Annotated in this window: 50 protein-coding genes (2 of these 50 only partly in view); 24 read left to right on the plus strand and 26 right to left on the minus strand. The window is 76.0% G+C overall.

The genetic code is table 11. From position 1 onward, the window contains the following. Nucleotides 1–293: the start of a MerR family transcriptional regulator gene (locus tag BLQ97_RS05500; protein WP_091364118.1), read on the minus strand. 463 nt of this gene lie to the left of the window's left edge; the window shows 293 of its 756 coding nt (coding positions 1–293); its start codon is at nucleotides 291–293; its stop codon lies beyond the left edge, outside the window. A gap of 117 nt (nucleotides 294–410) precedes the next feature. Here BLQ97_RS05500 and BLQ97_RS05505 point away from each other — a divergent pair, with 117 nt between their 5' ends. Further along, nucleotides 411–1,301 (plus strand): haloalkane dehalogenase, encoded by an 891-nt coding sequence (locus BLQ97_RS05505; RefSeq protein ID WP_245691877.1) that lies wholly within the window; start codon nucleotides 411–413, stop codon nucleotides 1,299–1,301. Between the two features lie 130 nt (nucleotides 1,302–1,431). Next, entirely contained in the window at nucleotides 1,432–1,914 is a 483-nt protein-coding gene (locus BLQ97_RS05510; protein ID WP_091364119.1) for a VOC family protein, read from the plus strand. A 34-nt stretch (nucleotides 1,915–1,948) separates the two neighbouring features. On the opposite strand, the gene BLQ97_RS24340 is transcribed toward BLQ97_RS05510, so the two are convergent. From BLQ97_RS24340 to BLQ97_RS05535, 5 genes are all read right to left on the minus strand, one after another. Then, complete coding sequence (locus tag BLQ97_RS24340) at nucleotides 1,949–2,863, minus strand: class F sortase (protein WP_342670499.1); 915 nt, start codon at nucleotides 2,861–2,863, stop codon at nucleotides 1,949–1,951. Next, on the minus strand, nucleotides 2,817–3,254 hold the full coding sequence (locus tag BLQ97_RS05520; protein ID WP_091365694.1) for an excalibur calcium-binding domain-containing protein: 438 nt from the start codon (nucleotides 3,252–3,254) through the stop codon (nucleotides 2,817–2,819). The genes BLQ97_RS24340 and BLQ97_RS05520 overlap by 47 nt, the downstream gene beginning before the upstream one ends. A gap of 335 nt (nucleotides 3,255–3,589) precedes the next feature. Then, complete coding sequence (locus tag BLQ97_RS05525; protein WP_091364123.1) at nucleotides 3,590–4,408, minus strand: ABC transporter permease; 819 nt, start codon at nucleotides 4,406–4,408, stop codon at nucleotides 3,590–3,592. Then, the gene (locus BLQ97_RS05530) at nucleotides 4,405–5,373 is read right to left on the minus strand and encodes an ABC transporter ATP-binding protein (RefSeq protein WP_091364125.1); all 969 of its coding nucleotides are present in this window, start codon (nucleotides 5,371–5,373) and stop codon (nucleotides 4,405–4,407) included. The genes BLQ97_RS05525 and BLQ97_RS05530 overlap by 4 nt, the downstream gene beginning before the upstream one ends. A 42-nt stretch (nucleotides 5,374–5,415) precedes the next feature. Then, complete coding sequence (locus BLQ97_RS05535) at nucleotides 5,416–6,015, minus strand: TMEM165/GDT1 family protein (RefSeq protein ID WP_245691878.1); 600 nt, start codon at nucleotides 6,013–6,015, stop codon at nucleotides 5,416–5,418. Nucleotides 6,016–6,346: 331 nt separating this feature from the next. Here BLQ97_RS05535 and BLQ97_RS05540 point away from each other — a divergent pair, with 331 nt between their 5' ends. Next, nucleotides 6,347–7,477: an MFS transporter gene (locus BLQ97_RS05540; protein WP_281181390.1), complete on the plus strand. Its 1,131-nt coding sequence runs from the start codon at nucleotides 6,347–6,349 to the stop codon at nucleotides 7,475–7,477. A 69-nt stretch (nucleotides 7,478–7,546) separates the two neighbouring features. Here the strand turns inward: BLQ97_RS05540 and BLQ97_RS05545 are convergent, their stop codons facing one another. Further along, nucleotides 7,547–10,165 carry a diguanylate cyclase domain-containing protein gene (locus BLQ97_RS05545; protein WP_245691880.1) on the minus strand — a complete coding sequence of 873 codons (2,619 nt, stop codon included), beginning with the start codon at nucleotides 10,163–10,165 and terminating at the stop codon, nucleotides 7,547–7,549. A gap of 113 nt (nucleotides 10,166–10,278) precedes the next feature. Beyond that, nucleotides 10,279–11,934: a GGDEF domain-containing protein gene (locus BLQ97_RS05550; RefSeq protein WP_245691882.1), complete on the minus strand. Its 1,656-nt coding sequence runs from the start codon at nucleotides 11,932–11,934 to the stop codon at nucleotides 10,279–10,281. Nucleotides 11,935–12,053: 119 nt separating this feature from the next. On the opposite strand from BLQ97_RS05550, the gene pheA reads away from it, so the two are divergent. Next, nucleotides 12,054–12,989 carry a prephenate dehydratase gene (gene pheA / locus BLQ97_RS05555; protein ID WP_091364132.1) on the plus strand — a complete coding sequence of 312 codons (936 nt, stop codon included), beginning with the start codon at nucleotides 12,054–12,056 and terminating at the stop codon, nucleotides 12,987–12,989. 92 nt (nucleotides 12,990–13,081) lie between these two features. Here the strand turns inward: pheA and BLQ97_RS05560 are convergent, their stop codons facing one another. Next, nucleotides 13,082–15,160, minus strand: coding sequence for an MMPL family transporter (locus tag BLQ97_RS05560; protein WP_245691883.1), 2,079 nt, complete (start codon nucleotides 15,158–15,160; stop codon nucleotides 13,082–13,084). Nucleotides 15,161–15,286: 126 nt separating this feature from the next. On the opposite strand from BLQ97_RS05560, the gene BLQ97_RS05565 reads away from it, so the two are divergent. Continuing rightward, a complete protein-coding gene (locus tag BLQ97_RS05565; RefSeq protein ID WP_091364136.1) occupies nucleotides 15,287–15,745 on the plus strand; it encodes a MarR family winged helix-turn-helix transcriptional regulator in 459 nt (152 codons plus the stop codon). A gap of 4 nt (nucleotides 15,746–15,749) precedes the next feature. Here the strand turns inward: BLQ97_RS05565 and BLQ97_RS05570 are convergent, their stop codons facing one another. The 3 genes from BLQ97_RS05570 to BLQ97_RS05580 form a co-directional block, all read right to left on the minus strand. Continuing rightward, nucleotides 15,750–16,076, minus strand: coding sequence for a GroES family chaperonin (locus BLQ97_RS05570; RefSeq protein WP_245691885.1), 327 nt, complete (start codon nucleotides 16,074–16,076; stop codon nucleotides 15,750–15,752). A 90-nt stretch (nucleotides 16,077–16,166) separates the two neighbouring features. Further along, on the minus strand, nucleotides 16,167–16,514 hold the full coding sequence (locus BLQ97_RS05575) for a metallopeptidase family protein (protein WP_091364138.1): 348 nt from the start codon (nucleotides 16,512–16,514) through the stop codon (nucleotides 16,167–16,169). Then, nucleotides 16,511–17,944 carry a GuaB1 family IMP dehydrogenase-related protein gene (locus BLQ97_RS05580; RefSeq protein WP_091364139.1) on the minus strand — a complete coding sequence of 478 codons (1,434 nt, stop codon included), beginning with the start codon at nucleotides 17,942–17,944 and terminating at the stop codon, nucleotides 16,511–16,513. The genes BLQ97_RS05575 and BLQ97_RS05580 overlap by 4 nt, the downstream gene beginning before the upstream one ends. 77 nt (nucleotides 17,945–18,021) lie before the next feature. On the opposite strand from BLQ97_RS05580, the gene BLQ97_RS05585 reads away from it, so the two are divergent. Genes BLQ97_RS05585 through BLQ97_RS05600 form a run of 4 tightly spaced genes read left to right on the plus strand, consistent with a single transcriptional unit; the run spans nucleotide 18,022 to nucleotide 23,824 of the window. After that, on the plus strand, nucleotides 18,022–20,793 hold the full coding sequence (locus BLQ97_RS05585; protein WP_139173458.1) for a hybrid sensor histidine kinase/response regulator: 2,772 nt from the start codon (nucleotides 18,022–18,024) through the stop codon (nucleotides 20,791–20,793). A gap of 31 nt (nucleotides 20,794–20,824) precedes the next feature. Then, nucleotides 20,825–22,117, plus strand: a complete 1,293-nt coding sequence (gene serS / locus BLQ97_RS05590; protein WP_091364143.1) for a serine--tRNA ligase — start codon at nucleotides 20,825–20,827, stop codon at nucleotides 22,115–22,117. Continuing rightward, nucleotides 22,114–23,028 carry an HAD family hydrolase gene (locus BLQ97_RS05595; RefSeq protein ID WP_091364145.1) on the plus strand — a complete coding sequence of 305 codons (915 nt, stop codon included), beginning with the start codon at nucleotides 22,114–22,116 and terminating at the stop codon, nucleotides 23,026–23,028. The genes serS and BLQ97_RS05595 overlap by 4 nt, the downstream gene beginning before the upstream one ends. Continuing rightward, complete coding sequence (locus tag BLQ97_RS05600) at nucleotides 23,021–23,824, plus strand: HAD family hydrolase (RefSeq protein ID WP_091364146.1); 804 nt, start codon at nucleotides 23,021–23,023, stop codon at nucleotides 23,822–23,824. The genes BLQ97_RS05595 and BLQ97_RS05600 overlap by 8 nt, the downstream gene beginning before the upstream one ends. Before the next feature lie 94 nt (nucleotides 23,825–23,918). On the opposite strand, the gene BLQ97_RS05605 is transcribed toward BLQ97_RS05600, so the two are convergent. Then, the gene (locus BLQ97_RS05605; protein ID WP_245691886.1) at nucleotides 23,919–24,920 is read right to left on the minus strand and encodes a type IV toxin-antitoxin system AbiEi family antitoxin domain-containing protein; all 1,002 of its coding nucleotides are present in this window, start codon (nucleotides 24,918–24,920) and stop codon (nucleotides 23,919–23,921) included. Between the two features lie 150 nt (nucleotides 24,921–25,070). After that, complete coding sequence (locus BLQ97_RS05610; protein WP_091364149.1) at nucleotides 25,071–25,607, minus strand: bacterial proteasome activator family protein; 537 nt, start codon at nucleotides 25,605–25,607, stop codon at nucleotides 25,071–25,073. An 83-nt stretch (nucleotides 25,608–25,690) separates the two neighbouring features. Here BLQ97_RS05610 and BLQ97_RS05615 point away from each other — a divergent pair, with 83 nt between their 5' ends. Next, complete coding sequence (locus BLQ97_RS05615) at nucleotides 25,691–26,917, plus strand: cysteine desulfurase-like protein (protein WP_091364151.1); 1,227 nt, start codon at nucleotides 25,691–25,693, stop codon at nucleotides 26,915–26,917. On the opposite strand, the gene BLQ97_RS05620 is transcribed toward BLQ97_RS05615, so the two are convergent. From BLQ97_RS05620 to folP, 5 genes are all read right to left on the minus strand, one after another. Continuing rightward, nucleotides 26,918–27,910, minus strand: a complete 993-nt coding sequence (locus BLQ97_RS05620; RefSeq protein WP_091364153.1) for an NAD(P)H-quinone oxidoreductase — start codon at nucleotides 27,908–27,910, stop codon at nucleotides 26,918–26,920. 75 nt (nucleotides 27,911–27,985) lie between these two features. Further along, nucleotides 27,986–29,584 (minus strand): AMP-binding protein, encoded by a 1,599-nt coding sequence (locus BLQ97_RS05625; RefSeq protein ID WP_091364155.1) that lies wholly within the window; start codon nucleotides 29,582–29,584, stop codon nucleotides 27,986–27,988. 83 nt (nucleotides 29,585–29,667) lie between these two features. After that, entirely contained in the window at nucleotides 29,668–30,090 is a 423-nt protein-coding gene (locus BLQ97_RS05630; protein ID WP_091365697.1) for a PaaI family thioesterase, read from the minus strand. 211 nt (nucleotides 30,091–30,301) lie between these two features. Further along, nucleotides 30,302–30,880 (minus strand): universal stress protein, encoded by a 579-nt coding sequence (locus BLQ97_RS05635; protein WP_091364157.1) that lies wholly within the window; start codon nucleotides 30,878–30,880, stop codon nucleotides 30,302–30,304. A gap of 209 nt (nucleotides 30,881–31,089) precedes the next feature. Further along, entirely contained in the window at nucleotides 31,090–31,992 is a 903-nt protein-coding gene (folP, locus tag BLQ97_RS05640) for a dihydropteroate synthase (protein WP_245691888.1), read from the minus strand. A gap of 27 nt (nucleotides 31,993–32,019) precedes the next feature. Between folP and BLQ97_RS05645 the strand changes: the two genes are divergently transcribed. Continuing rightward, on the plus strand, nucleotides 32,020–32,481 hold the full coding sequence (locus BLQ97_RS05645; RefSeq protein WP_091364161.1) for a MaoC family dehydratase: 462 nt from the start codon (nucleotides 32,020–32,022) through the stop codon (nucleotides 32,479–32,481). A 48-nt stretch (nucleotides 32,482–32,529) separates the two neighbouring features. Here BLQ97_RS05645 and BLQ97_RS05650 read toward each other — a convergent pair whose 3' ends face one another. Continuing rightward, nucleotides 32,530–33,786, minus strand: a complete 1,257-nt coding sequence (locus BLQ97_RS05650; RefSeq protein WP_091364163.1) for a serine hydrolase domain-containing protein — start codon at nucleotides 33,784–33,786, stop codon at nucleotides 32,530–32,532. Nucleotides 33,787–33,929: 143 nt separating this feature from the next. Further along, a complete protein-coding gene (locus BLQ97_RS05655; protein ID WP_281181372.1) occupies nucleotides 33,930–34,352 on the minus strand; it encodes an HU family DNA-binding protein in 423 nt (140 codons plus the stop codon). Nucleotides 34,353–34,440: 88 nt separating this feature from the next. Here BLQ97_RS05655 and BLQ97_RS05660 point away from each other — a divergent pair, with 88 nt between their 5' ends. Further along, complete coding sequence (locus tag BLQ97_RS05660; RefSeq protein ID WP_091364165.1) at nucleotides 34,441–35,364, plus strand: aldo/keto reductase; 924 nt, start codon at nucleotides 34,441–34,443, stop codon at nucleotides 35,362–35,364. Between the two features lie 32 nt (nucleotides 35,365–35,396). On the opposite strand, the gene BLQ97_RS05665 is transcribed toward BLQ97_RS05660, so the two are convergent. Then, nucleotides 35,397–36,491: an EAL domain-containing protein gene (locus BLQ97_RS05665; RefSeq protein ID WP_091364167.1), complete on the minus strand. Its 1,095-nt coding sequence runs from the start codon at nucleotides 36,489–36,491 to the stop codon at nucleotides 35,397–35,399. Between the two features lie 163 nt (nucleotides 36,492–36,654). Here BLQ97_RS05665 and BLQ97_RS05670 point away from each other — a divergent pair, with 163 nt between their 5' ends. Next, nucleotides 36,655–39,390, plus strand: a complete 2,736-nt coding sequence (locus tag BLQ97_RS05670) for a SpoIIE family protein phosphatase (RefSeq protein ID WP_245691891.1) — start codon at nucleotides 36,655–36,657, stop codon at nucleotides 39,388–39,390. 274 nt (nucleotides 39,391–39,664) lie between these two features. Here the strand turns inward: BLQ97_RS05670 and BLQ97_RS05675 are convergent, their stop codons facing one another. Continuing rightward, nucleotides 39,665–40,894 carry a saccharopine dehydrogenase family protein gene (locus BLQ97_RS05675; protein ID WP_175471604.1) on the minus strand — a complete coding sequence of 410 codons (1,230 nt, stop codon included), beginning with the start codon at nucleotides 40,892–40,894 and terminating at the stop codon, nucleotides 39,665–39,667. Between the two features lie 116 nt (nucleotides 40,895–41,010). Between BLQ97_RS05675 and BLQ97_RS05680 the strand changes: the two genes are divergently transcribed. Then, nucleotides 41,011–42,546: an amidase gene (locus tag BLQ97_RS05680; protein WP_091364172.1), complete on the plus strand. Its 1,536-nt coding sequence runs from the start codon at nucleotides 41,011–41,013 to the stop codon at nucleotides 42,544–42,546. A gap of 12 nt (nucleotides 42,547–42,558) precedes the next feature. Here BLQ97_RS05680 and BLQ97_RS05685 read toward each other — a convergent pair whose 3' ends face one another. After that, nucleotides 42,559–43,284, minus strand: coding sequence for a trimeric intracellular cation channel family protein (locus tag BLQ97_RS05685; protein WP_091364174.1), 726 nt, complete (start codon nucleotides 43,282–43,284; stop codon nucleotides 42,559–42,561). Nucleotides 43,285–43,388: 104 nt separating this feature from the next. Between BLQ97_RS05685 and BLQ97_RS05690 the strand changes: the two genes are divergently transcribed. The 9 genes from BLQ97_RS05690 to BLQ97_RS05730 all read left to right on the plus strand — a co-directional run bounded on the left by BLQ97_RS05690 (nucleotide 43,389) and on the right by BLQ97_RS05730 (nucleotide 54,535). Beyond that, entirely contained in the window at nucleotides 43,389–45,386 is a 1,998-nt protein-coding gene (locus BLQ97_RS05690) for a putative bifunctional diguanylate cyclase/phosphodiesterase (protein WP_091364176.1), read from the plus strand. Then, nucleotides 45,383–46,285, plus strand: a complete 903-nt coding sequence (locus tag BLQ97_RS05695) for an ABC transporter substrate-binding protein (RefSeq protein ID WP_175471605.1) — start codon at nucleotides 45,383–45,385, stop codon at nucleotides 46,283–46,285. The genes BLQ97_RS05690 and BLQ97_RS05695 overlap by 4 nt, the downstream gene beginning before the upstream one ends. 147 nt (nucleotides 46,286–46,432) lie before the next feature. Continuing rightward, nucleotides 46,433–48,181: a glycoside hydrolase family 2 protein gene (locus BLQ97_RS05700; RefSeq protein WP_091364179.1), complete on the plus strand. Its 1,749-nt coding sequence runs from the start codon at nucleotides 46,433–46,435 to the stop codon at nucleotides 48,179–48,181. Nucleotides 48,182–48,286: 105 nt separating this feature from the next. Further along, nucleotides 48,287–49,813 (plus strand): ABC transporter substrate-binding protein, encoded by a 1,527-nt coding sequence (locus tag BLQ97_RS05705; protein ID WP_091364181.1) that lies wholly within the window; start codon nucleotides 48,287–48,289, stop codon nucleotides 49,811–49,813. 8 nt (nucleotides 49,814–49,821) lie between these two features. Beyond that, nucleotides 49,822–50,754 (plus strand): ABC transporter permease, encoded by a 933-nt coding sequence (locus BLQ97_RS05710; RefSeq protein WP_281181391.1) that lies wholly within the window; start codon nucleotides 49,822–49,824, stop codon nucleotides 50,752–50,754. After that, entirely contained in the window at nucleotides 50,751–51,689 is a 939-nt protein-coding gene (locus tag BLQ97_RS05715; protein WP_091364185.1) for an ABC transporter permease, read from the plus strand. Before BLQ97_RS05710 ends, BLQ97_RS05715 begins: the two co-directional genes overlap by 4 nt. Next, entirely contained in the window at nucleotides 51,686–52,684 is a 999-nt protein-coding gene (locus BLQ97_RS05720; RefSeq protein ID WP_091364187.1) for an ABC transporter ATP-binding protein, read from the plus strand. The genes BLQ97_RS05715 and BLQ97_RS05720 overlap by 4 nt, the downstream gene beginning before the upstream one ends. Then, nucleotides 52,681–53,751, plus strand: coding sequence for an ABC transporter ATP-binding protein (locus BLQ97_RS05725; protein WP_091364189.1), 1,071 nt, complete (start codon nucleotides 52,681–52,683; stop codon nucleotides 53,749–53,751). Before BLQ97_RS05720 ends, BLQ97_RS05725 begins: the two co-directional genes overlap by 4 nt. A gap of 100 nt (nucleotides 53,752–53,851) precedes the next feature. After that, nucleotides 53,852–54,535: a hypothetical protein gene (locus BLQ97_RS05730; protein WP_139173462.1), complete on the plus strand. Its 684-nt coding sequence runs from the start codon at nucleotides 53,852–53,854 to the stop codon at nucleotides 54,533–54,535. 102 nt (nucleotides 54,536–54,637) lie between these two features. Here BLQ97_RS05730 and BLQ97_RS05735 read toward each other — a convergent pair whose 3' ends face one another. Continuing rightward, nucleotides 54,638–56,299 (minus strand): helicase-related protein, encoded by a 1,662-nt coding sequence (locus tag BLQ97_RS05735; protein WP_245691893.1) that lies wholly within the window; start codon nucleotides 56,297–56,299, stop codon nucleotides 54,638–54,640. Nucleotides 56,300–56,595: 296 nt separating this feature from the next. Then, on the minus strand, nucleotides 56,596–57,438 hold the full coding sequence (locus BLQ97_RS05740) for a DUF2382 domain-containing protein (protein ID WP_091364196.1): 843 nt from the start codon (nucleotides 57,436–57,438) through the stop codon (nucleotides 56,596–56,598). Nucleotides 57,439–57,656: 218 nt separating this feature from the next. Between BLQ97_RS05740 and BLQ97_RS05745 the strand changes: the two genes are divergently transcribed. Further along, nucleotides 57,657–57,671: the 5' portion of a TetR/AcrR family transcriptional regulator C-terminal domain-containing protein gene (locus tag BLQ97_RS05745; protein WP_091364198.1), read on the plus strand. It continues 750 nt past the right edge of the window; 15 of the gene's 765 nt are visible here — the first part of the coding sequence; the start codon lies at nucleotides 57,657–57,659; its stop codon lies beyond the right edge, outside the window.

Here is a 57,671-nt window from a genome sequence, read left to right on the forward strand (position 1 = left end):
GCCGCGACCATCGCCTGCGTCCGCTCCAGCCGGTCCCGCAGCAGCCGGTGCTGCCGGCGCAGGTGCGCGGCGGGGTCGGCGGACGGGTCGTCCAGCAGGGTCGCGACCTCCTCGAGGGGGAACCCGAGCTCGCGGTAGAGCAGCACCTGGTGCAGCCGGTCGAGGTCGGCCGCCGAGTAGCGGCGGTAGCCGGCCGCGGTGCGGCCCGACGGCGACAGCAGGCCGATGCGGTCGTAGTGGTGCAGCGTGCGCACCGTGACGCCGGCCAGCGCCGCGACCTCTCCCACGTTCATCTCCGGGTCCCTCCTCCCTGACGGGGACGAGTGCACAGCCTGACGTCGCGTCAGGGTCAAGCGCGATCGTCGCGTCAGGGCCGAGCGCGATGACCGGACCTGGGTGAGGATGCCGGGGTGGCTGCTCCGGACGTCTCGCCCGTCGACCCCTTCCCGCGGCAGCGGGTGACCGTGCGGGGCACCGAGATGGCCTACGTCGACGTCGGCGAGGGCGACCCGATCGTCTTCCTGCACGGCAACCCGACGTCGTCCTACCTGTGGCGCAACGTCATCCCGCACGTGCAGCACCTGGGCCGCTGCCTCGCGCCGGACCTGGTCGGGATGGGGGAGTCGGGCAAGCTGCCCGACCCGCGGCGCGGCACCTACTCCTTCGCCACGCACGCCGCGCACCTCGACGCGTTCCTCGACGCCGTCGGCGTCCACCGGCGGGTGACCCTCGTGCTGCACGACTGGGGCTCGGCGCTCGGCTTCTCCTGGGCGCACCGGCACCCCGAGCAGGTGCGCGGGCTGGCATTCACCGAGGCGATCGTCACCCCGATGACCTGGGCCGACTGGCCGGCCGACGCCCGGAGGATCTTCCAGACCATGCGCGGCGACGACGGCGAGGCGGCGGTGCTGGACAAGAACGTCTTCGTCGAGCGGATCCTGCCCGCCTCGACGCTGCGCGGGCTCACGCCGGAGGCGCACGAGCGCTACCGGGCGCCCTTCCGCGAGCGGGAGGACCGCTGGCCCACCCTGGAGTGGCCGCGGCAGATCCCGATCGCCAACGTCCCGCCGGCGGTGCACGACGTCGTCGGCCGGTACGGGTGGTGGCTGCGCACCAGCGCCGTGCCCAAGCTGTTCCTCAACGCCGACCCCGGGTCGATCCTGGTCGGCCGGCAGCGGGCCCTCGTGCGCAAGTGGCCGGCGCTCACCGAGGTCACCGTGCCGGGGTCGCACTTCGTGCCCGAGGACAGCCCGCACGAGATCGGCCGCGCGCTGGCCGACTGGATCCCGACGCTGCCCTGAGGCCGCGGCCGGCCGACGGTGTGCGCCGGCGCCCTGTTCCCGCCGGAGTTCCAGGGCCTGGGCGCACACCGTCCGGCGGCTGTCGGGTTCGTCCAAGACGGCGCGGGCGCGGGGCGGCAGGGTGACGGGCATGGCGATCACGAACGGCCGTCCCGACGGCTACACCACCCTCACCCCGTTCCTCGTCTGCTCGCCGGCCGCGGAGGCGATCCGCTTCTACGAGGAGGTCTTCGGCGCCACGGTGGTCAGCCGGATGGACGCCCCCGACGGGACCGTCCCGCACGCGGAGCTGCAGTTCGAGTCCGGCCGCCTGCAGCTCGGCGACCCCAACCCGCAGTTCGGTCTGGCCGCGCCCCGCCGCGAGGGCGACCTGGTGAGCAGCTCCACGTGCGTCTACGTGGCCGACGTCGACGCCGTCGTCGCGAGGGCGGTGGAGCGCGGTGCCACCGTGCGCGAGGAGCCGGCCACCTTCGTCACCGGCGACCGCTTCGGCTCGGTCTACGACCCCTTCGGCCACCGCTGGGCGGTGATGACCCGGGTCGAGGACGTCAGCCCCGAGGAGGCCGAGCGCCGGCTGGCCGAGTGGGCCTCCTCCGGCGGGTTGGACGGGTAGCGCCCGTTCCGCCGACGCCCACCGGACGTGCGAGTCAGCTGACCGCGGTGAGGCTGGCGAACACGATGATGTTGTCCTCGTAGTCCCCCGTGTCTTCGTCGAACGCTCCGCCGCACGTGATCAGGCGCAAGCCCGCGTGGTCGATGTCGCCGTAGACCTCCTCGGTCGGGAAGTCGTTCTTGGCGTGCTCCTCGACCCGGTCGACGCGAAAGGTGGCAACGGTGCCATCGGCGCGGTCGATGACGACGGTGTCTCCGGTGAGCAGCTCCCGAAGCCCGTAGAACGCGCCCGGTTCGCCCTCCCAGTCGACGTGGCCGGCCAGGACGGCAGGCCCGAGTTGACCGGGTGTGGGGCTGCCGTCGTACCAGCCGACGGGATAGGCACCCGGCGGGACCTCCATGGAGCCGTCGCGCTCCAGGCCGAGTTCCATGACCCGGGATGTGACCCCCAGGGCCGGGATCTCGACCCGAGTGGGAGTGCTGGCCGGGAGTTGCGGTGAGGTGCCTGCTGCACTGACCAGCTGAGCTGGGGGTGTGGACGGGGTCGTGGTGACCGGCAGGGCGACCACGGCTTGGGGGAGGTCGAGTCGGACGGGGTCGCTCGTGTCCTGGGGCAGGACGACGATCGCCGCGACCCCTGCGGCGGCGAGCACCGCGGAGGTGGCCGCCCAGGCTCGGGCGGCGGGTGGTCGGGCGCTCCGCTCAGCGCGGCGACGAGGTCGTCCGTATCGGGTGACCTGGGGTGGCCGGGCGAGCAGGGCCTCGAGCTCGGCGTCGGCGTCCGTCGTGGGCGCTGGGGCCAGCGGCGGGGGATACGCCCCGACGATGCGCACCGCGCCACCCGCTCCGACCCTCGAGGGGCCGGAGCGGGTGGGGCGTGCGCGATGGTGCACGTCGGAGCGGTCAGACGGTCGCGCGGGAGCTGCGCCGGGCCGCGATCGCCGCTCCACCGGCCGCAGTCAGGGCGACGCCGCCCAGGACGTAGGGGAGCGCGCTGGCGTCGCTGGACGAGCTGCCGTCGCCGGCAGCCACGGACCCCGCCGGACGGCTGGTCACCTGGCTCGTGGTGCTGGGGGCCACCTGGCTCGTGGTACCGAGGGCCATGGCACTGGTGACGGTCCCCGGGCTGGCGACGTAGTCGTGGTCCTCGCAGGCCTGGGCGTCGTTGTCGCGGTCCAGCTGGTTGGGGTCGCTCGGGTTGGCGTTGTAGACAGCCTGGGCGTCTGCCTGCGAGACGAAGTCCGGACAGTTGTAGGTGTCGGCGGCATTGGCGGTGCCGGAGAAGCCGAAGGACAGGGCTGCGGTGAACAGGACACCGACAGCGGCGCTGGTACGACGCATGATGCGGAACTCCAGAGAGCTACGGGACGAGACGGGTGTCACCCTCACATGGCGATCCCGTTCCGATACGGCGTGTTCAGTAAGCGTCGCTGCCAACACTCAGCCGATCACTTGGTGACCGTCGCCATTCGATTCACACCAGCCTCATGCGTACCGCGGAGTCGTCGCCTCGGCCGGGGCGGCCCGGGGATCGCGCACGGTGCTTCTGTACGTGGAGCGGTCCCGGCTGCGGACGCCCCGGACCTCAGCGCCGCCACGCCACGTGCTGCGCTCTCGAGTGGGCCGCTTGAATACGCGGCACCGGTTCCGGCGCCCGTGTCCGCGGAACAGGATCCCTAGTCGAGCGCGCGGCGGCGGAAGCCCACCAGCCCCAGCACGCCGAAGACGACGAGGAAGCCGGCCAGCGCCAGGGCACACACCCCGAGCGGCAGGTGCGGCACCGCGGGCGCCATCTCCGCCCGCAGCGCCTCGCTGACGTAGGTGAGCGGGTTGACCGCGCACACCACCTGGAACCAGCGCAGCGACTCCAGCGCCGGCCACGGGAACTGGGTGGAGCCGGTGAACAGCAGCGGGGTCAGCACGACGGCGAACACGACGTTGATCCGGTTGGGCTTGACCCACGTGCCCAGCACCATCCCGATCGAGGCGCCCACGAGCGACCCGAGCACGAGGAAGGCGGCCAGCACCGGGACGTCGGACGAGGTGACCGGCAGCGACCCGAGCACCCACCAGCTGACCGGGAACATCACCAGCGCGGCCACCAGCGCGCGCAGCGTGGCGAACACGATCTTCTCGACGGCGACCAGCGCGGTGGGCAGCGGCGCGAGCAGCCGGTCCTCGATCTCCTTCGTGAACGAGAAGTCGATGACCAGCGGGAAGGCGGTGTTCTGCAGCGCGGTGAGGAACGCGGCCAGCGACACCACGCCGGGCAGCAGCACGTCGGCGTAGCCGTTCGACGTGAAGCCCAGCTCGGTGAGCACCTTGCCGAAGACGAACAGCAGGAACACCGGCTGCAGCACGACCTGCAGCAGGAAGGGCACGAACTCGCGGCCGGTGACGAACACGTCGCGCCACAGCAGCGCGGCGAACGCCCGACCGACGCTCGGCCGGGCGGGCCGGGTGCCCGTCGTCCGCGGTGTCTCGACGGCGGTCACCGCAGCTCCCGTCCGGTCAGGCTGAGGAAGACGTCCTCGAGGCTGGGCTCGCCGAGCCGGACGCCGGTCAGCCGGGCACCGCGGGCGCTGAGCGCCTCCGACACCGGGCCCACCGTCGTCGCGGCGTCGGCCGACAGGTACAGCCGGGCGCGCAGGCCCGCCGCGTCGGCCACCGGCTCGACCCGCTCGGCCTGCGGAAGCGCGCCGAGCGCGGCGAGCACCGCCTCGTCGGTGTCGCCGCCGGCCCGCTCGACGTCGACGTCGAGGGTGGCGCTGCCCGGCAGCGAGCGGGTCAGCGCGGCCGGGGTGTCCAGGGCCAGCAGCCGGCCGTGGTCCATGATCCCGACCCGGTCGGCCAGCGAGGCGGCCTCCTCCATGTCGTGCGTGGTCAGCACGACGGTGATGCCGTCGGCGCGCAGCTCGCGCACCTTCTCCCACACGTACAGCCGGGCCTGCGGGTCCAGGCCGGTGCTCGGCTCGTCGAGGAAGACCACCTGCGGGGCGTGCATGAGGGCCCGGGCGATGAGCAGCCGCTGCGCCATCCCGCCTGAGTAGTCGTCGACCTTGTCCCCGCCGCGGTCGCCCAGGCCCAGGCGCCCCAGCAGCTCGTCGGCCCGGCGGTTGCGCTCGGCGCGCCCGACACCGTGGTAGGCGGCGTGGAAGACGAGGTTCTGCCGGGCGGTGAGCGAGCGGTCGAGGTTGGATCGCTGCGGCACCACCGACAGCCGGCTGCGCGCGGTCACCGGGTCGGCCGCCACGTCGACGCCGGCCACCCGCGCCGTCCCTCCCGTGGGCAGCACCCGGGTGGTCAGCACGCCGATCGTCGTCGTCTTGCCCGCGCCGTTGGGGCCGAGCAGGCCGAAGACCTCGCCGCGGTCGACGGTGAAGGAGACCCCGGCGACGGCGTCGACCGACCGGCCCGGGTAGCGCTTGACGAGGTCGGTGACCTCCACGGCGGCGTCCATCGACGGCGATGGTCCCACCGTCGGGCGCCCCGGCGGCGCCGGTCAGACCAGCGCGCGCACGGTCTCCACGGCGGCCAGCACGGCGAAGACGACGAACAGCACCGCGGCCACCCGGCGGATGAGCGCCACCGGCAGCCGGTCGGCCAGCGCCTTGCCCAGGAACACCGCGAGGGCGGACACGGTGAGCAGCGCGGCCCAGGCGCCGACGAACACCGACACCGGCGCGTCGAAGCGGGCGGCCAGGCCGGCGGTGGCCAGCTGCGAGAGGTCGCCCCACTCCGCGGCGAACAGCACGCCGAAGGAGACGGCCGCCGCCCGCAGGAACGACGTCTGCTCCCGCGCGTCGGCGGCCTCGCCGCCGTCCTCGGGCCCCTCGCCCGCGCTGCGCCAGAGCAGCACCGCGCCGACCAGGAAGAGCACCGCGACCACCCCGGTGACCAGCGCCTGCGGCAGCAGGGACAGCAGCGAGCCGGCGGTCACCGCGATGGCCACCTGCAGGCCGAAGGCGGTGCCGACGCCGACGAACACCGGCAGCGGCGCGAACCGGGTGGCCAGGACGAGGCTGGCGAACAGCGTCTTGTCCGGCAGCTCCACCGGGAGGACGAGGAGGAACGCCGTCGCGACGACGGACAGCACGATCACGGGTGGGTCTCTCTTCCGCTCGGCACGGCCGGGCGGGGGCGCACGCCTCCGACCGGCAGTGCGACGACTGCTCTGGTCGAAGGTCTCGCCCACCCGCGCGGGGCGCGGGCCCGCTGACCGGGCACCCGGGGGTGCCAGCGTGTCGACCAGCGGACGGGGGGCTACTCCCCTTCTCGGCCGCCCACCCTAGCCGACCGGGCCGGAGAACCCGCGTGCGCCGGGGTGTGGTCCCGGTTACCGTCCGGCCGTGCCCTTCCGTTGACGCCCGGCGTCCGACCCGCTCCCGCCGGCGGCCCGCCCGCTGGCCCGCCTCGCCGTCGCCTGGACGGCGCTGTCGGGCCTGGCCCCGGTCTACCCGCTGTACGCGCTGCTCTTCCTCGACACGGGGCTGTCCGCGGCGCAGGTGTCGGGCCTGTTCGCGCTGTGGTCGCTGACCGGCCTGCTGGCCGAGGTGCCCACCGGCGTGCTCGCCGACCGGTGGTCGCGCCGGGGCGCGCTGGTGCTCGCCGGGGTCCTCGAGGCGGCCGGCTTCGCGGTGTGGACGGCGGCGCCCGGTCCGGTCGGCTTCGCGGCCGGCTTCGTGCTGTGGGGCGTCGGCGGCGCGCTGGTGTCGGGCGCGGCCGAGGCGCTGGTGTACGACGGGCTGGCCGCCGCTGGCGCCGGCGACGCCTACCTGCGGGTGCACGGCGCGACGACGGCGACCGAGCTGCTGGTCCAGGTGCCCACGGCGCTGCTGGCGGGGGTGCTGGTCTCGGTCGGAGGCTACCCGCTGGTGGGCTGGGCGAGCGTGGCGGTGTGCCTGGCGGCCGCGGCGCTGGCCACCCGGTTCCCCGAGCCGCCGCGCACCGGCGGCGATCCCGACGACGGCACGGACGGCGGCGAGCCGGAGGTGCCGCTGCGGACGGCGGCCGCCACGGCGCTGCGCCGGCCGGGCCTGTGGCCGGTGCTGGCCGCGGTCGCGCTGCTCGGCGGGCTCGACGCGATCGAGGAGTACTTCCCGCTGCTGGCCCGCGACCAGGGCGTGCCGACCGCGCTGGTGCCGGCCGCCGTCCTCGTCGTCGCGCTGGCCGGGGCGGCGGGTGCGGCGCTCGGCGGCCGGGCCGGGCGGCTGCCCGTGCGGGCCCTGCCGGTGCTGCTGGCGCTGTCCGCGGTGCTGCTCGCGGGAGGCGCGCTGGTGGCGCACCCGGTCGCCCTGGCCGCCGTCGCGGTGTCCTACGGGCTCTACCTCGCGGTGCTCGTGGTGGGGGAGGCGCGGCTGCAGGAGCAGGTGCCCGGGCCGGTGCGCGCCACGGTCACCTCGGTCGCGGGTCTCGGGATCGAGCTCGCGTCGCTGCTGGTCTTCGCCGCCTGGGCCCTCGACGGCGCCCTGGCGGTGGCGGTGCTCTTCGCGGTCGTCGCGCCGATCACGTGGTCGGCCTTCCGGCCGACACCGCGGCCAGGAGCCGTCCCCGACCTGCGTTGAGCCCTGCCACGCCGTCCCGGCCGGGAGCCTCCGGCCCCGCGGCCGGTCCGCCGTCCTGCGCGGGGCGGGTCACCTGGCGGTGCGCCTCGCGATGCGGGCGGCGAAGACGCCGGCGGCGTGGCCGTTGTCGATCGTGCTGACTACGACGCCCGGTGAGGCGGCGTTGAGCACGGTCAGCAGCGCGCCGAAGCCGCCGAAGGAGCCCGGCTGCCCGGTGGAGGTGGGCACCGCGACGATCGGGACGTCGGTCATCGCGGCCACGGTGGCGGCCAGCGACGCGTCCAGCCCGGCGACGACCACCAGGCAGTCGGTGTCGTCGAGCAGCGTGCGGTCGGTGAGCAGGGGCCGCAACCGGCTGCCCCCGACGTCGTCCACGCGCACCACCTCGGTGCCGGTGACCCGGGCGACGAAGGCGGCCTCGGCGGCCACCGACGCGTCGGCGGTCCCGGCGCACAGGACGCCGACCCGGCCGCGCGGCTCCGGGATCGGACCGACGGCCGCCGACATCGCCACGGCGTCGACGGTGGTGGCCGCCTCGTGCGCAGCGGCCAGCGCGACGAGGGTGTCGGCGGTCGCGCGCACCACCAGCGCGGGCCGGTCGGGGTGCTCCGCGCGCGCCTCGCGCACCAGCGCGAGCACCTGCTCGGTGCTGCGGTTGACCCCCCAGATGACGTCGGGCTCGGCCGCTCCGGGGCGGCTCGGCGGGGCGGGCGCGAGCCGGGGGGCGAGCGTCGGCTCGCCCGGGCTGCCGGTCGACAGCGGCGGGTCGGCCGGGCGCTCGGCCAGCAGCGCGGCGAAGCCGCCGACCGGGTCCAGCGGCGAGGCCTGCACGGTGACCCGCGGGGACGGCTCGGCGGGACGGGCGGGGGCGTCCGCGGGGGCGGCGTCCGGAGCGCGGGTCTGGGTCGCCGTCGAGAGCCGGACGACGCGGTCGCGGCCGCTGCGCTTGGCGTCGTAGAGCACGCCGTCGGCCGCGGCGAACAGCGTGCGGCGGTCGTCGCCGCGGGTGGCCGAGGCGATGCCGACGCTGATGGTCACCGGCACGGTCACGCCGTCGGCGGCCCAGTCGTGCGCCGCGACGGCGCGGCGGATCCGCTCCAGCGCGTGCTCGGCCTGCTCGGCGGTGGTGTCGGGCAGCAGGACGACGAACTCGTCGCCGGCCCACCGGCACACCTCGTCGGTGTCGCGGCAGCCGGCCAGGAGCAGCTCGGCGACCGTGCGCAGCACCGCGTCGCCGCCGGGGTGCCCCACCGCGTCGTTGATCGACTTGAACCGGTCGACGTCGACCACCGCCAGCGCGGGGGTGGTGCCGGCGCTGAGCAGCCCGTCGAGCCGGGCCTCGGCGTAGCGCCGGTTGGGCAGGTGGGTGAGCGGGTCCTCGTAGGCCTGGCGGCGCAGCTGCCCGGCGGCCCGCTCGTTCTCCAGCAGGCTCTTGCGCCGGCCGAACAGCTCCACCCAGCGGGTGCGCCGCTCGTCGACCCGGTCGAGCTCGTCGGCGAGGTAGGCCTGCAGGTAGGGCAGCGCGCGGCCGGCGTCGTCCAGCTCGGCGTGCAGCGTGCACAGCTCGCGCAGCGCGGCCCGCCGCAGCCGGGGCAGGCCGTGCTCGGTGGCCAGCGACAGCGCCTTGGCCAGCTGCTCGTCGGCGCCGCGCCCGTCGCCCTGCCGGCGCAGCGCCCGCCCCAGCGCGAGCAGCGCCGAGGCCAGCAGCGCCCGGTCGCCGGTGGCGCTGGTGACGCGGACGGCGGCCCGCAGCGGCCCGCTGGCGGCGACGTGCTCGCCCAGCCCGACCAGCGCCCAGCCGTGCACCACCTGCGCGGCGACGATGCCCTCCGCTTCGGGGGGCAGCTGGGCCAGCGCCTGCTCGGCCAGCCGGCGCGCCTCGGCGAAGTGGGGACCGGCGGAGCCGGGGTCGCCGTCGTCGAGCAGCGCCTCCCCGAGCTCGGCGCACAGCTCGGCCAGGCAGGTGGCCGCGCGGGCGGCGAGCACGTCGGGGTCGCCGTCGTCGGGACCGAGCAGGCCCTGCCCGGCGGCCGCGGTGGCGGCCTCCAGCGCGCGGCGCTGGTAGTCCAGTGCCAGCGGCATCAGCTCGAGGTCGGCCAGGACGCCGGCCAGCGTGCCCAGGGTGTCGACCAGCAGCGCCCCCGGCGGCAGGTCGGGGTCGAGCAGGCTCGCGGCCTCGACCGCCTCGTCCATCGCGGCGTCGATCCGGCGCGAGAGCAGCTCGATGCGCGCGTGCCGGGCCAGGCCGGCGGCGCGCTGCAGGTCGTCGTCGGAGGCGTCGAAGGCGGCCTTGGCCGAGCGCACCAGGGCGATCGCCAGCGCGGCGTGCGAGGCCGACGCCGAGCGCGGGTCGCCGTCGGGGCGCTCCGCGGTCGCGTCGAGCAGCCCGGCGACGCCGGCGTGCAGGTCGAGGGACTCCGTCGTCGCGGGCGCGTCGATCGGCTCCCCGACGACGCTGAAGCCGGCCACCCGCAGCCGGCGCACGAGCAGCTCGGCGCGCAGGGTGTCGGCCCACGCCCGGCCCAGGGACGGCGGGGTGTCGGACCCGCCCGGCCCCGACCGCTCCGCCGTCGGTTCCGCCTCGTAGGGCGAGGAGGGGTCGACCACCGACAGCAGCCGCTCGGCGTCGTCGAGCTGCCAGTTGGCCAGGGCAGCGGTCACCCGTTGGTGCAGGGCTCCGGGTGGCACCAGCGCACTGTGCACGCCGTCCGCGGGGGAGTCGAGCACCGGGCCGGGGGCACGCCGGTCGCCGGACGGCGCGTCGTCCGTCGCGTCACGCGCGTCCCAGGCGGGGCCGCGCGTCACGCCGTCGTCCCCTCGGCCGGCCCGTCCCCGGCGTCACCGACCAGGCCGGGCGCGCGCACGCGGTTGCGCCCGCCGCGCTTGGCGGAGAACAGGTGCAGGTCGGCGGTGTCGAATAGCGAGCGCCAGCCGGGCGGGTCGCCCGCGCCGTCGGCCGGCGCGGTGGCCAGCCCGATGCTCACCGTGATCGGCTGCGCCAGCGGCAGGTCACCCCAGTCGGCCTCGGCCACGGCGGCGCGCAGCCGCTCCACGGCAGCCAGCGCCTGGCCCTGGCCGGCGGTGGGCAGCACCACGAGGAACTCGTCGCCGGCCCACCGGTAGACCTCGTCGTCGACCCGGCTGTGCTCGCGCAGCAGCGCGGCCACCCGGCGCAGCACCTCGTCGCCGTGCAGGTGCGAGGTGTCGTCATTGACCTCCTTGAACCGGTCGACGTCGACGACGGCCAGCGACAGCGGCTCCGTGCCCAGCCGCAGCCCGGCCAGCCGGCGCTCGGCGCTGCGCCGGTTGCCCAGCCCGGTGAGCGGGTCCTCCAGCGCGTGCCGGCGCAGCACCGCGGCCTGCCGCTCGGCCTCGCGCAGCCGGCTGCGCCGGACGAACATCTCCGCCCACAGCTCGCGGCTGCGCGCGTGCGCCCGGCCGGTGTCGGCGCGGTAGGCGTCGAGCCAGTGCAGCGCCTCGGCGGGCCGGCCCATCGCGGCGGTGGCCTGGCCGAGCTCGAGCAGGCACTGGCGGTAGCGGCGCCGGTCGGCGGTCGCGGCGAAGGCCCCGGCGGCGTCGACGAGCAGGTCGGTGGCCTCCTCGGCGTGCCCGCCGCCGCTGTGCATCTGGGAGAGCCGGCCGAGCAGCCGGGCCAGCGCCAGGTCGGTGTACCCGCGCAGCCACGTGCTCCCCGTCCGGTGCACCCGGCGGTGCGCGCTGCGCAGCGGGCCGAGGGCGTCGTCGAGGTCGTCGTGGCAGGCAAGCGCCCAGGCCTGGACGACGTCGAGCAGGTCGAGGTCGTCGGGGTCGGGCTCGACGTCGAGGGCCCGGGCGTCGGCGGCGTGGGCCAGCGCGCTGCCGGCGAGCTCCACGCTGCGGGCCACCTCGCCGCGGCGGCGCAGCGTCTGGGCCAGCTCGGTGGACTGCTGTGCGCACAGCCGCAGCAGCTGCCAGCGGTCGGCCAGGCCGGGCAGCGCGGCGGACACCCGGCGGCCCTGCTCGGCCTGGGCCAGCGCCAGCTCCTCGAGGTCGAGCGCGGTGAGGGTCCGCGAGAGCCACAGGTGGGCCTGGTGCAGCGCGGGCGTCGGCTCGCCGGAGCCGAGCTGCTCGGTGAGCAGGCTCGCGTCGACGGCCAGCAGCATCGCCGCGTCGGGGTGGTCACCGGCGGCCTCGACGTGCGCCAGGTAGGCCAGGGCCAGCGCGGTCGACGGCGCGGGCGGACAGGCGGCCAGGGCGTCGCGGGCGGCGGCGACGTCGTCGGCCGCGGCGTCCGGGTGGCCGTCGACGAGGGCGCGGCGGGCGGAGAGGGCCGCCCGCCAGGCCGCCCAGCACGGCTCGCTCCCGGCGGCGAGAGCGGACTCGACGGCGTCGAGCTCGGTGCGGAAGGCGCCGGCGTCGTCCCGCCCGCTGGCGGCCAGGACGCGCCACAGCGCAGCGTCCAGGTCACCGTGGGTCACGGGAACAGGGCCGGGAGTCACGCGTTCCTTCCGCTCGACGGGGTGTCCGGCCGCCCGGCCGGTGGCCGGCGACCCCCGTGCCGACCTGGGGGTCCACCCGGCCGCACTACCCTCGTCGGGTGCCCGAGACGTCTCCGACACGGTTCGCCTACCTCGGCCCCGAGGGTACCTTCGCCGAGGCGGCGCTGAGCACCGCACTGGGGCCGGACCGGGGCCTGCGGCAGCCGGCGCCCAGCGTCCCGGCCGCCCTGGCGGCGGTGCGCGCGGGCGAGGCCGACGCGGCGCTGGTGCCGCTGGAGAACTCCGTCGAGGGCTCGGTGCCGGCGACGATGGACGGCCTGGCCGACGGCGCCCCGCTGCTCATCACCCGCGAGGTGTTCCTCACGGTGTCCTTCGTCCTCGCCGTGCGGCCGGGGACGCGGGCCGCCGACGTGCGCAGCGTGGTCAGCCACCCGCACGCGCTGGCCCAGACGGCGCGCACCGTGGCCACCTGGCTGCCCGGCGTCCCCGCCCTGCCGGCCTCCTCCACCGCCGCCGCGGCCCGGGCGGTCGGCGCGGGCGAGCACGACGCCGCCGTCTGCGCGCCGATCGCCGCCGAGCGCTACGGGCTGGTGCCGCTGGCCGAGGACGTCGCCGACCACCCCGGCGCGGTCACCCGGTTCGTGCTGGTCAGCCCGCCCGGCGGCCTGCCCGCGCCCACCGGCAACGACAAGACCTCGCTGGTGGCCGTCGTCGGCGACCGCACCGGCGCGCTGCTCGACGTGCTCACCGAGTTCGCCGTCCGCGGGATCAGCCTCACCCGCATCGAGTCGCGGCCCACCCGGGAGCGGCTCGGCGTCTACTCGTTCTCCCTCGACTGCGAGGGGCACGTCGCCGACGCCCGCGTGGGGGAGGCGCTGGCCGCGCTGCACCGGGTGTGCGACGACGTCCGCTTCCTCGGCTCCTACGCCCGCGCCGACGACCGCACCAACCGCCCGGTGCCGGAGGTCGCCGCCGACGCCGCCTTCACCGACGCGCACGCCTGGCTGGCCCGCCTCCGCGCGGGCGAGGTGTAGCCGGCGCTCCCCTCCGCGATCATCGGCGGGTGGCTGCCGCCGCCGGCGTGCCGAGCCGCCACCTGCCGATGATCACGGTGCGGAGGCGGCCGTCAGACGCGTTCCAGCTCGCGCTCGGGCTCGGGTTCGGGCCGGTGGCGGGCCAGGCGGCCGGGCCACCACGTGCGGTCGCCGACCAGGTGCACGGCGGCCGGCACCACGACGGTGCGGACGACGAAGGTGTCCAGCAGGACGCCGAACCCGACGATGAACGCCAGCTGCACGAGGATCAGCAGCGGCAGGACCGCCAGTGCCCCGAACGTCGCGGCCAGCACCAGCCCGGCGCTGGTGATGACCCCGCCGGTGACGGCGAGCGCCCGCAGGACGCCCTCGCGGGTGCCCAGCCGCTGCGACTCCTCGCGCGCCCGGGTCATGAGGAAGATGTTGTAGTCGATCCCCAGGGCGACGAGGAAGACGAAGCCGATCAGGATGATCGTCGGGTCGCTGTCGGCCGTGCCCAGCAGCGGCTCGAACAGCAGCGCCGAGACGCCCAGCGTGGCGGCGAAGCTGAGCACCACGGTGGCCACCAGCAGCAGCGGTGCCACGATCGCCCGCAGCAGCAGGGCGAGCACCAGGGTGATGACCAGCAGCACCAGCGGGACGATCACCCGCAGGTCCCGGGCCGCGGTGTCGAGGGTGTCGAGGTTGGCCGCCGTCGTCCCGCCGACCAGCGCCTCGGGCTCGACGTCGCGCACCGCCTCGCGCAGGTCGGCGACGGTGCGCTCGGCCGCGATGCTGTCCGCGGCGTCGGTGAGCACCGCCTGCAGCTGCACCAGCCCGTCGACCTCCCGCGGCGCGGCGTCCGGCGCCGGCGGGCCGTCGTCGCCGGTCACCGGGGTCACCGCGGCGACGCCGGGCACCTCGCCGGCCGCGGCGGCGACGTCGGGCCAGGTGCCGGCCGGCGTGACGACGACCGCGGGGCTGCCGCTGCCGGCGTCGAAGTGGCGGGCCAGCGCCTCCTGCCCCTGGGCGCCCTCGGGGTTGCCGCGCACCGCCTCCGACAGCGGCAGGCCGTCGGCCTGGAAGGTGGGGGCGAAGACCCCGGCGGCGACCAGCCCCGCGACGCTGATCGCCAGCACCCGGCCCGGTCGCCGTCCCACGGTGTCGGCCACGCGCTGCCAGCCGCCGGTCCGCTTCGGCGAGCTGCCGTAGCGGGGCCGGAAGGGCCAGAACGCGGCCCGGCCCAGGAGCACGAGGACGGCCGGCAGGAAGGTCAGCGAGGCGACCACGGCGAGCACCACGTTGACCGCGGAGATCGGGCCGAGGCCGCGGTTGGAGGCGAGGTCGGAGAAGAGCAGGCAGAGCACGCCCAGGACCACGGTGGCACCGGAGGCGAGGATCGGCTCGACCGAGCGGCGCAGCGCCGTGCGCATGGCGTCGACCGGCGACTCCTGCGTGCGCAGCTCCTCGCGGTAGCGGGCGACCAGCAGCAGGCCGTAGTCGGTGGCCGCGCCGACGACGAGGATCGAGGCGATGCCCTGGCTCTGCCCGTTGACGGTGATGACCCCCTCGCGGGCGAGCAGGTAGGAGATCGCCTGCCCGGCGGTGAGCGCCAGGCCCGCGGTCCCGATCACCAGGAAGGGCAGCAGGGGACTGCGGTAGACCACCAACAGGATGAGCAGGACGACGCCGAAGGCGGCCAGCAGGAGGAGCCCGTCGATGCCGGAGAAGCCGTCGGCGAAGTCGGCGAAGACGCCGCCGGGGCCGGTGACGTAGGCGGTGGTGCCCTCGACGTCGTCGACGGTGCGCAGCTCCTGGACCACCTCGGGCAGGGCCTCGCCGAGGTCGGTGCGCAGCGGGACGACGGCCTGCACCGCCTCCCCGTCGGCGCTGGGGATCGGCGGGGAGACCTCGCCGGCGAGCGCGTCGGCCTCCTCCGCGGTGGCGGTGACCTCGCCGAGCGCCTCGCCGATCCGCGCCACGGTGGCCTCGTCGAGCCGGCCGTCGCCCTCCCACACCAGCACGACCGGCAGGGCGTCCTCGGTGCGGAAGCGCTCCTGCAGCTCGCTGACGCGGGTGGACTCCGCGCTGTCGGGCAGGAAGGCGGCGTTGTCGTTCTCCTGGACGCCGGTCAGCTGGCTGCCGATGCTCGCCAGCGGGCCGGCCAGGCCCAGCCAGAGCAGGGCGACCACGGCCGGGAGGAGCCAGCGGAGGAGGGACGTGCGTCGGGACATCGGCCGGGCCTCTCGGTGCTCTAGAATCTCGACGATCGAGAGGATAGGGTGGACGGCGGGTCGACGGCAAGCGGGGAGCAGGCGGTGACGGACCGGGACACGCGCATCGACGTCGGCCTGCTGCTGCGCCGGCTCGCGGTCGAGCTCGACGCCGTCGGCCAGCGCTTCGCCGACGAGCAGGGCCTGGGCCGCACCGACGTGCGGGCGCTGACCGCGCTCATGGACGCCACCCGGGACGGGCGCGGGCTCACCGCCGGGGGGCTCGGCACGGCGGTCGATCTGAGCTCGGCGTCGGTGACCGCCCTGGTCGACCGGCTCGAGCGCATGGGCCACGTGCACCGCGAGCGCGACGAGGCCGACCGGCGGCGGGTCGTCGTCGCCGTGTCCGACACCGCGATGGCCGCCGGCCGGGAGTTCTTCGGTGCGCTGCAGGAGGACCTGGTGGCCGCGATGGAGGGCTACACCGACGCCGAGCTCGCCGTCGTCCGGCGGTTCCTCACCGACATGACCGAGGTGATCACCCGCCACTCGCGGCCGCGCTGAGGCCTCAGAGGTAGAGGCCGGTGGACTCCTCGATCCGCTCGGCGGCGACGGCGTGCACGTCGCGCTCGCGCAGGATGATGAGCTCCTCGCCGTGCACCTCGACCTCGTGCTGGTCCTCGGGGGAGAACAGCACCTGGTCGCCGACCTTCACCTGCCGCACGCTCGCGCCCACGCCGCGGGCCTCGCCCCACACCAGCCGCTTGGCCACCTGCGCCGTCGCCGGGATCAGGATGCCGCCGGTCGACCGGCGCTCGCCGTCCTCCTTGCGCAGCGCGACCAGGACGCGGTCGTGCAGCATCTTGATCGGGAGCTTGCCCGCGGGGTCGGCCACGCCGGTCACGGTACGCGGAGGGAAGGCGCGGGAACGGCCCCGTCCAGGGGCTCGCCCCGAGCCTGCGAGGGGGGAGGGGGACGAGGTCCGTCACCCCCAGCCGAGCTCGTGCAGGCGCTCGTCGTCGATGCCGAAGTGGTGCGCGATCTCGTGGACGACGGTGACCGTCACCTCCTCGACCACCTCCTCGGCGGTCGTGCAGACGTCGCAGATGGCCTCGCGGTAGACCATGATCCGGTCGGGCAGGGCGCCGCCGTACTGCCAGCCGCGCTCGGTCAGCGCGTACCCCTCGTAGAGGCCCAGCAGGTCGGGCTCGTCCTCGTTGCGGTCCTCGACGAGCACGACGACGTTGTCCAGCAGCGCCATCAGCTCGGCGGGGACGGCGTCGAGGGCGTCGGCCACGAGCGACTCGAAGACCTCCCGCGGCAGCGCCCTCACCAGCTGGTCGGCAGCGGCCGGCCCTCCTCGTAGCCGGCCGCGCTCTGCACCCCCAGGACGGCGCGCTCGTGCAGCTCGTCGACGGTGCGCGCGCCGGCGTAGGTGCACGACGAGCGCACCCCGGCGACGATCCCGTCGACCAGGTCCTCGACGCCGGGACGGGCCGGGTCGAGGTACATCCGCGAGGAGCTGATGCCCTCCTCGAACAGCCCCGCGCGGGCCCGCTCGAAGCCGCTCTGCGCCGCCGTCCGCGCCTTGACCGCGCGCGCCGACGCCATGCCGAAGGACTCCTTGTACAGCCGGCCGCTGCCGTCGTCGTGGATGTCGCCGGCCGACTCGTAGGTGCCGGCGAACCAGGAGCCGACCATGACGTTGGCCGCGCCCGCGGCCAGGGCCAGCGCGACGTCCCGCGGGTGGCGGACGCCGCCGTCGGCCCACACGTGCCTGCCGAGGCGGCGGGCCTCGGCCGCGCACTCCTCGACGGCGGAGAACTGCGGCCGGCCGACGCCGGTCATCATCCGCGTGGTGCACATGGCGCCGGGGCCCACACCGACCTTGACGACGTCGGCACCGGCCTCGACCAGGTCGCGGGTGCCCTCGGCGGTGACCACGTTCCCGGCGACCACCGGCGTCGACCCGGCCACCGCGCGCACCGCGCGCACCGCCTCGACCGCCTTCTCCTGGTGGCCGTGCGCGGTGTCGACGACGAGCACGTCGACGCCGGCGGCCAGCAGCGCCGAGGCCTTGCCCGCGACGTCGCCGTTGATGCCGACGGCGGCCGCGGTGAGCAGCTCGCCCCGGGCGTTGACCGCGGGCGTGTAGAGCGTGGAGCGCAGCGCGCCCTTGCGGGTGACCACGCCGACCAGCCGCTCGCCCTCCACCACCGGCGCGGCGCTGACCCGCTCCTCGGCGAGCACGTCGAACACCTTCGGCAGCTCGGTGCCCGCGGGGATGGTCAGCGGGTGGGCGGCCATGACCTGGGAGAGCTGGGTGAAGCGGTCGACGTGCTGGCAGGCGCCGTCGGTGACCACGCCGACCGGCACGTCGTCCTCGACCACCACGACGATCCCGTGGGCGCGCTTGGTCAGCAGCGACAGCGCCTCGGCCACGGTGGAGGTGGGGCTCAGCGTGATGGCGGTGTCGTAGACCGGGTGCCGGGCGTGCACCCACGCGACGGCCTCGCCGACGACGTCGACCGGGATGTCCTGCGGCAGCACGGCCAGCCCGCCGCGGCGAGCCACCGTCTCGGCCATCCGCCGGCCGCTGATCGCCGTCATGTTGGCGACGACGACCGGGATCGTCGTGCCCACCCGGTCGGGCGTGGTGAGGTCGACCTCCAGCCGGGAGCCCACGGTGCTGTGGTTGGGCACCATGAAGACGTCGGCGTAGGTGAGGTCGGTGGCCGGGCGGTTGCCGCCGAGGAAGCGCATGGAGCCGAGTGTCCCAGGACCGGCCCCGCGGCGGGGCCGGCCTCAAGGTCGCCCGCCCCGCGGCCGACACCTCATCCGTGCCTCCCCTGCGCCGCACCCGGCCGGACCCCGACGCCCGGCCGCTGCGGGTCCTCCTGCGCCGCCCCCTGCTGGTCGGTCTCGCCGCGGTGACGGCGCTGGCGCTGACCACCGTCGGCGTGGTGGTCGCCATCGTGGGGGTGCTCGGGCCCCGGGTGGACCGCGCCGACGAGGCGCTGCGCGCCCTGCAGGACGGCCACATCGCGATGATCGACCAGGAGACCGGCCTGCGCGGCTTCCTCGTCACGCGCGAGGAGCGCTTCCTGCAGCCCTACGAGGACGGGGCGCGGGAGCTCGCCGCGCTCGACGTCCGGCTGGGCGAGCTGGCGCGGGGCGACGCCGAGCTGGCCGGCCTGGTCGCCGACCTGCGGGCCGCCGAGCAGGAGTGGATCGACGGCTGGGTGCGGCCGACCCTGGTGCGGCAGCCCGCCCTCGGCGACACCGCGGCCCTGGGCGACCTGCTCGCCGAGGGCAAGGAGCTCTTCGACGCCTACCGGGCCGTGGAGGCCGAGGCGCGCGCCGCGGTGGAGGCCCGCCGGGCGGAGGCCGCGACCGTCATGGGCGGGGTGCTCCTGGCCGGTGCCGTCCTGGGCCTGGCCGTCGCCGTCGCCCTCGCCGTCGCCGTGCGGCGGGCGAACCGCCGGCTGACCGCGCAGGTCCTGCCGCCCACCCAGCAGGTGCGCGACGCGCTCGCCGCGCTGACCGACGGCCGGCTCGACACCCGGCTGGCCGGGACCGGTCCGGAGGAGCTGCGCGACATCGCCGGGGACGTGAACGCGCTGGGCCGGGCGCTGCGCGACCGCGGCGCGCTGGTGGCGGCCCGCGAGGCGGAGCTGGTCGCCGCGCGCGACCAGGCCGAGCGGGCGGGTCAGGCCAAGACGGCGTTCCTCGCCACGATGAGCCACGAGATCCGGACGCCGCTCAACGCCGTCCTCGGCCTCACCGACCTGCTGCTGACCACCGACCTCGACGAGGACCAGCGGGCCCACCTGGAGACCATCGCCGGCAGTGGCGACAGCCTGCTCGCGCTGATCAACGACGTCCTGGACTTCTCCAAGATCGAGGCCGGCGAGCTCGACCTGGAGGCGGCGCCCTTCGACCTCGACGGCCTCGTCTACGACGTCGCCCAGCTGCTCGCCCCGCAGGCCGCCGGCAAGGGCCTCGACCTGCTGGTCGACGTCCCGGCCGACCGCTCCTGGCACGTCGTCGGCGACGGCACCCGCCTGCGCCAGGTGGTGGTCAACCTGATCGGCAACGCGGTCAAGTTCACCCACTCCGGCCAGGTCGTCGTCTCCGTCGCCGGCGAGCCGCACGGCGACCGGCTGCGCTGCCGTGTCGCGGTCTCCGACACCGGCATCGGCATCCCCGCCGAGCAGCGGCACCGGCTGTTCCGCTCCTTCAGCCAGGTGGACACCTCGGCCACCCGCTCCTACGGCGGCACCGGTCTGGGGCTGGCCATCAGCCAGCGCATCGCCCGCGCCATGGGCGGCGACATCACCGTGGACAGCGAGCCGGGGGCGGGCTCGACCTTCACCGTCACCCTGGACCTGCCGACGGCGGGCGCGGGTGTGCCGCCGTCGGCGGGGGAGGGCCTGGCCGGCCGCCGGCTGCTGGTCGTCGACGACAACCGCACCAACCTGCGGATCCTGGAGCACCAGCTGTCCCGGTTCGGCGCCGAGTGCCTCGTGACGACGAGCGCGGACGAGGCGCTGGCGACGGTGCGCGCCGGCGGCCTCGACGCCGTCCTCCTGGACCTGCACATGCCCGGGGTCGGCGGGGAGGAGCTGGCCGCGCGGGTGCGGGAGGTGCCCGGCGGCGCCGGCCTGCCGCTGGTCCTGCTGAGCAGCTCCACCCGGGTCCAGCCCGACGTGGCACCGCTGTTCGCCGCCCGGCTGCACAAGCCGGTCCGCCCCGAGCGGCTGCTGCGGACGCTGCGCGCGGTGCTCTCGCCCGGCGGCCCCGTCGAGACGCGCGGCACCCGCCGCCCGGCTCCCGGCGCCCCGGACCCGGGCCGGCGGCGGCTGCGGGTCCTCGTCGCCGAGGACCACGCGGTCAACGCCCAGCTGATGGCGCTCTACCTGCGCCAGCTCGGGCACGACAGCGAGCACGTGACCGACGGCGCCCAGGCGATTGACGCGGTCCGGCGCGGCGGGTGGGACGTGGTGCTCATGGACGCGCAGATGCCGGTGACGGGCGGCATCGAGGCCACCGCCGCCATCCGCGCGACGCCCGGCGCGCAGCCGCGCGTCGTCGCGGTGACCGCCAGCGTCCTCGACGCCGACCGCAGCGCCTTCCTCGCCGCGGGCGCCGACGCCTTCCTCACCAAGCCGGTCCGCCTGGCCACCCTCGGGGAGGCGCTCGACGACTGCGCCGACCTCGGGCACGTGCCCGGCGCCGCTGCCGGCACCGACGAGGTCCTCGACCCGGCGACGCTGGCCGAGCTCGAGGACCTCGGCCCCGACGCCCTGCAGCAGCTCTACGGCCAGTACCTCGACGGCCTCGACCGGGCGGTGGACGGGCTGGCCGGCGCCGTCGCCGGCGGCTCCTGGGCCGAGGACGACGAGGCGTCGGTGGCCCGGCTGGCCCACCGGCTCACGGGTGGCAGCGCCGCGCTCGGCGCCGTCCGCGTCGCCGGGCTGTGCCGGTGGCTGGAGACGGCGGCGGGTGCCCCGGCGCCCGAGCTGGCGCGTGCCCTCGCCGACCTGCGCACCGAGAGCGGCCGGGTCCGGGACGCCGTCGGCCGCTGGCTCGCCCTGCTGCCGGGCGCCTGAGCCGGTCGTGGGGGCTCTCTACGATCGAGGGGTGATCGACCTGCGCCTGGTGCGCGAGCACCCCGACGTCGTCCGTGCCAGCCAGCGTGCCCGCGGCGCCGACGAGTCCCGGGTCGACGCCCTGCTCGCCGCCGACGAGGCCCGTCGCGCCGCGGTCAAGCGCGGCGACGACCTGCGCGCCGAGCAGAAGGCCGCCTCGCAGGCGGTGAAGGGGGCCTCGGCCGAGGAGCGCCCCGCCGTGCTGGAGCGGGCCCGGGCGCTGGCCGCCCAGGTCAAGGAGGCCGAGGAGGCCCAGCGCGCCGCCGACGCCGCCCTGCGCGCGGCGCACCTGGCGATCCCCAACGTCGTCCACGACGACGTCCCGCCCGGCGGCGAGGACGACGCGGTCACCCTGCGCACGGTGGGCGAGGTCCCGTCCTGTGACTTCGAGGTGCGCGACCACCTGCAGATCGGCGAGGCCCTCGGCGCGATCGACACCGAGCGCGGCGCGAAGGTCTCCGGTGCCCGCTTCTACTTCCTCACCGGCCCCGGCGCCCTGCTGGAGTTCGCCCTCGCGCAGCTGGCCATCTCGCGCGCGGTGGCCGCCGGCTTCACCCCCGTCGTCGCCCCCGCCCTGGTCAAGCCCGAGGCCATGGAGGGCACCGGCTTTCTCGGCGAGCACGACGAGGAGGTCTACAAGGTCGAGCGCGACGACCTCTACCTCGTCGGCACCTCCGAGGTGGCGCTGGCCGGGATGCGGATGAACGAGGTCCTCGACCTCTCCGCCGGGCCGCTGCGCTACGCCGGCTGGTCCTCCTGCTTCCGCCGCGAGGCCGGGTCCTACGGCAAGGACACCCGCGGCATCATCCGCGTGCACTGGTTCGACAAGGTCGAGATGTTCAGCTTCTGCCGGCCCGAGGAGGCCGCCGCCGAGCACCTGCGGCTGCTGGCCTGGGAGGAGGAGTTCCTCCAGGCCCTCGAGCTGCCCTACCGGGTGGTCGACATCGCCGCCGGCGACCTGGGCACCAGCGCCGCCCGCAAGTACGACATCGAGGCCTGGTTCCCGTCGCAGGGCACCTACCGCGAGCTGACGTCGACGTCGGACTGCACCACCTTCCAGGCGCGGCGGCTGGCCATCCGCTACCGCGACGAGGAGGGCCGGCCGCAGACCGCGGCCACCCTCAACGGCACGCTGTGCGCCATCGCCCGCACCATCGCCTGCCTGCTCGAGGTGCACCAGCGCGCCGACGGCTCGGTGCACGTCCCCGCGGCGCTGCGGCCCTGGCTGGGCGGCCACGAGGTGCTCACCCCCGGCATGACCCTGGCCGCGCCGGTGCCCGCGTGACCGGGGCCGCGCCCCGGCCGGTCATCTCCGGGCACGTCCCCTCACCCGAGTCCGACCGGGTGGTCGAGCCCGGCGACCTCGGCGGCTGGCGGCCCAAGCTGGTGGCCAGCGACCTCGACGGCACGCTGCTGACCTCCGAGGGCGTGGTCAGCCCCCGCACCCGCGCGGCGCTGGAGGGCTGCTGGGCCGCCGGCATCCCGGTCGTCGGTGTCACCGGGCGCGGGCCGCGGCTGCTCGACAGCGTCCGCGCCGCGCTCGACCGGCGGGGCATCGCCGTCCTCGCGCAGGGCGGCTTCGTCGTCGACCTCGAGCGCGACCAGGTGCTGCGCACCGTGGGGCTCCCCCGGGCGGAGGCGACGGCGGTCATCGAGCGCATCGAGGGTGTCGCCGGGGAGCTGATCGTGGCCGTCGAGGACGCCGCCGAGCAGGCCGAGGCGTACGCGCCGCTGCGCGTCCAGCACGGCTTCGACTGGCCCTACCCCGAGCCCGCGCACCTGCTGCCGCGCCACCAGGTGCTGCCCCAGGGCGCGGTGCTCAAGGTCTTCCTGCGCTCCCCGTCGCTCGGCCAGGACGAGCTGCTGGCGCGTGCCCGCCGCGTCGTCGACCCCGCCGAGGCGGAGGTGACCCACGCCGGCCTGGGCTTCATCGAGGTGCTGCCGCCCGGCGTGACCAAGGCCACCGGCCTGGCCGTGGCGCTGGAGCGCTACGGCGTCGGTTTCGGCGACGTGCTCGTGTTCGGCGACATGCCCAACGACCTGCCGATGATCGGCGCGGTCACCGAGGCCGGCGGCCGCGCGGTCGCGGTGGCCAACGCCCACCCCACCGTCCGCGCCGCGGCCGGCGCGCTGACCGGAGGGCACGACGCCGACGGCGTGGCCCACTACCTCGAGGCGGTGCTGGCCGGTGTCTGACTGGCGTCCGCGGCTGATCGCCAGCGACATGGACGGCACGCTGCTGCGCTCGGACGACACCGTCGGCGACGCGACGCTCGCCGAGCTGCAGCGGTGGGCCGACGACGGCGTGCCGCTGGTCCTGGCCACCGGCCGGCCCCCGCGCTGGATGCGCCGGATCCGCGAGGTCGTGCGCACCGGCACCGCGGTCTGCTGCAACGGCGCGGTGCTGCTCGACCTCGAGCGCTTCGAGGTGCTCGAGGAGGAGGCGCTGCCGCCGGCGGTCCTGGCCGAGATCACCGGCGGCCTGCGCGCCGAGCAGCCGGGCACCTGGTTCGCCGTCGAGTACGGGCTGGAGTTCCGCCACGAGCCGGTCTACCGGCCGCGGTGGGACGTGGACGCCCCGGGCGTCGCGGAGGCCCCGCTCGAGGAGATCGTCGCCGCCCCGGCGGCCAAGCTGCTGGCCCGCCACGAGGACATGGACCGCGACTCCTTCGTCGCGCTGGTGCAGCAGGTGGTCGGCGACCTCGCCACGGTGACGACGTCGTCGTCGGACGCGCTGGCCGAGATCTCCGCGCGCGGCGTCACCAAGGCCACCGGCCTGGCGCGGGTCGCCGCCCGGCACGGCGTCGGCCCGGAGGACGTCGTCGTCTTCGGCGACATGCCCAACGACATCGCGGCCTTCGACTGGGTGCGCGAGGGCGGCGGCCGCGCGGTGGCGATGGCGCACGCGCACCCGGAGCTGCTCGCCGCGGCCACCGACGTCACCGGCACCAACGACGACGACGGCGTCGCCGCCTTCCTCGCCTCGCTGTAGGGGCGGGGCGATGATCAGGTCACCTGATCGTCGAGTGTCCTACCCGACCGTGGGACGTCGGGTGGGACGCGCTGCGGTGCGGTAGGACGCGTCGTCAGGCCGCGGCGTCGGTCCGGCCGGGTTCCGGGGTGCGGACGACGGAGAAGCGCCTCGGGCCGGTCAGCGGCGTCGCCAGCAGACCGGCGATCCGCGCGGACACCGCGCGCAGGGCGCCGAGGTCCTCCTGCGCGACGCGCACCACGCGGACGTCGAGCTCGCGGATCCGGTCCTCCCGGCGCTTCTCGTCCCACAGCACGTCGGCGCCCGTGCGTCCGGGCCGCGGGTCGACGTACTTGACCCGGCCGTCGAACTCGACGGCGACCGCGGCCTCGTCGAACCAGGCGTCCACCCGGGCGACGAACCCGCGGGGCCCGTGCAGCTCCACCTGCAGCTCCGGTCGGGGCAGCCCGGCCGCCACGAGGGCCAGCCGGCCGCGGGTCTCCAGCGGGGACTCGGTGCGCCCGTCGGCCAGGTCGAGCGCCCGGGCGGCCGCGCCGATGCCCAGCCAGTGCGACTGCGCCAGCACGGTGGCCCGGACCTCGGCGCGGCCGACCCGCTTCTGGTGCAGCGCCTCGTCGAGCGCGACGACGGCGTCGGCGAGCGGCCACTCCCGCGCGCAGTCGACCAGCGTGCGGGCCGGCGAGGTCACGGCCAGCGGTCCCTCGGCGAGGACGTCGCCTTCCGGCAGTTCGGCCGCCGAGATCCGGTAGCCCCGTCCGCGCCGCCACTCGTCGACGTGGGTCAGTCGCACCGCGGCGTCGAGCGACCGGGGCAGGACCAGCCGGTGGAACCGGGCGGCGGAGTCGTGGCTGACCACGGGTCCGGGGCCGAGCACGGTGAGGGCGGCGACGCACTCGACGAGGTGCCGGGCCCGCGCGTCGTCGGCCAGCGCCAGCCACGTCGCCGTCTCGACGTAGACGCCCCGGCGCAGGCGGTACCAGCGGCCGGAGCCGACGGCGGACCGGATCTCGTCGGGCCGGAGGCCGGCACGCCGGGCGTCGGCGACGGTGAAGACGCCGAGACGGCGCCGGGCGGCGGACTCCAGGAGTGGGTGCACACGCGCAGTCTGGGAGTCGGAGAGCACGCCTGGCGCGACTCCGCCGAACCTGTGGACGGGGCGTCCTCCCGCACCGCAGCGCGTCCTACCCGACGTCCCACCGTCAGGTCGGACACTCGATGATCAGGTCACCTGATCATCGCCCCGCCCCTACAGGTACTGGCCGCCGCCGGGGCGGACGTCGGGGGCCGCGGGACCGGGCAGGGCCCGCCGCCGGATCTCCTCCAGCTGCGCCCGTGCGGCCATCTGCTGGGCGAACAGCGCCGTCTGGATGCCCTGGAAGACGCCCTCCAGCCAGCCGACCAGCTGGGCCTGGGCGATGCGCAGCTCGGCGTCCGACGGGGTGACGCCCTCGCTGAACGGCGAGGTGATCCGCCGCAGCTCCTCCGACAGCTCCGGCGCCAGGCCCTGCTCCAGCTCCCGGATCGAGGAGGCGTGGATGTCGCGCAGCCGGGCGCGGCTGGCGTCGTCGAGGGGAGCGGCGCGCACCTCCTCGAGCAGCTGCTTGATCATGGTGCCGATCCGCATGACCTTCGCGGGCTGCTCCACCATCTCGCCCATGCCGGACGTGCCGTCGCCGTCGTCCGCACCGGCGACCGGCACGGGCATGGTGCCGACCGGCCGGCCGTCGGGGCCGACGACGACGACCTGCTGCGGGCGTTCGGTGCCGTTCTGCGGTGCCGTCATGCCCTCCATCCTGCCCCGCGCCCACGGGCGGCGAACGCGGGGAGCAGGGTCGGCGGGCGACCGTGCCGTCTAGGGTCGGCCGCATGGGACCGGGGGAGCCGCGGCTGGACGTCGCGCGCGTCCGCGGCCTGTTCCCCGGCCTCTCCGACGGCTTCGTGCACACCGACGCGCCGGCCGGGACGCTGGTGCCCGAGAGCGTCGCGCACGCCGTGTCCTCCGCCATGCGCGTGCCGGTCGCCAACCGCGGCGGCGTCTTCCCCTCCTCCGCCCGCACCGAGGGCCTCGTGGCCAGCGCCCGCGCCGCGGTGGCCGACCTCGTCGGCGGGGTCTCCACGGGCGTGGTCCTCGGCGCCAACACGACGACGCTGACCTTCGCCGTCGCCCGGGCGCTGGCCCGCACCTGGCGCTCGGGCGACGAGGTGGTGGTCAGCCGCCTGGACCACGACGCCAACATCCGCCCGTGGGTGCAGCTCGCCGAGCGGGCCGGGGTCGTCGTCCGGTGGGCCGAGGTGGACATCGAGACCGGCGAGCTGCCCGCCTGGCAGTACGACGAGCTGATCACCCCGCGCACCCGGCTGGTGGCGGTGACCGCGGCGAGCAACGCCATCGGCACCCGCCCCGACGTCGCCGCGATCGCCGCCCGGGCGCACGCGGTCGGCGCGCTGGTCTACGTCGACGCCGTGCAGGCCGCCCCGCACGTCCTCCTCGACCGGGCCGCGCTGGGCGCGGACTTCCTCGCGGTGTCGGCCTACACCTTCTGTGGCCCGCACGTGGGCGCGGTGGTGGCCGACCCCGACCTGCTGGCCGACCTGGTGCCCGACCGGCTGCTGCCGGCGCCCGACCGGGTGCCCGACCGCTTCGAGACCGGCACGCCGCCCTTCGAGCTCTACGCCGGCGTCACCGCCGCCGTCGACCACCTCGCCGGCCTCTGCGAGGACACCGTGGGCGGCCGCCGCGACCGGCTGCGGGCGTCCATGGCCGCGGTCGCCGCCTACGAGGGCGGGCTGTTCGACTGGCTGGACCAGGCGCTGCGCGCGATGCGGCACGTGCAGGTGGTCGGCTTCCCCGAGCACACCACGCCGACCCTGTCGTTCACGGTGACCGGCATGCGCCCCCGGCAGGTGGCCGTGGAGCTCGCCCGCCGCGGCGTGTGCGCCTGGGACGGCGACTTCTACGCGCGCGAGCTGTTCGACGCGCTGGGCGTCAACGAGGCCGGCGGCGCCGTGCGGCTCGGGCTGGCGCACTACAACACCGCCGAGGAGGTCGGCTACGTGATCGACTCCGTGGCGGCGCTGCGCAGCGCCCTCTAGTCAGGCGTCGGGCAGCAGCAGCACCTTGCCCACGTGCTCGCTGGACTCCACGACCCGGTGCGCCTCGGCCGCCCGCGACATCGGCAGCCGCCGGTCGACGATCGGGCGCACCACGCCGCGCTCGACGTCGGGCCACACGTGGTCGCGCACCGCCGCGACGATCTCCGCCTTGCCGCCCCGGCCGGTGGGCGGCCGCGAGCGCAGCGCGGTGGCGTGCACCGACGCGCGCTTGGCCAGCAGCCGGCCGAGGTCGAGCTCGGCCCGCGTGCCGCCCTGCATGCCGATGACGACGAGCCGGCCGCCGACGGCGAGGGCGTCGACGTTGCGGGCCAGGTAGGCGGCCCCCATGTTGTCCAGGACGACGTCGACCCCGGCGCCGTCGGTCTCCTCGCGGACCCGCTCGACGAAGTCCTCGTCGCGGTAGTTGATCGTCACCTCGGCGCCCAGCTCGCGGCAGACGTCGAGCTTGGCCTGCGTCCCGGCGGTGGTGAACACGCGGGCGCCGGCGCGCGCGGTGAGCTGGATCGCCATCGTGCCGATGCCGCTGGAGCCGCCGTGCACGAGGAAGCGCTCGCCGCGGCGCAGCCCGGCGAGGGTGAAGACGTTGGACCAGACGGTGCAGGTGACCTCCGGCAGGGCGGCCGCGGTGGCCAGCTCGACGCCCGCCGGGCGCGGCAGCAGCTGCACGGCGGGGACGGCGACCCGCTCGGCGTAGCCCCCGCCGGCCAGCAGGGCGCACACCTCGTCGCCGACCGACCAGCCGGTGACGCCCGCGCCGACCTCGCTGACCACCCCGCTGCACTCCAGGCCCAGCACCGGGCTGGCGCCCTTCGGCGGCGGGTAGTTCCCGGCCCGCTGCAGCAGGTCGGCCCGGTTGACGGCGGTGGCCGCGACGTCGACGACGACCTCGCCGGGGCCGGCCACCGGGTCGGGGACCTCCCCCCAGCCGAGGACCTCGGGTCCGCCGGAGCCGTCCGTGGTGACCGCGCGCATGGCCCCGACCCTAGGAGGACGCCGCCCGGCGTGCCCGTGGCGGGACGGGCACGCCGGGAGGCAGGGGGGTCCTGCTCAGGCGCGGGCCTTGAGGTCCTTGCGCAGGATCTTGCCGGCCGCCGACTTGGGCACCTGCTCGATGAACTCGACCGCGCGGATCTTCTTGTGCGGCGCGAGCCGCTCGGCGGCGTAGTCCATGACCTCCTGCTCGGAGATCTCCGCGCCGGGCGCCCGGACGACGAAGGCCTTGGGCAGCTCCTCGCCGCTGTCGGCGTCCTTGACGCCGATGACGGCGGCGTCTGCGATGGCCGGGTTGTTGACCAGCACGGCCTCCAGCTCGGCCGGGGCCACCTGGTAGCCCTTGTACTTGATCAGTTCCTTGACCCGGTCGACGACGGTGTAGCAGCCGTTCTCGTCGACGATCGCGACGTCACCGGTGTGCAGCCAGCCCTCGTCGTCGAGGGTCTCCCTCGTGGCCTTCTCGTTGTTGAGGTAGCCCTTCATGACCTGCGGGCCGCGGACCCACAGCTCGCCCCGCTCGCCGGGGGCGGCGTCCTCGCCGGTGGAGGGGTCGACCAGGCGACACTCGGTGTTGGGCAGCGCCAGGCCCACCGAGCCCTTGGGCACCGAGGTCGCGCCCTCGGGGAGCCGGGTGGCGTCGGGGGTGGTGTGCGAGACCGGCGACAGCTCGGTCATCCCGTAGCCCTGGGCGACGACGACGCCGTCGGCCGCGCCCTTGCGCAGCCGGTCCTGGGCGGCCTGGGCCAGCGCCTCGTCCAGCGGCGCGGCCCCGGAGGTGATGCTGCGCAGGGAGGACAGGTCGAACTGGTCGACCATCGGGTGCTTGGCCAGCGCCAGCACGATGGGCGGCGCGACGAAGGCCCGGGTGATCTCCTGGTCCTGGATGGTGCGCAGGAACTGCTCGAGGTCGAACCGCGGCAGGGTGACCACGGTGCCGCCCCACTGCAGGCCCTGGTTCATCAGCACGGTCAGGCCGTAGATGTGGAAGAACGGCAGGACGGCGATGATCCGCTCGTCGCCCTCGTGCAGCTCCACCAGCGGGCGGGACTGGCTGACGTTGGCCACCAGGTTGCGGTGGGTGAGCATGACGCCCTTGGGCAGGCCGGTGGTGCCGCTGGAGTAGGGCAGCGTGACCAGGTCGGTCGCCGGGTCGATGTCCACCTCGACCGAGGGGGCGTCACTGGAGATGAGGTCGAGCAGCGAGGCGTGGCCCTCGGCGCCGTCCATGACGACGACCTCGTCGACCGGCGACTGTTCGACGGCCTCCAGTGCCCGGTCGAGGAACGGCGAGACGGTGATGAGCACCTTCGCGCCGGAGTCCTTCAGCTGGAAGGCGACCTCGTGCGCGGTGTAGAGCGAGTTGATCGGGCTCATCACGCAGCCGGCGCGGGCGATGCCGTGGAAGACCACCGGGTACCACATGGTGTTGGGGCACAGCACGGCGACGACGTCGCCCTTGCGCAGCCCGCGGGCGGCGAGGGCGGCGGCGACGCGGTCGACGTAGGTGGCCAGCTGGCCGTGGCTGATGGAGTCACCGGTGAGGCCGTCGACCAGGGCCGGGGAGTCGGGCCGGGAGGCGCCGCCGGCGAGGACGAACTCGGGGACCGACAGGTCGGGGATCTCGACGTCGGGGTAACGACTGGCCAGTGCCACGGGGTGCTCCTCCTGAGGGACGGGTGACGCCAGTCTCACACCCCGGGCGTGCCGCGGGACACGGGGGTTACTGGCCGGTCACCTCATCGGGGCCACAGCACCGACTGGGTGCAGCGGAACAGCGCGAGGGTCTTCCCGGCCCCCGAGGAGACGACGGCGTCCCACACCTGGGTGCTGCGCCCCGCGTGCACGTTCGTGGCGACGGTCTGCACCCGGCCCTCGCGGACGGTGCCGAGGAAGTTGCTCTTCAGCTCGATGGTGGTGAAGCCGGCCGCGCCCTCGGGCAGCAGCGCGCGGGTGGCCAGGCCGCAGGCGGTGTCGGCGAGCGCGACGACGGTCGCGGCGTGCAGGTAGCCGTTGGGGGCGAGCAGCTCCGGGCGGACGTCGAGGGCGGCCTCGAGCCGGCCGGGCTCGTGCGCGGTGACCGTCAGGCCGATCAGCCCCGGCAGCGTGCCCGGCAGCAGCGCGTTGAGCTCGTCGGCGGAGAGGAAACCGGTGGCGGCCATGCGCCGGACGGTAGCGAGCGGGGGGCGCGCCACGATCAGTGCAAGGACCTCCCCTGCCCCCCACCGCTCGCAGGCTCGCGGCGGGCCCCTGCAGGGAGGCCGGCTCGATCACGGCGCGTCCCACCCGACGTCCCACGGTCGGGTGGGACGCGCTGCGGTGAGGGAGGACGTCCTCCGGTGGGGAAGGACCCACCGCCACCCGGCCGGCCGGTCAGGGGCCGGTGAACTCCGCGGCGGCCCCGCGGAAGCGCCGGCGGTGCGCGCGCACCCGCCCCCCGCCGGTGCGCCGGCGCAGGTGCAGCCGCTCCCGGTGCGCCTCCGCCGAGTGGACGACGGTCACCGGGCACGGCGCGTGCAGCACGCACTGCATGCTCGTCGAGCCGAGCAGCATCGAGGAGAACCCGCCGTGCCCCCGGCTGCCGACCACCAGCAGGTCCGCCCCGGCGGACTCCCGGATGAGCGCGTCCGCCGCCGAGCCGAGGACGGCGGTCACGTGGATCACCGGGTGCGGCTCGGGCACCTCGCGGAGCGCCTCGGCGACAGCGCTCTCGGTCCGCTCCACCGCGGTGCGCTCGGCGGCCCGGTACCGGGCCTCGCCGACCGCGTCGAAGTCCATCCACTCCTCGGGCGGGCGGTGGGCGACGACCACCTCGACCGGCACGTCCCGGCGGACGGCGTCCTCGACGGCGAACCGCACCGCGGCCCGCGCGCCCGCCGACCCGTCCACGCCGACGACGACCCGGTGTCCCCGCGCCTGCGGCTGCTCGACGTCCCCGGCCTGCTCGCTCATGACGGCCTCCTCGGTACCGCCCCCGTGGGGCCCGGTACCGCCACGGGCGTGCCCCGATCGTCGTCCGGTGGGCCCTCGGCGACAAGCACCCCGGCCGCCGCCGGGCCGCCGAACTCGCGGCGTGGTGCCCGGGCTCGCGCTGCGCGGTGAGGGCGGGCACCGCGAGGTGGGGCCGGGCACCGCGGGACGGGGACGGCGGGGCGGCCCCCTCAGGCCAGGCCGCGGACCGTCCGCGCCGGCGGCCGGTCACCGCGGATGGAGGCGACCATGTCCAGCGTCTGCCGGGTCGCGGCGACGTCGTGGGCGCGGAACACCCGGGCGCCCAGCCACGCGCTGACCGCCGTCGCCGCCAGCGTGCCGGTGAGCCGCTCGTCGAGGACGACGTCGAGGGTCTCGCCGACGAAGTCCTTGTTCGACAGCGCCACCAGCACCGGCCAGCCGGTGGCGACCAGCTCGTCGAGCCGCCGGGTGGCCTCCAGCGAGTGCCGGGTGTTCTTGCCGAAGTCGTGCCCGGGGTCGACCAGCACCCGGTCGCGCTCCACGCCCGCGGCGACCGCCGCCTCGGCCAGCGCCGTCGTCCGGGCCACCACGTCGGCCACGACGTCGGCGTACTGCACGCGGTGCGGCCGGGTGCGTGGCGGCAACCCACCCGCGTGCGTGCACACGATCCCCGCACCGGCCTCGGCGGCGACCGCGGCCAGCTCCGGGTCGACCCCGCCCCACGCGTCGTTGACCACGTCGGCCCCGGCGGCCAGCACCTCGCGCGCCACCTCCGCCCGCCACGTGTCGATGGAGATCGGCAGCTCGGGGTGGGCGGCGCGGATGGCCGCCACCAGGTCCACCGTCCGGCGGACCTCCTCGGCGGGGGAGACCTCCTCGCCGGGCGCGGCCTTCACGCCGCCGACGTCCACCATGTCCGCGCCCTCGGCCACCACGCGGTCCACCCGCTCGACGGCGGCGGCCAGCTCGTAGGTGGCGCCGCGGTCGTAGAACGAGTCGGGCGTGCGGTTGACGATCGCCATGACGACCAGTGCGCCGTCGGGGACGTCGAGCCGGCCCAGTCGCAGCACCCGTTCCTCCGTCCCCGCAGCCGGTGTGGTGGAGTCAGCCAACCAGACCACCGTGAGGGAGGACGTGCGATGGCGCAGACCACCGTGGACGGCGTCGAGGGCGTGCAGGGCCTCGTCGGGCAGCACCTCGGCCACAGCGACTGGGTGGAGGTCACCCAGGAGCAGGTGAACCAGTTCGCCGAGGCGACCGGGGACCACCAGTGGATCCACGTCGACCCGGAGCGGGCGAAGCGGGAGAGCCCGTTCGGCGGCCCGATCGCCCACGGCTACCTGACGCTGTCGCTCGTCCCGTCGCTGCTGCCGCAGATCGTCGAGATCACCGGCTTCCGCATGGGCGTCAACTACGGCACGGAGAAGGTGCGCTTCCCCTCGCCGGTGCCGGTGGGCAGCCGGGTGCGCGCCGGCGCCACGCTCGCCTCCGTCACGCCCTTCGACGGCGGCGTCAGCATGAACATGGACGTCACCGTCGAGGTCGAGGGCGCGTCCAAGCCGGCGATGGTCGCCACCGTCGTCTACCGCCGCTACCTCTGACGCCGTCCGCGGAGGCGCACCAGGCGCCTCCGCGGACCGCGGCCTCCGTCAGGTCACGATCGCCTGGTTGACCAGGGCGCGCAGGTAGGCCCGGATCGGCAGGGTCGACGAGGGCAGCAGCTGCGTGAAGAACGTGACGACGACGTCCTCGACCGGGTCGACGTAGAACGCGGTGGACGCCGCCCCGCCCCAGCTGTAGTCGCCGACGCTGGCCACGCCGCCGTAGCGCACCGGGTCGATCACCATCGAGAAGCCCAGCCCGAAGCCGACCCCGCGCAGCGGCGTCTCGGCGAACAGCGGCCGGCCGAAGGTCTCCAGGTCGGCGTCGCCGGGCAGGTGGTTGCGGGTCATGTGGGCGATCGTGCGGGGGCCCAGCAGCCGGCCGCCGTCGAACGAGCCGCCGCGGCGGAGCATCTCGGCGAAGCGCACGTAGTCACCCGCCGTGCCCACCAGCCCGCCACCGCCGGAGAGGAACGCCGGCTTCGACAGCGCCGCGGCGCCCATGGTGTCCAGCGGCGCGTACCCCGTGGCCGCCCCGCCGGGCCGACCGGGGACGGCGGAGTAGAGGCGGGCCAGCGAGGCGGGGTCGTCGTCCTCCCGCAGACCGAAGGAGGTGTCGGTCATGCCGAGCGGCCCGAAGACCCGCTCCTGGAAGAAGACGTCGAGCGGCTGCCCCGACACGACCTCCACCAGGCGGCCGAGGACGTCGGTGGACACGCCGTAGTTCCACTCCGAGCCGGGCTGGAAGACCAGCGGCACCGACGCCCACTGGCGGCAGACCTCGGCCGAGTCGGCCCCCGGCGGGGTGCCCCACTCGTGGCCCATCGCGCGGTACATGGCGTCGACCGGGTGGGCGTGGTGGAAGCCGTAGGTCAGACCCGAGGTGTGGGTCAGCAGGTGCCGCACCCGGATCGGCTCGACCTGCGGCTGGGTGACCGGCTTCTGCGCCGACCCGGCCACGTAGACGCGGGTCTCGGCGAACTCGGGCAGCCACCTCGCGATCGGGTCGGTGAGCTCGAAGGCGCCCTCCTCGTACAGCATCATCGCCGCCACCGAGGTCACCGGCTTGGTCATCGAGAAGATCCGCCAGCGGGTGTCCTCCTCCACCGGCAGGCCGCTCTCGACGTCGCGCATCCCGGCCCGGCCCACGTGGGCCAGCCGCCCCCGGCGGGACACGGTGACCAGGTAGCCGGGCAGCTGCCCGTCGTCGACCCAGCGGGCCAGCCGCCGGTCGAGGCGCTGCAGCCGCGCGGGGTCGAGCCCCACCTCGGCCGGGTCGGTGTCCAGGGCCAGTCCGCTGCTCACGCGTTCCTCCGTCCCGCGCCGTCCGCCCGCCGGGCGGCGCCTGCCCTCGCATCCTGACCCACGCGGTGGTGGGCCCGGTCACAGGGGCAGGCGCCGCCCCGACGGCGGGAGGTCAGACCGGGACGTCGCCGGGCGACCGCCGGTCACACCGGGACGTTGCTGGCGGCCTTCTTCAGGTTCGACCCGGCGCTCACCTTGACCGTGTTGGCCGCGGGGATGTCGATGGACTCGCCGGTCTGCGGGTTGCGGCCGGTCCGGGCCGAGCGCTGGGTCCGCTCGACGGTGAGCAGGCCGGAGACGGCGACCTTCTCGCCGCGGGTGATCGCCTCGACGAGCTCCTCCTGGAGGCCGTTGAGGACGGCGTCCACGGTGGAGCTCGGCACGTCGGCGCGCTTGGCGATGGCGGAGACGAGTTCGGCCTTGTTCACGGGGATCCTCTCGTGGTGTCGCGGCCGCGCGGGCTCGGCGGGCCGCCGTTCGGGATGCCGCCGCGCTGCGCGGCGGCCGCCCCGGGCGGGCGCCCGGGGGACGGCCGGTCCCCGTGGAGGCGGTCCGGCCCGGGGCACCGTGTCACGTCCGCGGGGGATCTGGCCAGTCCACGGGGCCGTCGGCGCCCCGGCAGCGGTCCCGCCGAGGGCCGCCTAGCGTGGGGGTGTGCCGCAGCTCCCCGGGACCGACCTGACCGTCAGCGACCTGTGCCTCGGCGGCAACGTCTTCGGCTGGACCGCCGACGAGGCGACGTCGCACGCCGTCCTCGACCGGTTCGTCGACGCCGTCCCGAGCACCCGGCGCCCGTTCGTCGACACCGCCGAGATGTACGGCGACGGCCGCTCCGAGCAGATCCTCGGCGGCTGGATGGCCGAGCGCGGCCTGCGCGACCGCGTGGTCGTGGCCACCAAGGCCTCGCCGCAGCAGAAGGCGCACCCGCTGGCGGCCGGGGAGATCCGCGAGGCCGCCGAGCGCTCGCTGCGCAACCTGCGGACCGACCGCATCGACCTGTACTACGCGCACTACGACGACGAGACGACGCCGCTGGAGGAGACGCTCACCGCGTTCGACGAGCTGGTGCGCTCGGGCAAGGTGCTGTACGTCGCGGCGTCGAACTACTCGCCCCAGCGGCTCACCGAGGCGCTGGAGACCTCCGAGCGGCTGGGCCTGACCCGCTACGTGGCGCTGCAGCCGCTCTACAACCTGGTGGAGCGGCCGGTCTACGAGGACGGCCTGCGCGACGTCGTCGCCGCGCACGGGCTGGGCTGCCTGCCGTACTTCTCGCTGGCCAAGGGCTTCCTGACCGGTAAGTACCGGGCCGGGGAGCGGGTCGACTCGCCGCGCGCCCGCGGCGCGATGGCCTACGCCGGCGAGCGCGGCGACCGGGTGCTGGCCGCGCTGCAGGAGGTCGCCGCCGCGCACGGGGTGACGGCGGCCGCGGTGGCGCTGCGCTGGCTGGCCGACCGGCCCACGGTCACCGCGCCGATCGCCAGCGGCCGCGACGTCGACCAGCTCGCCGACCTGCTGCCGATGCAGGACCTGGTGCTCACCGACGACGAGCGCGCCGCGCTGACCGCCGCCTCCGAGTAGCCCCGGCCGCCTCGCGCACGCCGGGGTCGCGACTAGCGGGCGGCGGCGGCCGAGGCGAGGTCCTCGACCCGCACCAGCCCGAGCACCGCGCCCGCGGTGTCGGTGCAGACGACGGGGTCGAAGCGGTGGGCCGGGGGCCGGGTCAGCGCCCGGTGCAGGGTCTCGGCGACGGCGTCTCCGCGGTGCGCCCGCAGCGAGACCGGGGCGGTGTGCACGGCGCCGGTGCGCGGGTCGGCCAGCCGCAGCGCCAGCGGCGCGCCCGACGGGTCGACCAGGACCACCGGTGGCACCCCCGGCGTGGGCTCGGTCGCCGCGACCTGGCGCACCGGGCGCAGCAGTCCGGCGACGGAGTCCGCGGTCCGGGCGCGGGCGGCCTGCGCCCGCACCAGCGCGGCGACCTCGGGGTGCAGCGGGGCGAAGCCGGGCGCCGGGCGGCCGAGCAGCCAGCCCTGCGCGAGCGGGACGCCCAGGCGGCACACGGCGGCCAGCTCCCCGCGGGTCTCGACGCCCTGCGCGAGCAGCCAGGAGCCGGTGCGGCCGGTCAGCCCGGACAGCACCTCGGCGATGGCCTGGCGCACCGGGTCGGCGTCGACCCCGGCGAGCAGGGCCCGGTCCAGCGCCACCAGGTCCGGCCGCAGGGCGGCGACCTGGTGCAGTCCCGACCAGCCCGCGCCGGTGTCGTCGAGGGCCACCAGGGCACCGCGGGCGCGCAGCGCGGCCACCTGCACGCGCACCGCCGCCGGGTCGGCCACCGGGTCGTGCCCGGTCAGGCCCAGGACGACGCCGCGCAGGTCCGGCCGGCCGGCCAGCACCGCCTGCACCGGCCGGCTGTCGAGCAGGTGCGGCGCGACGTTGATGACGAGGAAGGTGCCCCGGGGCAGCCGCGCGACGGCCGACAGCGCCCGGTGCAGCGCGAGGGCCTGCAGCTCCGCGGCCACGCCGGCGTCGGCGGCCGCGGCGAACCACACCTCGGGGCCGGCGGTGCCGGGGAAGCGGGACAGCGCCTCGTAGCCGGCGACGCGGGCGCGGGTGAGGTCGACGACGGGCTGGAAGACGACGTCGAGGTCGGCGGGGTCGGCCAGCAGCGGCCGGCAGTCCGGCAGGCGGGTGGTGAGGGTGCCCGGCATGTCCCGGGTGGTCGTCGACCCCGGTCTCCCGCTTGACCCGCGCCAGGCGGAGGATCACCCGGTCGGGGGAGCACCCACCGGACGCGCTCGTCCGTATCCGGCGGTGCGCGTGGCACCATGGTCCGCTGCGGCCGTCCGGGCCGCACGCGCACGAGGAGGGGTCGTGTCCGTCCCCGTGCCGTTGCAGGGTCCTGACGTCCTGCACGACGCCCACCGCGTCGCCGCCGCCCGCCGTCTCCTGGTCGAGGTGCCCGGTCCGGCGGCCTACGACCGGCTCTCCGGCCTGGCCGCGCGGCTGCTGGGCGCCGACCACGCGAAGGTCACCATCTTCACCGACCAGGACACCGTCGTCGGCGGGTACGGCCTGCCACCCGGCGTCGTGGGCGGTCCGGCGCTGCTCACCGGACAGCTGTCCGCGCGGGTGGTCCGGGACGGACGGGTGCTCGTCGTCGCCGACGCCCGCGCCGACGACCGCGTCGCCGACCTCCCGGCCGTCACCTCCGGGGAGGTCGTGTCCTACCTGGGCGCGCCGCTCGTCTCGGCGTCGGGCCGGGTGGTCGGCGCGCTCGCCGTCTACGACCCCACCCCGCGGGCGTGGCACGACGACGACGCCGCCCTGCTCGAGCACCTGGCCGCCTCGGTGGTCGCCGAGCTCGAGCTGTCCGCGGCCCGCTCGGCGATCGGTGCCTCGCTCGCCCGGCTCGACGTCGCCCTGGAGGCCAGCGAGGTCGGCATCTGGGAGCACGACCGGCGCACCGGCGTCGTGTCGTGGGACGAGCGGTGCGCGGCGGTGCACGGCCTCGAGGGCGCCCAGGAGTTCACCGACGTCGACCGGATGCTCGCCGAGCGGATCCACCCCGACGACCACGCCGCCGTCCGGCAGGCGATGGCCGAGGCGTTCGCCGGGTCGGGGGAGTACGTCGTCGAGTGCCGGGCGCTGCACGCCGACGGCGGGATCCGCTGGACGGTGTCGCGCGGGCGCGTGGTGCGCGACGTCCGCGGGGAGGCGGTGCGGGTGCTCGGCACCGTCGTCGACGTCACCGACACCCGGGAGCAGTCCGCCCGGCGGATGGCCGCGGTGCAGCGGGCGGCCGCGGTGGCCGAGGTCGCCGCGGAGCTCGCCAGCGCGACCGCGCCGTCCCAGCTGGCCGAGATCGCGCTGCGCGGCGCGCGGGTGCTGGGCGCGTCGTCGAGCGCGCTGGCCGCCTTCGACGGCGACGGCACCCTGCGGCTGCACCTGGGGCAGCGCCTGGCCGACGCCGCCGCCGCGGCCGCGGCCGAGGCCGACGTCGCGGTGGACCTGACCGACCGCGGTGTGGTCGTCGAGCTCGACGACGAGCTGCCCACCCAGTACGCCGCCCGTCACGGCGAGCGCTTCCTGTTCCCCGACCTCGACGCGGCGGTCGCGCGCTTCCCGCGGATGGCCGAGGTCGGCCCGGTGCTGGGCGTGCGTGCGATGGCCGCGCTCCCGCTGCGCGTCGAGGGCCGGCTGCTGGGCAGCTTCGTCGTCGTCTGGGACACCGAGCACGCCTTCGCCGCCACCGACGCCGAGCTGCTCGACGCGCTGACCGCCCAGATCGCCACGAGCGTCTCCCGCATGCGCTCCCGCGCCGAGCGGGCCGCCGCCGAGGCCGAGCTGATGGCGGCCAACCGGCGGCTGCAGCTGCTCGCCGAGGCCGGGCAGGTGCTCTCGGGCAGCCTGGACATCACCGAGCAGCTCGACCGTCTCGCCGACCTGGTCGTGCCCGCGCTCGCCGACTGGTGCTGGATCGTCGTCACCGAGGAGCAGGGCCGGCTGCAGGAGGTGGCCTGGGCGCACCGCGACCCGGGCCGCCGCGAGGACGTCGCCGCCTACGTGCGCGCGATGGTGCCGGGGATGAGCGACGAGCACGCCGCCCGCGTGGTCACCCGCACCGGCCGCCCGCTGGTGGTGCCGGAGCTGGACCCCGAGCGGATCGCCCGCTCGCTGCCCGACCCCGCCGACCAGGAGACCCTGCTGCGGCTGGGCCCGCGGTCGGCGCTGATCGTGCCGCTGGTGGCCCGCGGGCACGTCATCGGCGCGCTGGGCACGGCCAACGGCGCCGAGCGCGGCCCGCACACGCCCGAGGAGCTGGAGACGGCGGTCGAGGTGGGCCGCCGGGCGGGGCTGGCGCTGCAGTCGGCCCGCCTGTACGCCCAGCAGCGGGACCTGGCCGAGGTGCTGCAGCACAGCATGCTCACCGCGCCGCCCCGGCCCCCGGGTTCGGAGATCGTCGTCCGCTACCGCCCCGCGTCCGAGGGCGCGGAGATCGGCGGCGACTGGTACGACGCCTTCGTCGAGGCCGGCGGGCACACGGTGCTGGCCATCGGCGACGTCGTCGGCCACGACCGGCACGCCGCCGCGATGATGGGCCAGCTGCGCGGGCTGCTGCGCGGCATCGCCTACGCCGGTGACCCCTCCCCGGCCGAGGCGCTCACCCGGCTGGACCGCGCTGCCGTCGGGCTGGACCTCGGGGCCATGGCGACGGCGGTGGTGGCCCGCCTCGAGCGGCGGCCCGGGGAGCCGGCGCTGCTGCGCTGGTCGAGTGCCGGTCACCCGCCCCCGGTCGTCGTCGACCCCGACGGCGGTGTCCGCCTGCTCGACCCCGGGCACGCCGACCTGCTGCTCGGCGTCGACCCCGGACGGCCGCGCACCGACTGCACCGCCGTCCTGCCGGCGGGCAGCACGGTGCTGCTGCACACCGACGGGCTGGTCGAGCGGCGCGACCGCGACCTCGACGCGGGCACCGCCGAGCTGCTCGCGGTGCTGCGCGACACGGCCGGCCTGCCGCTGGAGGAGCTGTGCGACCGGGTGCTCGCGCGGCTGTTCCTGCCCGACGCCGAGGACGACGTCGCGCTGCTCGCCGTCCGGGTGCTGTGACACGGCGGTCCTCCGGACCGCACCGCGGCCACGTGCCGTCCCCGGCTGGCGGGGAGCCCGATCGTCGCCTCGTCGCGGGACCCTCCGGGCCCCACTCCTCGACGACACCGCGACCACCTGCCGTCCCCGGCTGGCGGGGAGCCCGATCGTCGCCACGTGCCCCAGCGCGTCCCACCGCACCGGAGCGCGTCCTACCGCACCGCAGCGCGTCCCACCCGACGTCCCACGGTCGGGTAGGACACTCGATGATCAGGTCACCTGATCATCGCCGCCCTCACAGCTCGGTGACGTCGTAGGTGTGGCCGGCGGCGCGCAGCCGCTCGACGAGCACGCCGTCCAGCGCGGTCGCCGGCGTGAGCGATCCGGCGCGGTCGGGCAGCCGGTCGGTGTCGATCGCCAGGCCCAGGGCGACCTCGCCGAGCATGACCGACGTCGCCTTGTACCCGGGGTCGCCGGGGCCGGCCGCGGTGGCCCGGTAGCGCCGTCCGCCCTCGGTCGAGGCGTCGACCACCATCCGGAAGAAGCCCTTCTCCCGGGTCGCCTCCGACGGGCCGCTGCCGGGCGCGGGCAGCACCCGGTCGAGCAGCGCGCGGGTCGGCGGGAACGCCAGCGCGCCCAGCCCCGCGGCCAGGCCGGTGGTGATGCCGGCGGCGGCGAGCGCCCCGGGGAGACCGCGGCCGGCGCTCATCGACTCCCCGTAGCGCATGCCGCGGCCGTAGGCCCACTCCTGCAGCGCGTTGCTGCGCCGCACGATCCGGGTGTTGAACGGCGCCATGACGAAGGGGGCGGTCCACCGGCCGTCGGCGGCCAGCGCGGGAGGGGCGGCGTCCGAGGGCTGCCGGGTGGCCGGCTCGGCGGCGCGGTCGGGGGAGAGGGCGTAGGGGTCGCCGATCAGCCGGCGCACCTCGCGGTCGGTGGCCATCGCCTCGACCTGCCCCAGCATCGAGGCGACCGTGCCGCCGCTGAACCCGCCGCGGACGGTGGCGACCAGCCGGACGTCGGTGAGCCCGCCGGCGCCGTCCTCCCGCGCCCGCTCGGCGAGCAGCCACACCGAGAGGTCGGAGGGGATCGAGTCGTAGCCGGCGGCGTGCACGATCCGCGCGCCGGACTCCCGGGCGACGGCGTCGAAGCGGTCGATCGCCTCGCGGACGAAGAGCACCTCGCCGGTGAGGTCGGCGTAGTGGGTGCCGGCGCGGGCGCACGCCTCGACGACGGGCAGGCCGTAGCGGGCGTAGGGACCCACGGTGGTCACCAGCACGCGGGTGCCCTCCGCCAGCCGGGCCAGCGACGCCGGGTCGCCGGTGTCGGCCTCCAGCAGCGGCCAGCGGCGCCCCGCGTCCGGCAGGTCCGCCGCGACGGCGGTGAGCTTGTCGCGCGACCGGCCGGCCAGCGCGACGCGCAGGTCGGGCGGTGCGCTCCGGGCCAGGTACCCGGCGACCAGCCGGCCGACGAAGCCGGTGGCACCGAGGAGGACGACGTCGTGCTCGCGGTCGGGCTGGCTCACGGCACCCATCCTGGCCGCCCGCGGCCGGCCGGCGCGACCGCGGCGGCTCGCGGTGCAGCGGCGGGGCGCCGGCGCTAGCTTCCAGCCACACCCGCCGAGCGCCGCAGGAGGCAACCGTGGCCGTACGCCCGCCGGACGAGACCGAGGTCGCCGCGCTGGCCTCCTCGTGGGGCATGAAGCCGGACGAGGCGGAGGTCGCCGCCTACACCCCGCTGGTGGCCGCGTTCCTCACCTCCTACGACGCGGTCGAGGAGTTGTACGCCGGCACCGCCCCCGAGGCACCCGCCGGCCGGTCCGGCTCCCGGCCCGACGACGCGGACAACCCGCTCGGGGCCTGGTACGTGCGCACCGAGATCCGCGGCGCGGCCGACGGCCCCCTGGCCGGCCGCACGGTGGCGGTCAAGGACAACGTGGCGGTCGCCGGCGTCCCGATGATGAACGGCAGCCACACGGTGGAGGGGTTCGTGCCCGCCCGGGACGCCACCGTGGTCACCCGCCTGCTCGAGGCCGGCGCCACCGTGACGGGCAAGTCCGTCTGCGAGGACCTCTGCTTCTCCGGCGGCAGCCACACCTCGGTCACCGGCCCGGTGCACAACCCCTGGGACCCCACCCGCACGACCGGCGGCAGCTCCAGCGGCAGCGCGGCGCTGGTCGCGGCGGGCGAGGTCGACCTGGCGCTGGGCGGGGACCAGGGCGGGTCGATCCGCATGCCGGCCGCCTTCTGCGGGATCGTCGGGCACAAGCCGACCCACGGCCTGGTGCCCTACACCGGCGCCTTCCCGATCGAGACGACCCTCGACCACCTCGGCCCGATGACGCGCACGGTCGCCGACGCCGCGGCGGTGCTCGACGTCCTCGCCGGCCGGGACGGCGAGGACCCCCGGCAGCCGGCCGACCTGGCGCCCGACGGCTACGCCGCCGCCCTCGGCGGGGACGTGGCGGGGCTGCGGGTCGGCGTGGTGGCCCAGGGCTTCGGCTGGGAGGAGCTGTCCGAGGACGGCGTGGACGACACCGTGCGCGCGGCGGCCGGGCGGCTGCGCGAGCTGGGCGTGGAGGTGGTCGACGTCGACCTGCCGTGGCACCGGCACGCGCTGCACGTCTGGAACGTCATCGCCACCGACGGCGCGACCGTGCAGATGATCGAGGGCAACGGGTACGGCCACAACTGGGAGGGCCGCTACGACCCCGAGCTGGTCGCCCACTACGGCCGGCGGCGCCGGGAGACCACCGACCGCTGGTCGCCGACGGTCACCGCCGTCGCCCTGACCGGCCGCTGGTCGCTGGAGCGGGAGCAGGGCCGGCACTACGCGATGGCACAGAACCTGGCCGTCGAGGTCCGCCGGCACTACGACGCCGCGCTGGCCGACGTCGACCTGCTGGTGATGCCCACCGTGCCGATGGTCGCCCGGCCGATCCCGGCGCCCGACGACCCGCTCGAGGTCCGGGTGTCGCGAGGCCTGGAGATGATCGTCAACTGCGCGCCGTTCGACGTCAGCGGGCACCCGGCCACCAGCGTCCCGGCGGGGCTGTCGGAGGGCCTCCCGGTCGGCATGATGCTGGTGGGCCGCCGGTTCGCCGACGCCACCTGCCTCCGGGTGGCGCACGCCTTCGAGCAGCTCGTCGGCGGCTTCCCGTCCCCGCCGGCCCGCTGAGCGGCCCGCGCCTCAGCGGGTCCGGCGGCGCAGCCGCCGGCGTCCGTCGGGGCGTCCCGGGCGTGCGCGCGCCAGCCGGCTGCGGGCGCGCCCGGGCAGGTCGACGGCGACCGGCGCCTCCCAGCCGCGCCACACCGACAGCACCCGCAGCGTCGCCACCAGCACGATGACGACCAGCGCCACCGGGATCGGGGCGAGCCCGGCCGGGCCGGCGAGCACGGTGAGCGCGGTGGCCCCCAGCAGCGCGGCGACCGCGTTATACGGGCCCGGTTGCACGATGTCGGCCCGCTGCGCGAGCAGCACGTCGCGGATCACCGCGCCGCCCACGGCGGTCAGCGTGCCGATGAACACCACCGAGGCGCTGGGCAGTCCGGCGAGCTGGGCCTTCTGCGCGCCGATCACGGTGAACAGGCCGAGGGTGAGCGCGTCGAGGACCACCAGCAGGCGGGTCAGCCGCGACAGCCAGCCGGAGAAGTAGAAGGTCACCGCCGCGGTGATGGCCACGGCGGGCAGGTAGCGCGGGTTCGTCAGCGCCACCGGCGGCCCGCCGGCCAGCAGCACGTCGCGGACCAGCCCGCCGCCGAGCCCGCCGGTGACCGCCAGCAGCAGCACGCCGGAGACGGGGAACCCCTCGCGCGCGGCGAGCAGCCCGCCGGTGAGCGCGCCGACCACGATCGCGGCGAGGTCGACCACCGCCGGGACGGGCAGGGTCTCGGCGGCCGCGGCGAGGGTGCTCACGAACGCCCATCCTCCCGCCCGGCCGTCCCGGACCCGCTCACCCGGGAGGGGGAGGCCGGCCGCGCCGGGGTGGACCGGCGGCCCGCGGTGGCCGATGGGGGCGCATGAGCCGCACCGGGCGCCCCCGAGCCGGAGGGACCAGGCTGTTCGCCGCCTACGCCGCGGCCAGCCTGGTGCCGGTGGTCGTGCTGGGTGCCGTGCTCGCCGCGGGCATCCGCCAGGACGCCGTCGACCGCGCGCTGGAGTACGGCCGCGCCCAGGCCGCCGTCGTCGAGGAGATGGCGATCGGCCCGGCGCTGCGCGGCCAGGACCTCGGCACCGGGCTCACCGAGGCCGAGCGCGAGCGGCTGTCGGCGGCCACCGACCTGGCCGTCTTCCGCGGGTCGATCCTGCGGCTGCGGCTGCGCGACTTCTCCGGCGCCGTGCTCTTCGCCGACGACGGCGCCGTGGGCCCGGTCGAGGCGCTGCCCGACTACCCCGCCGGCGAGGACGTCGTCCCGAGCACCGGGCCGGGCTTCGCCCTCGCCGCGGGCGGCGGCACCGACGTGGCGCTGCTCGACCGCGACGGGCTGGCCGTGGGCCGGGTCATCCGGGTGCTGCAGCCCATCGTGGCCGACACCTCCGGGCGCTCGATCGGCGTGCTGGAGCTGCTGCTGCCCTACGACACCGTCGCCGCCGAGGTGGAGGCGGCCACCACCCGCACCTACTGGCGTCTCGGCGCCGGCCTCGGCGTGCTGTACCTGGTGATCGGCGCGATCAGCTGGTCGACCACCCGGCGGCTGCGCCGGCAGGCCGCGCAGGCCGAGCACGACGCGCTGCACGACCCGCTGACCGGGCTGGCCAACCGCGAGCTGTTCGCCCGCCGGGTGGACGCCGAGCTCCAGCGCGGCACCCCGGGCGCGGTCGTGCTCGTCGACCTCGACCGCTTCAAGGAGGTCAACGACACCCTCGGCCACCACGCCGGCGACCAGCTGCTGCGCGAGGTGGGCGTCCGGCTGGCGGCGACCGTGCGGGCGGGGGACACCGTGGCCCGCCTGGGCGGCGACGAGTTCGGCCTGCTGCTGCCCGGCCTCGACGACCCCGCCGGTGCGCGGGAGCTCGTCGAGCGGGTCAGCGAGGCGCTGGCGGCCGAGGCCGTCGTCGACGGGGTCCCGCTCGCCGTGGAGGCCAGCTGCGGCATCGCCATGCACCCGGCCGACGCCGCCGACGTCGAGACGCTGATGACCTGCGCCGACGCGGCCATGTACCAGGGCAAGCGCGGCGCCAGCGGCATCGTCGTGTTCGACCGGCGGTCCACCGCCCCCTCGGCGCACTCCCCGGCGCTGCAGCTCGAGGCCCGCCGCGCCCTGGAGGACGGCGACCTGCGGCTGCACTACCAGCCGCAGGTGGACCTGGCCACCGGCCGCACCGTCGGCGTCGAGGCGCTGCTGCGCTGGCAGCACCCCCGCCGCGGGCTGCTCGGCCCCGGCGAGTTCCTGCCCGCGCTGGAGCAGTCCGGCGTCATGGGCGCGCTCACCGAGTGGGTGCTCCGGCAGGCGCTGGCCGACTGCGCCGCCTGGGTCGCCGCGGGCGAGGACTGGACCGTGTCGGTCAACGTCTCGGTGCGCAACCTGGAGGCGCCCGGCTTCGCCGCCACCGTGGCGCGGCTGGCCGCCGAGGCCGGGGTGCCGCCGTGGCGGCTGCACCTGGAGGTCACCGAGACCGCCCTGCCGGCCGACCTCGCCGCCGCGTCGGCGTGCCTGGCCGAGCTGGCCGCGCACGGCTTCGGGGCGGCGCTCGACGACTTCGGCGTCGGCTTCGCCAGCCTCTCGCACCTGCGCTCCCTGGCGCTGACCGAGGTCAAGGTCGACCGCGCGTTCGTCACCGGCGTCGACGCGCACGCCGAGGACGCCGCCGTCGTCCGGTCCCTGGTCGAGCTCGCGCACGGCCTGGGCCTGTCGGTCTGCGCCGAGGGCGTGGAGACGCCCGAGGTCGCCGACTGGCTGCGCTCGGTCGGCTGCGACCGCGCCCAGGGCTGGCACTTCTCCCGGCCACTGCCGTGGCCGGAGCTCACCCGCGCGGCCGGCCTCGTGCCCGCGCTCCCCGTGGAGGTCCTCCCGTGACCCGCTCGACCCGTGCCCTCGCGGGCGCCGCCGTCCTCGCCGCCGTGCTGGTCACGGCCGGGTGCGACGGAGCCGACCACACCGCCGAGGCGGCGGGGCCGACCGTCGGCCTCGACGAGGCGCTGCACGCCGCGCTGCCCGAGGACGTGCGGGAGGCCGGCGTCCTCACCGTGGCCAACGACCCCTCGTACCCGCCCGCGTCGTCCTTCGGCCCCGACGGGCGCACGATCGTCGGCTTCGAGCCCGACCTGGGCGCGGCGCTGGGCGACCTGCTCGGCGTCGAGGTGCGCTTCGAGGCCTCGCCGTTCGACACCCTGCTCGACGACCTGGCCGCCGACCGGTTCGACCTGGTGATGAGCGCGGTCACCGACACCGCCGAGCGCGAGCAGCAGGCCGACTTCGTCAACTACTTCCGCGCCGGGTCCTCGATCGTCGTGGGCCGGGGCAACCCGCTGGGCATCCACGACCTGGCCGGGCTGTGCGGCCGCAGCGTGGCCGTCGAGGCCGGGACCGTGCAGGTGGGGCTGCTGGAGCGGGCGCAGGGGGCGTGTGCGCTGCGCATCGACGTCCGCGAGGTGGCCACCAACGACGACGCGCTGCTCGAGCTGCGCACCGGCCGCGCCGACGCCGTCGTCGCCGACTACCCGCCGGCGGTGTTCGTGACCACCGACCCGCGCACCCAGAACAGCTACCAGCTGGTCTCCGACACCCAGTACGAGCCGGGCCTGTACGGCATCGCCGTCGCCCCGGACCGCACCGGGCTGCGCGACGTGCTCACCACCGCGCTGCAGCGGCTGGTCGACGACGGCGTCTACCAGGAGCTGCTCGACCGCTGGGAGGTCGGCCACGGCGCCGTCGACGCGGTGACCGTCAACGGCGCCCTGCCCACCACCGAGTGACGCGTGTCGGGGCCGCTCGATGATCAGGGGACCTGGTCGTCGAGTGTCCGACCCGACCGTGGGACGTCGGGTGGGACACGCTGCGGTGCGGGAGGACGTCGCCGGCCACGGGTGCGCCGACCGCGTCCCTCCGGTGAGGTGGACGGCGTGGCCCACCGCGACGACCCGACCGCCCACCCCCGCCCGCTGCTGCGCCGGCCGTGGACCTCGCTGGACGGCGACTGGGACTTCGCGGCCGACCCCGACCTGACCGCCACCGCCGGCAGCGTCGCCCTCGACCGCACCGTCCGGGTGCCCTACGCCCCGGAGACCCCGGCCAGCGGCATCGGCTGGACCGGCCCGCTGCACCGCGCCTGGTACCGCCGCCCGCTGCCCGGCCGGCAGGGTGACCGCCGCACCGTCGTCGGCTTCGGCGCCGTCGACCGGGTTTGCGACGTCTGGGTCGGCGGTGCGCACGTCGTGCGGCACGAGGGCGGGTACACGCCGTTCCGGGTCGACGTCACCGACCACCTCGGCGACGGCGCCGACCTGCTCGTCCGGGCCGACGACGACCCCCGCGACCTCGAGGCGCCCCGCGGCAAGCAGGACTGGCGCGACGAGCCGCACGCGGTCTTCTACCCGCGCACCACCGGGATCTGGCGCACGCCGTGGCTGGAGCACGTGGCCCGCGAGCACGTGGCCGACGTCGTCTGGCGCGGCGACCCGCACACGATGCGCGTGCACGTCCGGGTGGAGCTGTCGGTCCCGGTGACCGGCGCCCGCCTGCACCTGCGGCTGCGCGCCGGCGGCCGGCTGCTCGCCGACGACTCGGTCCGGGTCGACGGCGCGGTCGTCGAGCGGACCCTGCCGGTCGGCGACGGCGGCACCGACGACCGCTGGCACCTGACCTGGGAGCCGCGGCCCGACCCGGTGCTGCTCGACGCCGAGATGGCCCTGGTCCGCGACGACGGCGAGGTGCTCGACGAGGTGGCGAGCTACACGGCGCTGCGCTCGGTGGAGGTCGACGACGGCCACCTGCTGGTCAACGGCCGCCCGGTGCCGCTGCGGCTGGTGCTCGACCAGGGCTACTGGCCGCACACCGGCGCCACCCCGCCCGACGTCGCCGCGCTGCGCCGCGACCTCGAGCTCACCCGGGCGCTGGGCTTCACCGGCGTCCGCAAGCACCAGAAGACCGAGGACCCGCGCTACCTCGCGCTGGCCGACCGCGCGGGCCTGCTCGTCTGGGCGGAGATGCCCTCGGCCTACCGCCCCGGCCCGACGGCGGCGGCCCGGCTGCTGCGCGAGTGGGCCGAGGTCGTGGTCGCCCACCGCGGCCACCCGAGCGTGGTCGCCTGGGTGCCGCTCAACGAGTCGTGGGGCGTGCCGGAGGTCGCCGGCGACCGGGCCCAGCGCGGCCTGGTCACCGCACTCGCCGGTGTCGCCGACGCCCTCGACGGCACCCGGCCGGTGTCGGCGAACGACGGCTGGGAGGCCCTCGGCGGGCAGCTGCTCGGTGTGCACGACTACGAGCAGGACCCGGCGGTGCTGGCCGCCCGCTACGCCACCGCGGCCGACCTCGAGCGGCTGGCCGGCGGACGGCGCCCCGACGGCCACCTGGCCGACCTCGACCGGGCGGGGGTGGCCGGCCGCGCCGTCGTGCTCTCGGAGTTCGGCGGCGTCGCCCTGCGCGCGCCGGGGGACGGCGGCTGGGGGTACGCCGACGCCCGCTCCCCGGAGGACCTGCTCGCCCGGTACCGCGACCAGTGGGCGGCGGTGCACGCCAGCAGCGCGCTCGCGGGTGCCTGCTGGACGCAGCTCACCGACACCTACCAGGAGGTCAACGGCCTGCTCACCGCCGACCGGGTGCCCAAGTGCGACGTCGCGGCGCTGCGGCGGGCCACCGTCGGCGAGGCCTGACCGGAGGGGTCACGGGCGCGCAACGATCACCGGCTCGACCTGCGGGACGGCGGCGTCCGGGCCAGGGTCGGCACCGACGACGCCGACGAGCTCCGGAGGTACCCCGTGCGCACGAACCGGCTCCTGCCCCTCGCCGCGGCCGCGGCCCTGGTCCTGACCGCCTGCGGGGGCGGCGGGGAGAGCGTGGACACCGGCGGCGGGGGCGGCGGCGGGGAGAACACCCTGGTCGCGGCCGTCAGCGCCGAGCCCGACCAGTTCGACCCGCACGTCACCAACGCCTACGCGAGCTTCCAGGTGCTGGAGAACGTGTACGACACCCTCGTCGTCCCGTCCGCCGAGGACCTCACCATGCAGCCGAGCCTGGCCGAGTCGTGGACCACCAGCCCCGACCAGCTGAGCTGGACGTTCACCCTCCGCGACGGCGTGACCTTCCACGACGGCAGCGAGTTCGACTCCGCGGACGTCGTCTACAGCTACCGGCGGATCATCGACGAGGAGCTGTCGAACGCCTACCGGTTCGCCACGGTCGCCGACGTGCAGGCCCCCGACCCGCGCACCGTCGTCATCACGCTGACCCGGCCGACGCCGAACCTGCTGGAGCTGATCGGCGCGTTCAAGGGCATGGCGATCGTCTCGGAGAACGCCGCCGACGAGTTCGACCTGCAGAGCGAGGCCAACGGCACCGGCCCGTTCCGGCTGGAGAGCTCCGACGCGAACGGCACCGTGCTCACCGCCTTCGAGGACTACTGGGGCGGCGCGCCGAGCATCGACGGCGTCGAGTTCCGCTACATCACCGAGGCCAGCTCGGCGCTGACGGCGCTGCGCAACGGCGAGGTGCAGTGGACCGACAACGTGCCGCCGCAGAACGTCGCCGACCTCGAGAGCGACGAGGAGGTCGAGCTCGGCTCGGTCACCAGCGTCGAGTACTTCTACATGTCCATGAACTACGCCGTCCCGCCGTTCGACAACCGGGACGTGCGGCGGGCGATCGCCACCGCGGTCGACCGGGACGAGGTCACCCAGGCCGCCCGCTTCGGCGCGGCGCAGACCAACCAGACGGCGATCCCCGAGGGCAGCCCGTTCTACCTGGACTACGCGCCGTTCACCCCCGACCAGGACGCCGCCCGCCAGCTGCTCGAGCAGGCCGGCGTGCAGACGCCGCTCACGATGGGGCTGATGGTCACCGACGAGTACCCCGAGACGGTGGCCGCCGCCCAGGTGATCGCCAGCCAGCTCGAGCCGATCGGCATCGACGTGGAGATCCAGGAGGAGGACTTCGCCACCTGGCTGGACCGCCAGTCCCAGGGCGACTTCGACGCCTTCATGCTCAGCTGGATCGGCAACATCGACCCGGCCGACTTCTACGAGAACCAGCACCTGTCCACCGGCGGCAGCAACTACCAGGGGTACGCCAACCCGCAGGTCGACGACCTGCTCACCCGCGCCGCCACCGAGGTCGACCAGGCCGCCCGCAAGGACCTCTACGACCAGGCCGCGCGGATCATCGTCGACGACGTGTCCTACCTGTACCTCTACAACCCCGACGAGGTGCAGGCCTGGGCGCCGGGGCTGACCGGCTACCAGGTGCGGGCCGACGCCGCGATCAACTTCGAGACGGTGGAGCTGCCCTGACCGGGTACCTGCTCCGCCGGGCCGGCCAGGCCGTCGTCGTCCTGGCCGGCGTGAGCGTCCTGGTCTTCTCCCTCATCCACCTCGTCCGGGGCGACCCGATCCGCCTCGCCCTCGGCACGCGGTTCTCCCAGGAGACCTACGACGCGCTGCGGGAGCGCAGCGGGCTGGACCTGCCCCTGGTCCAGCAGTACCTCACCTGGGCGGGGCGGGCGCTCACCGGCGACCTGGGGGTCAGCTTCCGCAGCGGCGAGACGGTCACCTCGCTGATCGCCGAGCGGCTGCCGGCGACGCTGACGCTGGCGCTCGCCTCGCTGGTGGTCGCGCTGGTCATCGCGCTGCCGCTGGGGATGCTCTCGGCGCTGCACCCGCGGTCGCTGGTCGACCGGTTGGCCACCGTGGTCAGCCAGTTCGGCATCTCGGTTCCCGACTTCTGGCTGTCGATCATGCTCATCCTGGTCTTCGCCGGGACGCTGGGCTGGCTGCCCTCGGGCGGCTACGTGGCGCTGACCGAGGACCCGCTGGGGTGGCTGGAGCGGCTGGTGCTGCCGGCGGTGGCCACCGGGGTGGTGTCCGGGTCGGTGATCACCCGGTTCGTCCGGTCGAGCATGCTCGAGGCGCTGGGCTCCGACCACGTGCGGACGGCGCAGGCCAAGGGCGTGCCCACCCGGCAGGTGCTCACCTGGCACGTGCTGCGCAACGCGCTGCTGCCGCTGGTCACGGTCACCGGCGTGCAGCTGGCCTACCTGCTCTCCGGCGTCGTCGTCGTGGAGATCGTCTTCTCCTGGCCGGGCCTCGGGCAGCTGGCCTACCAGGCGGTGCGCGACCGCGACTTCCCGGTGCTGCAGGGCGCCGTCCTGCTCTTCGCCCTGGTCTTCCTCGTCATCAACCTGCTGGTGGACCTGCTCTACAGCCGCATCGACCCGAGGATCGCCCGCCGATGACGCAGCTGCCGACCCCCGGCGCCACCCCGGCCGCCCCGCCGCCGTCCGAGCCCCCGCCGACGGCGGCCCCGCCCCGGCCGCGGTGGCGGGAGACCCTCGGCCTGCTCGCCCGCAACCCGACCGCCGCCGTCTCCGCCGTCGTCCTGGTGCTCATCGTGCTGATGGCGGTGTTCGACGAGACGCTGGCGCCCGACGGCCCCAACGAGCAGGACCCGTCGTTGCAGCTGCAGCCGCCGAGCCGGAGCCACCCCTTCGGCACCGACGAGTTCGGCCGCGACATCCTCAGCCGGGTGGTCCTGGGCGCGGCCACGTCGCTGCGGGTGGGGTTCGCCTCCGTCGCGTTCGCCCTGGTGGTGGGCACGCTGATCGGCCTGCTGGCCGGCTACTACGGCCGGTGGGTCGACGACGCGCTGATGCGGCTGATGGACGTGCTGTTCGCCTTCCCCGCGGTGCTGCTGGCCATCGCCATCGTGGCCATCCGCGGCGCCGGGCCGGCCAACGCGATCCTCGCCATCGGCATCGTCTACGTGCCGATCTTCGCCCGGGTGACCCGCGCCAGCGTGCTCGGCGTGCGGGAGGAGGTGTACGTGCGCGCCTCGCGGTCGGTGGGCGCCTCGGACTGGCGGCTGATCACCCGGCACGTGCTGCCCAACGCGGCGCCGCCGATCATCGTGCAGACCTCGATCAGCCTGGCCTTCGCGGTGCTGGCCGAGGCGGCGCTGTCCTTCCTCGGTCTCGGCCCGCGCCGGCCCAACCCGTCGTGGGGGCTCATGCTCGCCGACGGGCGCGGCTTCATCGACCAGGCCTGGTGGTACACGGTCTTCCCGGGCCTGGCGATCGTGGTCACCGTGCTGTGCTTCAACCTGCTCGGCGACGGCCTGCGCGACGTCCTCGACCCGCGGCAGCGCACCCTGATGGCCGGCGGTGGGCGGTGACGGCGCCCGTGCTGGAGGTCGAGGACCTGCGGGTGGACCTGCGCACCCCGCGGGGGACGGCGCACGTGGTCAACGGGCTGAGCTACACCGTCGGCGCGGGGGAGACGGTGGCCGTGGTGGGGGAGTCCGGCAGCGGCAAGAGCGTCTCGGTGCTCGCGCTGCTGGGCCTGCTGCCGGCGCGGACGGCGACGGTCACCGGGCGGGCGCTGCTCGGCGGCGAGGACCTGCTCACCATGTCGCCCGAGCGGCTGCGGCAGGTCCGCGGTCCCGGCGTCGGCATGGTCTTCCAGGACCCGATGACCTCGCTGAACCCGGTGCTCACCGTGGGCCGGCAGCTCACCGAGGGGCTGCGCGCGCACGGCTCGCTGTCGCGCGCGGCGGCCCGGGCGCGGGCGGTGGAGCTGCTCGGCGAGGTGGGCCTGCCCGATCCCGGCCGCGCGGTGGACCGCTACCCGCACGAGCTCTCCGGGGGCATGCGGCAGCGGGTGGTCATCGCGATCGCGCTGGCCAACTCGCCGTCGCTGCTGATCGCCGACGAGGCGACCACCGCCCTCGACGTCACCGTGCAGGCGCAGATCCTCGACCTGGTCGAGCGGCTGCAGACCGAGCACGGCACCGGCGTCGTCTGGATCACCCACGACCTCGGCGTCGTCGCCGGCACCGCCGACCGGGTGCTGGTGATGTACGGCGGGCGCTGCGTGGAGGACGGCACGGTCGACGACGTCCTCGAGCGGCCGGAGCACCCCTACACGCGGGGCCTGCTCGGCGCGCTGCCCGACCTGGCGACCGACGACGACGCCGACCTCGCCACCATCCCCGGCACGCCGCCCCCGCCCACCGACCTGCCGGCCGGGTGCGTGTTCTGGCCGCGCTGCCCGGTGCGCGGCGACGCCCGCTGCGAGACCGAGCAGCCGCCACTGGCCGTCGTCGGGTCCGCGCGCGCGGACCTGCCGCACCGGGCGGCCACCTGGTGCGCGGAGGGGGAGGCGTCGTGACGTCGACGACGCAGGAGGTGCTGGTCTCCGCGCGGGGCCTGGAGGTGCACTTCCCCATCCGCTCGGGCGGGGCGCTGCGCCGCACGACGGGGGTGCTGCGCGCCGTCGACGGCGTGGACCTCGACGTGTACCGCGGCGAGACGCTGGGCCTGGTCGGGGAGTCCGGCTGCGGGAAGTCGACGCTGGGCAACGCGCTGCTGCGGCTGGTCCCGCCGACCGGCGGCACGGTGGCCTTCGACGGCGCCGACGTCACCGGGATGGGCCGCCGCGAGCTGCGGGAGCTGCGCCGGCGCGCGGGGATGGTGTTCCAGGACCCGTTCGCCTCCCTCGACCCGCGGCGCACGGTCGCCCAGACGGTCGCCGAGCCGCTGGAGGTGCACGGCCTGCACCCGGGGCGGCAGGCGCGGGCCGCCCGGGTGCGCGAGCTGCTCCAGCTGGTCGGGCTCGACCCGGGCGTGGCCGCCCGCTACCCGCACGAGTTCTCCGGCGGCCAGCGGCAGCGGGTGGGCATCGCCCGGGCGCTGGCCGGTGAGCCGGACTTCCTGGTCTGCGACGAGGCCATCGCCTCGCTCGACGTCAGCGTGCAGGCCCAGGTGCTCAACCTGCTGCGCCGGCTGCAGCGGCAGCTCGGGCTGACCCTGCTCTTCATCTCGCACGACCTGTCGGCGGTGCGGCACGTGTCCGACCGGATCGCGGTCATGTACCTGGGCCGGGTGGTCGAGGTGGGGCCCGCGGCCGCGGTCGCCGCCGAGCCGCAGATGCCCTACACCCGGGCGCTGCTGTCGGCGGTGCCGCTGCCGCACCCGCGGCTGGAGCGCTCCCGGCAGCGGATCGTGCTGCGCGGCGACGTCCCCTCGCCGTCCCGGGTGCCCAGCGGCTGCCGGTTCCGGACCCGCTGCCCCGACGTCTTCGAGCCCTGCCCCGACGTCGACCCGGCGCTGCAGCCGGTCGGCTCCGCGCCGGGACACGTCGCCGCCTGCCACCTGCACGGGGTGGTGGGCACGCCGGTCGAGCGCGAGCGACCCGACGCGCCGGTGGACGCCGGCGACCCGGCCGCCCGCCGCTGACTCCGGGGTGACCTGCTGGGTCCGTCGGGCAATGAGCCATCGAGCGGGGTGTGATCGTGTCGGCGCTGACGAGCGGATGAAGACGATTACGCTGCGCTGAGTGACGACCACGGAAGGTGCTGTCTCGGGGGATCGCTCGGCACGCGGAAGCAGCAGAGCGAGGAGAGTCTGGGTCCGGGTCGTCGCCGCGTCCCAGATGCTCGGCGCTCTGCTCACTCTGGTCGTGGGTGCAGGTCTGTTCACGGCCCTGTACACCGAGAAATCGGCTGACAACCGCTCCCAAGCCGAGTTCCTCCGGAACGAGCGCATCGAGGCGTACGCGCAGTACCTGGCTGCCGCCGAGGAGGCGTACGACGCCCTGCGCTACTTCCTGCCCGACAGCGTGGAGACGGGGACCGACGTCCTGTCCACCATCACTCCACCGCCCACGGAGATGGCGCGAATCGACGAACTCCGTGATGCCGAGCAAGAGGCTCTAGGGCGAGTGCGCCTGCTGGCACACGACTGGAGCGACGAAACGGGCGCAGGGCCCTCGCGTTCTGCTGACGCCGTGTCGCAGGCGATCCTGTCCGGCATCAGGTGGTTCGACTTCGTGGCCGAGTGTCGGAGTGACCCCGCCCGGGACGAGGACTGCGACGGCGCGGACGTTGCCACCTCACCGGCGCCTGGGTCCTCGGCTGATGGGGCGAGCGAGAGCCGCGTGGCCTTCCTGTCCTACGACGCGGCGAGGGGCCGGTTCACCGCGGCAGCACGGGATGAACTCGAGGTGACGGCGTCCGACTAGCGTCACCGCGATGGGTCCCGCCTCGGTCGAGGCGCCACCCACGACCCCGGGCCGCCGGAGACCCGCGGCTGGTCCGCCCGGCCACCCGCCGCTGGCGCCGGGTCAGGCCCGGCCGCTGCGGGTGGGCCGGCGGCCCTGGCGCGACCCGGACCGGGGAGCCCGCCGTCCGTCCCGCCCGCCGGGGCGCGGGTGCCCGTCCCGGGCCCGGCCGCGGGGCGCGCTGCACGGGCGGCAGGTGGAGAACCACGGGGCGATCGGCGTCCCGCACTCGGCGCAGGCCGACGACCGGCTGACCGCGATGGCGTCGGGCAGCATCTCGCTGATCGCCTCGGCGCACTCCTCCTCGACCCAGGACGCGTCGTCGGGGTCCAGGCCGGCGACGCCGGGGAACTGGCGCAGCAGCATCTGCGCGTCGCGGGCGGCCGCCGCGGCCTGCTCGTAGTCCTCGACCGAGCCGCCGACCGGCACGTCGGGCAGCACGAGCTCCGGGGCGACGGGCAGCCCGGCCGCGTGCCGCAGCGCGGCCCGGGCCAGCACCAGCCAGCGGGTGCGCCGGGGCGGGTTGTAGTCGATGGCCAGGGTGACCAGCCGCCAGACGGTGTGCAGGTCGCCGACGGCGCCGAGCGGTCCGCGCAGCAGCGGCAGCAGCGCCTGCACCCGCAGCACCAGGCCGGTGACGTCGTCCGGCGCCATCGCCTCGTCGCGGGTGGCCGCGCGCGCCCAGGCCTGCCAGCGGACCAGCGCCTCGGGCAGGTCGGCCGCCTCCCGCGCGCCGAGGTCGGCCAGCTCCGGCCGCAGCCGCGGCGCGCGGCGGGGCAGGTCGCTGGCGCGGTCGCCGCGGGCGACCTCGGCACCGAGGGACACCAGCGCCACCGACGGCTTCAGGCCGCGCACCCCGGTGAGGACGCCGACCGTGCCGTGTCCGGTCAGGCCGTAGCGGCCGGCCCGACCGGCGATCTGCGCGGCCTCCCAGCTGCGCAGCGGCCGCAGCTCCGTGCCGTCGAACTTGGTGGTCTCGGCGAACAGCACGGTGGCGGCCGGGACGTTGATGCCGTGGCCGATGACGTCGGTGGTGACCAGGACGTCGAGCTCCCCGGTGGTGAACCGCTCGATGACCTCGCGCCGGGTCGCCGGGGGCAGCGCGCCGTAGAGGACGCCGACCCGGCCCGGCCGGTGCCGGTCGAGCTCGGCGGCGACGGCGTAGACGGTCTTGCGGGAGAAGGCAACGACGAGCGTCTGCGGCCGGACGCCGGTGGTGCGCACCGGCGCGCGCAGCACGTCGAGCCGGGACAGCCGCTGGTGGTGGACGACGTCGACCGAGCGGGCGTCGTCGACCAGCGGTGCGAGCAGCGGGTGCGCCTCGGCGGCGGAGACGAGGTGCATCTCGCGGAACTCGCCGGTCAGCAGCAGCCGCGCCCAGTGGTGGCCGCGCTCGGGGTCGGCCACCCAGTGCGACTCGTCGAGGACCAGCAGCTCACCGCGCAGCGGCGCCTTCTCCACGGTGCAGCAGACGACCGGCGCGTGCGGGTCGACCTCCTCCTCGCCGGTGGACAGCCCGACCGTGCCCGCGGGCAGCAGTGCGGAGAGCTTGGCGTAGGCCTCGTGCGCGAGCTGGCGCAGCGGCGCGGCGTAGACGCCCGAGGCGGTGGCGGCCAGCGCCTGCAGCGACTCGTACGTCTTGCCGGAGTTCGTCGGGCCGAGGTGGAAGACCACGCGCTCGGGCGGCGTGCTGCGGACGGGCAGCTCCGGGGCGGCGCCCTCCACCCACGACTGCTGGGCCCGGCGCTCCTCGCGGGCGGCCTCGCGCTCGGCGGCGCGGTCGGGGCTGGTCGCCGGGCGCTCGTCGGCGGGCAGCCGCCGGCGGCGGCGGGCGGTGGACGGCGGGAGGACGGTCTCGGGCAGGGGGTGTCCTTCGGTCGGCGTGCGGGCAGGAGGTCGACACGAGGAGCTCGCGGACCCTTCCCTGCCCCGAACACCGGCCGGGCCCGGTTCATGCCCGTCGCCGGGACGCGGACGGGCCGGGCAGCCGCGGCTGCCCGGCCCGTCCGGGACGGCGTGGCTCAGCGCCGGCGGTCGACCCCGTCGGTGTCGACGTCGATCTGCTCCTTGCGGACCTCGCCGCTCACGGTCTCCTGACCGGTGACCGTCTCGGTGTCCAGGCGCACGCGCTCGACCGGCGTGGCCTCCGTGGAGACGACGGGACGCTCGGCGTGCAGCGTGACCTCGTGCTCCTCCTCGGAGATGGTCGGGCCGTCGAGGGCGTTGCCCACGTTGGCGTCGGTGATCGGCTCGCGCTCGACCCGCACCTCCTCGTGCGCCACGGGCACGGTCGCCGTCTCGCGCTCGGTGGTGACGTACTTGCGCAGCCGGGCGCGGCCGGCCTCGACCCGCTGCGTGCCCACCTCGAGGTGCTCCTCGGACCGGGTCATGGCGTTGTCGGTGGTGGGGCCGGAGGTGTCGTGGCCGACGGTGCCGGCGCGGTTCTCCAGCCGGTCCGGGACGCCGTCGCCGTCGCGGTCGGTGCGGGTGCCCGCGGTGCCGGCCGCCGCCTGCGTGGTGGTCTGCGTGGTGGTCTGGGTGGTCTGCGTGCCGGTGCCCAGGCCGTAGTAGCGGTAGAGCTCCTGCTCCTCCTGCGGGGACAGGTGGCCGTCGGTGTCGATCTTCGGGGCGTCCTTGACCCGGGCCTTCTCGTAGGGGAACCGGACGCTGTCGCCGGACACCTCAGCCTGCGCCAGCGGGACGAACGTCTCCTTGGTGCCGAACAGGCCGGTGTGCACCGTCGCCCACTCGGGGCGGCCGGTCTCGTCGTCGAGGTAGACCTCGCCGATCTTGCCCAGCTTGTCGCCGTCGCGGTCGACGGCGGTGGTGCCGATGACCTGCTGGATCTGCTGCTCGGTGATCACACGTGCTCCTCGGGGTCGGGCGCGGGGGTGCGCGCACGGTGCTCTGGTGCGCGTCGACCTGCCCCCGGCGGGGGCGGCGGCTCTCTGGGTGCCCACGTGTTTACGACGTAAACACAGCTCCTGTCGTGGGCGGCCTCACCGCCGGCTCCCGCCCCGCTACCCAGCCGCGGCGGGGAGGATGCGGGGAGTGCGGTCCGCGCACGGGAGGGGAGGTCCGCGTGGTCGACGACGCG

This window comes from Geodermatophilus telluris (assembly GCF_900102745.1).
Classification (GTDB): Bacteria; Actinomycetota; Actinomycetes; order Mycobacteriales; family Geodermatophilaceae; genus Geodermatophilus; species Geodermatophilus telluris.

What these genes read in the sequence shown, in the direction of transcription:
- BLQ97_RS05690 (WP_091364176.1), top strand. Translation starts at nt 43,389, where the DNA reads ATGAGCCGCACCGGGCGCCCCCGAGCCGGAGGGACCAGGCTGTTCGCC.
- BLQ97_RS05635 (WP_091364157.1), bottom strand. Translation starts at nt 30,880, where the DNA reads ATGAGCGAGCAGGCCGGGGACGTCGAGCAGCCGCAGGCGCGGGGACAC.
- BLQ97_RS05520 (WP_091365694.1), bottom strand. Translation starts at nt 3,254, where the DNA reads ATGCGTCGTACCAGCGCCGCTGTCGGTGTCCTGTTCACCGCAGCCCTG.
- BLQ97_RS05715 (WP_091364185.1), top strand. Translation starts at nt 50,751, where the DNA reads ATGACGCAGCTGCCGACCCCCGGCGCCACCCCGGCCGCCCCGCCGCCG.
- BLQ97_RS05630 (WP_091365697.1), bottom strand. Translation starts at nt 30,090, where the DNA reads ATGGCCGCCACCGGTTTCCTCTCCGCCGACGAGCTCAACGCGCTGCTG.
- BLQ97_RS05665 (WP_091364167.1), bottom strand. Translation starts at nt 36,491, where the DNA reads ATGCCGGGCACCCTCACCACCCGCCTGCCGGACTGCCGGCCGCTGCTG.
- BLQ97_RS05645 (WP_091364161.1), top strand. Translation starts at nt 32,020, where the DNA reads ATGGCGCAGACCACCGTGGACGGCGTCGAGGGCGTGCAGGGCCTCGTC.
- BLQ97_RS05615 (WP_091364151.1), top strand. Translation starts at nt 25,691, where the DNA reads ATGGGACCGGGGGAGCCGCGGCTGGACGTCGCGCGCGTCCGCGGCCTG.
- BLQ97_RS05510 (WP_091364119.1), top strand. Translation starts at nt 1,432, where the DNA reads ATGGCGATCACGAACGGCCGTCCCGACGGCTACACCACCCTCACCCCG.
- BLQ97_RS05610 (WP_091364149.1), bottom strand. Translation starts at nt 25,607, where the DNA reads ATGACGGCACCGCAGAACGGCACCGAACGCCCGCAGCAGGTCGTCGTC.
- BLQ97_RS05580 (WP_091364139.1), bottom strand. Translation starts at nt 17,944, where the DNA reads ATGCGCTTCCTCGGCGGCAACCGCCCGGCCACCGACCTCACCTACGCC.
- BLQ97_RS05620 (WP_091364153.1), bottom strand. Translation starts at nt 27,910, where the DNA reads ATGCGCGCGGTCACCACGGACGGCTCCGGCGGACCCGAGGTCCTCGGC.
- BLQ97_RS05530 (WP_091364125.1), bottom strand. Translation starts at nt 5,373, where the DNA reads ATGGACGCCGCCGTGGAGGTCACCGACCTCGTCAAGCGCTACCCGGGC.